This window comes from Pseudoxanthomonas sp. P4_B2 (assembly GCF_056402315.1).
On sequence record NZ_JBFUHQ010000002.1, the window covers coordinates 308,528 to 365,096 of the forward strand.

Below are 56,569 nucleotides of genomic sequence, written 5' to 3' on the forward strand. Positions count from 1 at the left end.
TCATCGCCAAGCAATTCTTCTCGGCGTTGAATCCGGCCAGCGCCTTCATCTTCGCATTGCTCGCCTTCGCCGCGGGTTTCGCGGTGCGTCCGTTCGGCGCGTTGGTATTCGGCCGCATCGGCGACATGATCGGCCGCAAGTACACGTTCCTGATCACCATCGTGATCATGGGCCTGTCGACGTTCCTGGTGGGCATATTGCCCAGCTACGCCAGCATAGGAGTGGCCGCACCGGTGATCCTGATCGGTTTGCGTCTGCTGCAAGGCCTGGCTTTGGGCGGTGAATACGGCGGTGCCGCTACTTATGTCGCCGAGCATGCGCCGCACGGCAAGCGCGGCTTCTACACCAGCTTCATCCAGACCACGGCGACCTTGGGCTTATTCTTGTCGCTGCTGGTGATCTTGGGCTGCCGCTATTTCCTGGGCACGGAGGCATTCGAAGCCTGGGGCTGGCGGATTCCGTTCCTGGTATCGGTGGTGTTGCTGGGCGTGTCGGTGTGGATCCGTCTGCAATTGAGCGAATCGCCGCTGTTCCAGGAAATGAAGGATCAGGGCAAGACCTCCAAAGCGCCGATCACCGAGAGCTTCTTCTCCAAGAACGGCAAGATCGCGTTGCTGGCGCTGCTCGGCGCCACTGCAGGCCAAGCCGTGGTCTGGTATGCAGGCCAGTTCTATGCGCTGTTCTTCCTGACCCAGACGCTGAAGATCGACGCCACCACAGCCAACCTGCTGATCGCCGGCGGCCTCATCATCGGCACGCCGTTCTTCATCTTTTTCGGCTGGTGGTCCGACAAGATCGGGCGCAAGCCGATCATCCTCGGCGGCTGCCTGATTGCCGCGCTGACCTTCTTCCCGATCTTCAAGGGACTCACCCACTACGGCAATCCAGCCATGGAGGAAGCGGTAGCGACCAGCCCGGTAGTGGTAGTCGCCGATCCGGCGGCCTGCAGCTTCCAGTTCGACCCGGTGGGCAAAAAGGTATTCACCAACAGCTGCGATATCGCCAAGGCCGCACTGGCCAAGGCGGGCGTCACCTATTCCAACCAAGATGCACCGGCCGGTACGGTCGCGCACATCAACGTCGGTCAGGCGCGGGTGGAAGCGTTCGAGGGCGCGGGTATGGATCCGGCCGCGTTCAAGACGCGCTCGGAGGATTTCGGCAAGGCGCTGAAGGCCGACCTGACCACCGCCGGCTACCCGGAGAAGGCCGATCCGGCACGCATCAACAAACCGATGGTGCTGCTGTTGCTGACCCTCCTGGTGATCTACGTGACCATGGTCTACGGCCCGATCGCGGCGTGGTTGGTGGAGCTATTCCCCACCAAGATCCGCTACACCTCGATGTCGCTGCCGTACCACATCGGCAATGGCTGGTTCGGCGGCTTCCTGCCTACCATCGCCTTCGCGATGGTGGTGGCCAGCGGCAATATCTACCAAGGCCTGTGGTATCCGATCGTGATCGCGGCGATGACCCTGGTGATCGGCACGCTATTTCTGCCGGAAACCAAGGACGTGGATATCACCAAGTAAGCCTCACCCACGTCGCCGGACCCAAAGTCCGGAATTGTCTGGCGTCGACTCGCAAGGGTCGGCGCTTTTTTTATGATCTCTGAAGACAGCGACAGCGAGTGCCGGCATGCATGCGGCGCCGGCATCACCCTCACCGGAACTCGAACTCCGGCTACTGCGGCGGTGCGGCGAGCTCTCTGGCGCTCAGATGGCCATCACGATTGACGTCCTGTTTGTTGAACGTGGCGGCCAAGCGCTCGCGATGCTGCGTGCGGGTGATGGTCTGACCCTTGCCGCCGGGCAGTTCGTCCGCGGTCAGCACGCCGTCGCGGTTTCCGTCGCGCGCATCAAAGGCGTAGCTCATCCAGTCCAGGTATTCGGTCAGACTGACTCGGCCGTCGCCATCGTTGTCCATGCGGGCCAAGTAATCGCTGGTCGCATCAACCTGTGCCTGCGCCAGGCACGGCAGCAGCGCCAAAACAATGAAGCCGGAACGCTTCATCAATGCGCGGCCAGCGCGTAACCTTTCAGCCGCATCGAATAGTCCTGCAGCGCACGGATGCCGCTGGCCTCCGCTTCATGGCACCAGACCTGCAGTTGCTTCAAGCGTTCCGACGCGTCGTTCGTACGCGCTTCCAGCACCGCGGCCAGACGCGCGCGGTGTTCGATCAGCGCCTGGATGCGGGGACGTTGCGAGACCCATTTATGCAGTTGTTCGCGCGCTTCCGGTTTCAGCCAGCGGCCGTCGTCGGCCAGGCCCTTGCGCAGCCGGCGCGGCAACAGCCGGCGCAGCTTCTCGCCGGCAAGACGCGCCTCTTCTTTCAACGCGGGTTTCAGCACGTTGCGCTGGTATTCGGTCATGGCCAGGAAGCGGTGCGACAGCAAGGCCTTCAAAGTATCGCCATCGGGCACGGAGATATTCGGACGAATGTCCAGGGTGGGCGCCACGCGCAACACCTTGGCCAGGCCGACCGCTTCCATCGCCTTGATCGCGACCCAGCCGATATCCACTTCCCAACGCCGCATCGAAAAGCGCGCCGAGCTAGGGAACGCATGGTGGTTGTTGTGCAATTCCTCACCGCCTATCCACACGCCCCATGGAGTCAGGTTGGTGGAGGTGTCGGCCGATTCGAAATTACGGTAGCCCCACCAATGCCCCAGGCCGTTGACCACGCCGGCGGCCCAGAATGGGATCCAAGCCATCTGGATGGCCCATAGCGCGATGCCCGGTATGCCGAACAGCATCGAATTCACGAACAGTAGTGCGATCGGACCGACGGTGGGGTGCGCGGTGTAGAGATGGCGTTCGATCCAGTCGTCCGGCGCGCCCTTACCGTACTGCTCGATATCGGCGCGCTGCCAGCGCGCTTCCCGGTACAGCTCGACGCCGCGCCAGAACACATTGCCGATGCCCTTGAACTGCGGGCTGTGCGGATCTTCCTCGGTTTCCACCTTGGCGTGGTGCTTGCGATGGATCGCCATCCACTCCTTGGTGATCATAGAGGTGGTGAGCCAGGTCCAAAAACGGAAGAAATGGCTGACCAGGGGATGGAAATCCACCCCTCGGTGCGCTTGGCTGCGGTGCAGGTACAAGGTGACCGAGAAGATGGTCAGTTGGGTAAATACCAATAGCACTCCCAGCATTCCCAGCCAGCCCAACCCCAGCAGGCCTCCGGACAGGAAGTCGAACAGGAAATCGGGCATTACGAGCGCTCCAGCAATAGGGGCCCCGGTGGATCCGGCGGCGACAGCACAATGATGGGGGCAGTTGCGGCAAACTTCACCCATCGGCGGCGTATGGTGTTCATTCGTCGCACTGCCCTTTCGCTTTTTCGAATTTCCGTCACAATCCCCATGCCTCTTCCTTCCGCCGGGCCCGCCCCGGATGCGGTTTCCGCACCGCTGATCGAACTGGACCGCGCCACCGTGGTACGCGGCGACGCGGCGGTCCTGCACGCGCTGTCGCTGCGGATCGTGGCCGGCCAGCACACGGTGCTGCTAGGCCCCAACGGCTGCGGCAAGTCCAGCTTCATCAAGCTGATCAACCGCGAGTTGTATCCGCTGGCACGCGAAGGCGAGTCGCCGGTGAAGGTGATGGGGCAGGACCGCTGGAACGTGAACGAACTGCGCACCCGTCTGGGCGTGGTCACCGGCGACCTGACCCGCGATCTGCTGGACATGCCCGACCTGGTCGTGTCCGAAGCGGTGCTCACCGGCTTCTTCGCCTCTCTCATGTTGCCGCCGGACAGCCAGGTAACCGACGACATGCGCGAACGGATGAACCAGGCATTGGCGCAGGTGCATGCCTCGGCGTTGGCCTCGCGGAGGGTGGCCGAGCTTTCCACCGGAGAGATGCGCCGCGTGCTGATCGCGCGCGCGCTCGTCCACCGACCGCAGGCCCTGCTGCTGGACGAACCCACCGCCGGGTTGGACCTGGTGGCGCAGCGCGATTTCCTGCAGCTGATGCGCGCGCTGGCGCAGCGGGGCATCACTTTGGTGCTGGTGACCCACCACATCGAGGAAATCGTTCCTGAAATCGACCGGGTGATCCTGTTGCGTGCGGGCTGCGTCTACGCCGATGGCGACCGCGCTAGCGTGCTGACTTCGGAGAATCTGTCTGCGGCGTTTAGTGGGGAGTTGCAGGTACGGCGGGAAGGCGATCGGTATTTCGCTTCTAGCACGTAACAACAAAACCCCTGGCCGTCATCCCAGCGAAAGCTGGGATCCATCTTGATCTTCGACTGGAACACCGCCACATCCCTACCCGCAGGATCAAGAACAAAATCAAAATGGATCCCAGCTTTCGCTGGGATGACGATACAAAGAACTGACGGTCCACGACCACCGACTCCGACACCCATGCCCGAACTCCCCGAAGTAGAAACCACCCGCCGCGGTCTGGCGCCGCATCTTGAAGGCAGGCGCATCCGTGGCGTGGTGTTGCGCAGGCCGGACCTGCGCTGGCCGATTCCCAAAGAGATCGAAAGCGTGCTGCCCGGTCAGCGCATCGACGCGGTGCGTCGTCGCGCCAAATACCTGCTGCTGGACACCGCGGCGGGCAGCGCATTGCTGCATTTGGGTATGACCGGCAGCCTGCGGGTGTTGCCGGCCAGCACGCCGATCGGCGCGCACGATCATGTCGATCTGCAGCTCAGTTCCGGCCGGGTGATGCGCTTCAACGATCCGCGCCGCTTCGGCAGCCTGCTGTGGCAGCCGGCGGGAGAAACCCACGAACTGCTGCGCGCGCTGGGGCCCGAACCGCTGGCCGACGAATTCGATGGCGATTACCTGTTCGCGCGCAGCCGCAACCGCAAGGCGCCGGTGAAGACCTTTCTGATGGACCAGGGCGTGGTGGTGGGCGTAGGCAATATCTACGCGGCCGAGAGCCTGTTCCGCGCCGGCATCTCGCCTCTGCGCGCCGCCGGCAAGGTGTCGCGCGAGCGCTATGCGGCCCTCGCCGCGGCGGTGAAGGACATCCTGGCCTACGCCATCACCCGCGGTGGCACTACCTTGCGCGACTTCATCAGTCCCGACGGCGCCCCCGGTTATTTCGAACAGGAGCTCTCCGCCTACGGACGCGGCGGGCAGCCTTGTCCCAATTGCGGGCGTCCGTTGAAATTCGCCAACATCGGCCAGCGCGCCAGTGTCTGGTGCGGCCACTGCCAGCGCTGAGCGCCAGTGCTCACGCCAGGCGTGACGTTTGGGGCTATATTCCGTCCCTGCATTCTTGGGGAATGACGATGGCGGACGCAGCAGATATCACCGTATGGCTGGACTCGGCGCGCAATGGCGACCGGGCCGCGCTGGACCACGTCCTGTCCACGCTCTACCAGGAACTCCACACCATGGCTCGGCGCCAGCTGTCCGGCCAGCACGGCTATACGCTCGATGCCACCGCGCTAGTGCATGAGTCCTACCTCAAACTGATCGGCAGCAGCAGCAACGCAAAGTTCGACGACCGCGCGCATTTCTTCGCCTATGCGGCTTCGTCGATGCGCAGCGTGGTGGTGGACTATGCGCGCAACCGGCTGGCGCGCAAACGCGGCGGCGACCTCAAACGCGTGGCCGAGATTCCCGAAGACGTCGAAGGTCCGCTGCGTCTGGATGAGGACATGCTGGCGCTCAACGACGCGCTGGACAAGCTTTCAGCGGCCGACGAGCGCCTGGCGCAAGTCGTGGAAATGCGCTACTTCGCCGGCTTGTCCGAACTGGAAATCGCCGAATTGCAGCAACGCTCCGAACGCAGCATTCGTCGCGACTGGCAGAAGGCGAGGCTGTTTCTGCTCGCGGCGATGCAGGACGACTGACCCCGGCTCTAGCCCGCCCATGGACGCCGAGCGCTGGCAACGCCTGTCTCCGCTGCTCGACGTGCTGCTCGAGCTCGGGGCCGAGGCGCGCGCCGCACAGCTGCAGATTTTGAGGGTGCAGGAACCCGAACTCGCCGAGGACTTGGAAAAACTGCTGGCGCTGGAGGACGACAGCGGCGACTTCATGGCCGAGCCGCTGCTGGACAAGCCGGGTCAGCCGCAGACGGGCACGTTGGTGGGGCCCTACCGGATGGAATCGGTGCTGGGTGAAGGCGGTATGGGCATGGTCTGGCTGGCTTCGCGCGCCGACGGCCTGTACGAGCGCAAAGTCGCGCTGAAACTGTTGCGGCCCGGCCTGGCCGATCCCAACCTACGACTGCGCTTCAGCCGGGAACGCGAGATCCTGGCCCGGCTGGCGCATCCCAACATCGCGCGCTTGCTGGACGCCGGCATCGGCAGCGAAGGACAACCCTACCTGGCCCTGGAATACGTGCAGGGCATTCCCATCACCGACTATTGCCAGGCGCACGGCCTGTCGGTGGATACGCGGCTGAAATTGTTCCTGCAGGTTTGCGACGCGGTCACTCACGCGCACGCCAACCTGATCGTCCATCGCGACCTCAAGCCGTCCAACATCCTGGTCACGCCCACCGGCGAAGTGCGTCTGCTCGACTTCGGCATCGCCAAATTGCTGGACGACAACGAGCCCGTCCCCGTGCACCCGCGGACCGAAGTGCGATCGTTCACCCTGCACTACGCAGCACCGGAACAAGTGCGCGGCGAACTAGTCACCACCATGACCGACGTGTATTCGCTCGGCGTGGTGTTGTACGAGCTGTTGGCGGGCACCAAACCGTACCGCCTGCGCCGGCAGACCGATGCCGAATGGGAGCAGGCCATTCTCGCGGTGGAGCCGCTGAAGCCGTCGCTGGCCGCGCAACGCTCCACCGATGGCGGTCCGGTTCACAACGCCCGGCGCCAGGCGCGGCGACTCAGCGGCGACCTGGACAACATCGCGCTCAAGGCTCTGGCGAAGTTGCCCGAGCATCGCTATGCCTCGGTCGAGGCGCTTTCGCAAGATCTGCAAAGGCATCTGCAGGGCAGGCCGGTGCTGGCGCGGCCGCAAAGCTTGAGCTACCGCGTGCACAAATACGTGTCGCGCCATCGCTGGGGGCTGGCGGTCGGCGCCTTGATCACTTCGGTGCTAATGCTGGCGTTGGCGGCCAGCGTCTGGCAAAGCCGCCAGGCCATGCGCGAAACCGCACGCGCCCAGGCCATGCAGGATTTCGTGATCGGCCTGTTCGACAACGCCGGCGTGGCCCAGCAGGGCAACATCTTCGATGCGCGCAAACTGCTGCTGGCGGGTGAGCGTCGTGGCGAACGGGAACTGGCCGACCAACCGTTGGCGCGCGCGGAACTGCTGGGTGTCATCGCGCGCCTGCGCATCGGCCTGGGCGACTACCAGGAGGCATTGGCGCTGCTCGAGCGCCAGGGCGCCCTGCTGGCGCAGACGAATTCGGCATCGGTCGGGCTGCGCCTGGAGGCGGTAACCCAACGTGGCCGTACCCTGCGCCTGCTCGACCGCACCAAGGAATGCCTGCAAGTCATGGCGCCGTTCGAATCGCTGGTTCCCGGCATCAGCGCGCAACCGGCGCAGCAAGCCGACTTCCTGTCCCAGTACGGTCGCTGCCGGCGCCTGATGGGCGAACGCCAGACCGCGCAACAGCTTTACGAACGGTCTATCGCACTGCGCCGCGAACTGAAGGACGAGACCGGCGTCGCGGAGAACCTTTACGACCTGGCCTTGATCGAAAACGATCTGGGACGCACCGACCATGCGCTGGCAGGTTACGACGCTGCGTTGAAGCACTTGCGCAAGCATGTCGGCCTGCGCAACGCGTTGGCCGTCGAGGTCGAAGTCAGCCGCGGACGCCTGTTCCGGGCAAGGGGCAATACCGAGCTGGCGCGCGCTAGCTTCCGCCAGGCCCTGGTCATCGCTGAGGAAGTCCATGGCCCGCAGCATCCGGTCACGCTGACCATCCGGCGTTTGCTGGTCGCTATCCAGGTCGACCAGGAACATTACGTCGCAGCCGAACAGCAGATCGAACCGCTGTATCGGATGACCTTGAACGCGCTGGGACCCAACCATCGCGAAACCGGACTGGCGTTGAATACCCGCGGCGTGATCGCCTTCGAGTTGGGACGCATGGACCAGGCGATTGCTGATGTGGCCGAAGCGGTGCGCATCTGGCGCGGCGCGGCCGGTTCGCAGAACCTCAATGGCGGCCTGTTCAACTATGGAATGGTGCTGCATGGTGCGCGGCGCGACGACGAGGCGCTCCAGGCCTTGATGGAATCGCGCGAATTGCGCGCCAAACAATACGGCGCCAGCGACTCCTCGGTCGGCGAAGCCGACCGCATGATCGGCGAAATACTCGCCAGCCAAGGTAAGTTGGACCAGGCCACCGTCTACTTCGATCGCGCGGTCAAACTCACCCGGGTAGGATTGGGACCCGAACACCCGCGCACGCTGTTCGCAGAATTGTCGATGGCCCGTCACCAGGCGCGCATCGGCCAGAGCGCTGCCGCGCTCAAGGCGCTGCAGGCGTTGGCCGTGCGTCCGGGCACGGACAGCGAGATTCCCAAGCTACGCTGGAGCGCGCGCGCCTATGCTGCCGAAGTCGAATGCCGCAACGGCCAGCGCGAAAGCGCGCGGCGCGATCTGGACGCGCTGATCGACGAACTGCGCAGCGCCCGCCCGGACGGGGGCGTGATCACCCGCGAAGCGCTGGCGATCCGCGCGACATGCCAATGACGGAAAGCGCTATTCCTTGAAAGGGAACGGCGTCTGCAGGGGGTCGATGCGGCCCTCGCCGCGGGCGATCTTCTTGTATTCGGCGCGGCTGACCGACACGTAGCGCTCGTTGCCGCCTATTTCGACCTGCGGTCCTTCCTGCAGCGCATGTCCCTGCTCATCCACACGCACGGTCATGGTGGCCTTCTTGCCGGTGTGGCAGATGGTCTTTATTTCGGTCAGTTCGTCGGCCCATGCCAGTAGGTACTGACTGCCCTCGAACAACTCGCCCCGGAAATCCGTGCGCAGGCCGTAGCACAGCACCGGAATGCGCAGCTGGTCCACCACCTCGCTCAACTGCCAGACCTGGCTGCGGGTCAGGAACTGGGCTTCGTCCACCAGCACGCAATCGAGCTTGCCGTTGGCCTCGATATCGCGAGCGACCAAAAGCTCCAGATCCGCATCGCGGTCGAAGGCCACCCCTTCCGCGCTCAAACCGATGCGCGACGCCACCACCCCACTGCCGGCGCGATGGTCCAGTTTCGGCGTCAGGATCGCCACGCGCATGCCGCGCTCGCGATAGTTGTGCGCCGATTGCAACAAGGTGGTGGTCTTGCCGGCGTTCATCGCCGAATAGTAGAAATAGAGCTTGGCCATGGCGGTAAGTTTATCGCTCCGGCGCAGGCGACGTCTTCGTCGCCGGCTGCGAGCCATGGCGCCGGCAGGAAGTCGCGTCCACGTTCACTCGCCATGTCTGGCCGTCAGTCCGGCCCGCGGTTGCCTGTAAACTGACGACATAGACAGTGGTATCCGCATGAACTCCCTCAACCAACCCCAACGCGACGCCGTCCGGCACTGCGACGGCCCCCTGCTGGTGCTGGCCGGCGCCGGCAGCGGCAAGACCCGCGTCATCATCGAGAAGATCGCCCACCTGGTCACTTCCGGGCGCATGCCGGCCAAGCGTATCGCCGCGATCACCTTCACCAACAAGGCCGCCAAGGAAATGCGCGAGCGCCTGGGCAAGCGGCTGAGGGGCGATGCGGCCGAAGGCCTGACCCTCTGCACCTTCCACGCGCTGGGTTTGCGTTTCCTGCAGATCGAGCACGCCTCGGTCGGCCTGAAGCGTGGTTTCTCGATCTTCGACGCCGACGACAGCAACGCCCAGATCAAGGATCTGATGCCCGGCGCGAAGAACGACGCGGTGGAAGCGGCCAAGAACCTGATCTCGCGCGCCAAGAATGCCGGTCTTTCCCCTGAGGAAGCGCTGGCAGCGTCCAAGACCACGCGCGAGCAGGAGGCGGCCAAGCTGTACGCGCGTTACCAGGCACGCCTGACCACGTTCAATGCAGTCGATTTCGACGACCTGATCCGTCTGCCGGTGCAGGTGCTGGAGCACGATGCGGAAATCGCTGCCGCTTGGCGCGAGCGCATCGGTTATCTGCTGGTGGACGAATGCCAGGACACCAACGATGCGCAATACCGTCTGCTAAAAGTGCTGGCCGGCCCACGCGGCGATTTCACCTGCGTGGGCGATGACGACCAGAGCATCTACGCCTGGCGCGGCGCCAATCCCGACAACCTGATGCAGATGGCGCTCGACTATCCGGCGCTGCAGGTGATCAAGCTGGAACAGAACTACCGCTGCAGCAATCGCGTGCTGCGCGCGGCCAACACCCTGATCGCCAACAATCCGCACGAACACCCCAAGAAACTGTGGAGCGACCAGCCCGATGGCGATCGCATCCGGGTGTGGGAGTGCCGCGACAACGAGCACGAGGCGGAAAAGGTCGCGGCCGAGATCTCCTACCTGCACACCGCGCGCGAGGCGGCCTGGACCGATTTCTGCATCCTGTTCCGTGGCAACCACCAGTCGCGTCCACTGGAAAAAGCGATGCAGCTGCTGCGCATTCCCTACCACCTGACTGGCGGCACCGCGTTCCTGGAACGCCAGGAAGTAAAGGACGCGCTGTCGTGGCTGCGGTTGGTGGTCAATCCCGACGACGACGCCGCCTTTCTGCGTGCGGTGCAGTCGCCCAAGCGCGAAGTGGGCGCGACTTCGCTGGCCAAGCTAGCGGAAATGGCGCAACACGCGCACCTGCCGATGTCACGCGCCGCCGAATCGATGGGGGCATTGAAAGCGCTGCCGCCGCGCGCGGCCAACGGACTGAGCGCGTTCAACGACATCCTGCGCGACCTGCGCGCTCATTCGGCACAGCTGTCCGCAGCGGAGTTGGTGCGTAGGCTGAGCGAACGCTCCGGCCTGCTCGCCGAGATCCGTGCGCAATGCAAGGACGATGCTTCGTTCGCGCGTCGGCGCGCCAACCTGGATGAACTGGCGGACTGGTTCGAACATACCCATAGAAGCGAGGGCCGCGGCAACGCCGGCGATCTGGCCGCGCAATTGGCGCTGCTTTCGCGCAACGACAAGGACGACGGCGGCAATCAGGTACGGCTGATGAGCCTGCATGCGGCCAAGGGGCTTGAGTTCCGCTACGTCTTCATCATCGGATGCGAGGACGGCACCTTGCCGCACGAGATGAGCGTGGAGGAAGGCAATCTGGCCGAGGAGCGTCGTCTGATGTACGTGGGCATCACCCGCGCCAAGCAGGGCCTGTACCTCAGCCACAGCCGCGAGACGCGCAGGTTTCGTGAAAAGGTGCGCTTGAAGCCCAGCCGCTTCCTGGACGAGCTGCCACAATCGGAACTGCAGCGCGACGGCGCCGATCCTGAGGCCGATGCAGCGAGCAAGAAAGAACGCGCGAGTGCGGGACTGGCCGCGATCCAGGCGCTATTCGACTGACAGCCGCCTTGTAGAGCCGAGCTTGCTCGGCTGCTCTTGCTTGTTTCCCACGGATTAAAAGCAGCCGGGAAAGCTCGGCTCTAAAGGAGCGCGAAGCGCGCAGATGGAATTCGCAATGGGCGCTGGGGTAGGCTGGATGCCTTGCCCATGGCTACGAACAACCATGACCCGATCCAGTCCCGCCTGGTTGCTGATCGCTTTCCTCATCGCCTTCGTCGGCGTGGGGTTCCGTTATTGGCAGCTGCCTTATGCGCAGGTATCGCTGCCCGATTCCCTCTACGGGCCCGGCTTGGTCGCCGTTGCCGTGATCGCGTTGATGGCGCGCGCTTTCGGGTTGGCGCGTTTCTGGAAAGTTTGGCTGTTGATCGCCACCACGGTTCCGGCGGCGGTGCTGGTGCGGATAATCGTGGACACCACGGCCGATACCACCTCGCACAATCTGTGGCCGCTCGAAATCGCGATCGCCCTCGCTCTGGGCCTGGGTTGTTCGCTGGTGGGCAGTCTGTTGGGAAGCTTACTGCTCACACGCAGCAGCAAGCGTCCGGATTGATCGGATTATCGCGATGGTCACCTGCGAGTACCTGCGGAAGATGGCGGACTACAACCGCTGGATGAACGAAAAAGTCTATGCCGCGGCTTCGCGCTTGCCGGGGCAGGAACTTATCGCGGAGCGCGGCGCATTCTTCGGATCGGTCATGGGAACCCTCAATCACTTGATGGTGGCCGACCTGATCTGGCTCAAGCGCTTCACCCGGCTCCCGGCCGCGACCACGGCGTTGGACGGTCTGCACGGAATCGAGACTCCCACCGCGCTCGACCAGCCGCTTTACCAAGACTTCGCGCGGTTGCGCGAGCAGCGCGTCTGGTTGGATGGAGTGATAGTGGCCTGGGCCAACGCTCTGCAGGCCGAACATCTCGAGCAGGTACTGGAATACGCCAACACGCGCGGTGACCGTTTTCGCAAGCGGTTCGCGGGCGTGGCCATGCATTTCTTCAACCATCAGACCCATCATCGGGGCCAGGTGACCACGCTGCTTTCCCAGGCGGGCGTCGACGTGGGGGAAACCGATCTGCGCGCGCTGCTTGCGGACGAACCTTAAGCTTGATCGGTTCTGCCGGTCAGCGCCGCCACTGCCGCGCGCAACTCGGCCACTTCGTTCTCCAGCGCTTGCACTCGCGCCTCTAGCGCGGGTGTCGATGCCTCGGACGAGGATGATGAAGAAGCGATCCGCGCCGTCACCGCCGCCACATCGATCGCCCCGCTCAGCAAGTGCACGTAGCGGTCTTCACGCTGACCGGGTCCGCGCGGAATCTGCTGGACCAGCGCAGGCTGGCGCTGGATCAGCCGATCCAGGTGATGGCGTACGTCCTCGGCATCGTTGAACGAGGCCAGGCGCTCGCTGCGTGCGAGCAATTCGTGCACGGTTTGCGGGCCGCGCAACAGCAATAGGCCCACCAGCGTGAGCTGTTGCTTGGACAAGTCCAAGGCCTTATCGGCGCGGTGCTCGTAGCGTTCGGCGCGCGAGGAGAACACCTGCTTGGCCAGTCCCTTCTGTTCCAGCTGACGCAGCGCGTGGTTCACGTCGCCCACGTTCAACGCCATCACCGGATCGCGTGCGGTTTTCTGGTTCGCCGCCACCTGCGCCGCGTTGACGGTCAGCGGATAGGCATCGGGCGTGGTGGCTTCCTTTTCGATCAGGCAACCCAGCACGCGTGCTTCGGCGGTGGTCAGCACCAAGGCGGCGGTTTCGTCGATCGTTTCCATATGCGTGCATCCGTTGAACAGCGCGCAAGGATAACGGAGTACACGTGGGAGCGGCCGGAGGCCGCTCCCACGACAGCCGCAGGTCGCAGCTACAACAGCCTGTCATCGGCAACCGGTAAACTTCACGGATCGCCGCCTAATCGAACGCACTCCATGCGCCTGCTCGCCCTTGCCGTCTGCACCGCTCTGACCCTGTCCGCCTGCAAGCGCGTCGAGACGCCAGCCGCCGTAGCGCCGGCGGCACCGGCAACAGCAGAATCGCCCACTACCGCGACTGCGCCCGCCGCATCGAATCCCGCCCACGACAACCTCAACGCCGTGGCCTGGGTACAGACTTCGGTGGAATATAAGGCCCTCAGCGAGCAGACCTACCGCGCCGCCGCCGATCACCTGGACAAGGCATTGAAGGAAAAGAATTGGGATGCTTTGGTGCCGGAGGAGCGCGGCAACGCCGCCACCGGCTTGAAGCCGGCGGTGGTGATGGACGTGGACGAGACCGTGCTGGACAACTCGCCCTATCAGGCGCGGCTGATCCGCGACGGCGCGGACTACGATGAAGTCACCTGGGCGCAGTGGGTGGCGGAAAAGAAAGCCAAGCCGGTGCCGGGCGTGGTCGATTTCGCCAAGGCCGCCAACGCTAAGGGCGTGACCATCCTCTACATCTCCAACCGTGCCGAGCATCTGAAGGAAGCCACCTTGGCTAATCTCAAGGCCGCAGGTCTGCCAGTAGCCGATGACAGCGTGTTCTTGGGCCTGGGTACCTTCGTCAAGGACTGCGAGCAGAACGGCAGCGAGAAGAACTGCCGGCGCAAGCTGGCGGGACAGAAATACCGCGTACTGATGCAGTTCGGCGACCAGATCGGCGATTTCGTGCAGGTGGTGTCCAACACCCGCGGCGATCGCGACAAGCTTTATGCCGAATACCACGACTGGTTCGGTGAACGCTGGTGGATGCTGCCCAATCCCACCTATGGCTCGTGGGAACCGGCTCTGTTCAATAACGAATGGGCGCAGCCGAAGGAAGCGCGCCGCCAGGCCAAGCGCGATGCGCTGGACTACGCGCCATGAGCGGGCGCGACAAATTGCAGCTCGGTCAACGCGAACGTCTGATCTTCGCGTTGGACGCGCCCGATCGCGAGCAGGCGCTGGCCTGGGTGGACCGGCTGGGGGATTCGGTGAGCTTCTACAAGATCGGCATGGAGCTGCTGGCCTCTGGCGATTACTTCACCGTGCTGGACGAACTGGCGCGCCGGGACAAGCGAATCTTCGTCGACCTCAAGTTCTTCGATATCCCGGCCACGGTGGCCGGGGTGATCCGGGGCCTGTCGCGCTGGCCAGTCAGCTTCGCCACCCTCCACGGTTGGCATGCCGGGATGATGCAGGCGGCGGCCGAGGCCCGCGCCGGCGAGCTGCGCCTGCTTGCGGTCACGGTGCTGACGTCCATGGATGGGAAAGACCTGCAACAGATCGGTATTTCCGGCGAACCGGCTGACATCGTCGTTCAACGTGCGCTATCTGCCCAGGCTTCCGGCATCGACGGAGTAATTGCCTCGGGCCAGGAAGCCGGGGTGATCCGCGCCGCCTGCGGAGCCGGCTTCTCCATTGTCTGTCCCGGCATCCGCCCCGGCGGACCGGTCGGCGATGATCAGAAGCGCACCGTCGGCGTTGCCGAAGCCTTTGCCCTCGGCGCCGATGCCATTGTGGTCGGACGCCCCATCAGCAAGGCGAGCGATCCGCGCGCCGCCGCGGAAGCGATCCAGACCGAGATTACGACCATTTAAATTAAATAAATCAGCTAATTACATGCTTTTAATTAAAGTATTGCATTAACTGTTAACGGGATTTAACATGGCCGCGTCCGGTTTCGGCCGGAAATGTGCCACAACAATGTCTCCGGCTTCGGCCGGCTTTAGAGGCCCTCTGCTTTCGCGAGAAAGCATGGCCTCTTTTTTATGCTTGTTCCCGAAGGCGCTATCAGGCCAACAGACTTCAGCAACGTGAAACCGGTGCTTGCTGGGGGCGGGGGGAGAAAGCAAGATGCGGCAGGTTCGGGGAACCCCTCTTATGCCGTCGCGCCTGTCTATATTCAGCCTGTTTGTATTCAGCATGCGCAGATGGATCTTGCTTGCCTTGCCCTTGTGCGGCTTGCTGCTGCTGGCTGCGTGCAAGCAAGAGTCGGCTGCGCCACGACCGGCCACCAGCGGACCCGCCGGCGCGGTTCAACAGCTGGTCCAGCGCCTGCACGACAACGACTTGGCCGGCTTCGCCCAAGCTGCCGTACCGCCGGCCGACTACGCCCGTTTGGAAACCGCCTGGCGCGAAGGGCGCAGTCGCTGGCCGCTGACCGAGCTACCGCTAGACGACCAACTGGAACCCATGCTGTCGGCGCTGGCGGCGCCGGATTCCGAACGCCAGCTGCAACAAGCCTTCAAGCGCAACTTCGCCAATCAGGACAAGGACCTTAAGGATGCGGCGCGCTCGCTGGGCCTGTTCGGCGTGCAGTACGTCAAACGCGAAGGCGTATTCACCGACGAGGAGCGCGCGCACTACGCGCAGATGATCGCAGCCCTGAGCGAATGGGCGCAGAAGGCGCCGCTGTCGGATTCCAGACGGGGCATGGCAGCGATTCCGCCGTTGGTCGCCGCGGCGCGCAAAACCGGGCTCACCGATGAGGAAAGTTTCCGCGCCGCCGGCATGACCGGCAGCTTGCAGCGGTTGTCGCCGTTTTTCGCCCAGGCCAAGACTTTGCTGGCTGGCTACGGACTGTCGCTGGACCGGAGCTTTTCGGAGCTGCGCACGGAGTTGGTGGAACAGAAGGGGGACCGAGCGCGTGTCCGCGTCCACTACACGCTGGGCGACAGCAGGCTGGGCGACGGCAGGCTGGGCGACCGCGAAATCGACACCGTGGTCAGCCTGGAGCGGCGGGCGGGCCACTGGTATCTGAGCGACTATTTGCGTCACGCGCAGCAAGCGCTGGCTATACCGGCGGAAGAAATCTCCGGATCGCAGATCGGTCCCGACACCCAGTCACCTCCCCCAGCCCCCTGATCCGCAGGAGCGGCGGGTGGGAGCGGCGTCCCGCCGCGAKTTTTTAATGATCCGCGCGAAGAGCTCGCGGCGGGACGCCGCTCCCACCACTACTTCACCGCCCTTACTTCCATCGCCCTGCAAACGCGATGGCGTTGACAGGTCGCTAGGCCATAATGTCGCCGATGCCTGAACAAAACCCCCTGCCGTTCCCGGACGCACCGCCGCCGTCCGAACCCACCCCAGAGCCGAAACCGCCGCTGGAACCGACCTCTGCCGGACCGCGTGCGCCGGCGCGCCTAAGCAAACGCCCGCTCTGGGCCAACCTGATGAGCAAGCTGGCCGATCCCTGGCTCACGCCCAGCATCGAGCCAGAAGATCCACGCCAGTACATGGACGGCCGTCCGGTCTGCTATGTGTTGGAGGATTACGGACTATCCAACGCCCTGATCCTGGACCGCGCTTGCCGCGACGCGGGCATGCCCTCGCCGCTCTCCCCGCTGCCCGGCGATCCGCTGGGCCGCAAGCGCGCCTATGTGGCCCTGTCGCGGCGAAATGCCGGCGCATTGATCCCGGAACCAGGCAGCACCAAGACCCATTCCGGTTCGCTCGCCCGCCTATTGCAGGCCCACCGCGCCAACCCGGAGCTGGACGTGCAACTGGTGCCGGTATCGATCTTCGTCGGCCGCTCGCCGGACAAGGCCAGCGGTTGGTTCTCGGTGCTGTTTTCGGAAAATTGGGCCATCGTCGGCCGCTTCCGCCGCCTGCTGGCGATTCTGCTGAACGGCCGCGACACCATCGTGCGTTTCGCCGCACCCGTCTCCATCCGCGAAAGCATCGCCGAGGACCTGCCGCCGGAACGCACCGTGCGCAAACTCTCGCGCGTGCTGCGCACCCACTTCCATCGCATCCGCGAAGCGGTGATCGGCCCCGACCTGTCCACCCGTCGCCTGCTGGTGGACCAGGTGCTGGCCGCAGAGCCGGTGCGCGAAGCTATCGCCACCCAGGCCAAGCGCGACAACATCAAGCCCGAGGATGCGTGGAAGAAAGCGCATGCCTACGCCTGGGAAGTCGCCGCCGACTATTCCAACCCGGTGGTGCGTTCGGCCAGCTTCCTGCTCACCCATGTGTGGAACCGCATCTACGACGGTGTGCTGGTCCATCACCTGGACAAATTCAAGGAAGCCGCGCCCGGCCATGAAGTGGTCTATGTGCCCTGCCATCGCAGCCACATGGACTACCTGTTGTTGTCGTATCTGCTGTACGAACGCGGCATCGTGCCGCCGCACATCGCCGCCGGCATCAACCTCAATCTGCCCGTGATCGGCACCCTGCTGCGCAAGGGCGGCGCCTTCTTCATGCGCCGCAGTTTCCGCGGCAATCCACTGTACTCGGCGGTGTTCACCGAATACGTGGCGCAATTGGTATCGGGCGGCTATTCGCTGGAATATTTCATCGAAGGCGGGCGTTCGCGCACCGGCCGGCTGCTGCAGCCCAAGGGCGGCATGATCTCGATGACGGTGCGGGCGTTCCTGCGCCAACCGAAGAAGCCGGTGCTGTTCCAGCCGGTGTACATCGGCTACGAGAAACTGCTGGAGGGCAACAGCTACCTGGACGAACTCAGCGGCAGGCCGAAGGAAAAGGAATCGATCTGGGCGCTGCTGTGGGGCATCCCCAAAGTGCTGCGGCAGAACTACGGCCAAGTGGTGGTGAATTTCGGCGAAGCGATTCCCCTCAACGAAGTGCTGGCGAAACATGCGCCGGAATGGAATGGCGAAGCGCTGGGCGAGGAAGACAAACCCGCGTGGCTATCGGACACCATCGACGCGCTGGCCGATCAGATCCACGTGCACATTAACGCTGCCGCCGACGTCAACCCGATCAACCTGCTGGCGCTCGCCTTGCTGTCCACACCCAAGCACGCAATGGGCGAAGCCGACCTGATCGCACAGATCGAGCTGTGCAAGACGCTGCTGGTCGAGATGCCCTATTCGGACCGCGTCACCGTCACCCCGCACACGCCCGAACGCATCATCGCCCACGGCCTGGACATCAATGTCCTGCAACGCATCAAGCATCCGCTAGGTGACGTGCTGGACGTGGTCAGCGAAGACACCGCGGTGCTGATGAGCTACTACCGCAACAACGTGCTGCATCTGTTCACCGCCGCCGCCTGGATCGCCTGCTGTTTCCAGACCAACCGGCGCATGGTGCGCCAGCGGGTGATGAAGCTGGGACGTTCGCTGTACCCGTTCCTGCAAGCTGAGCTGTTCCTGCCATGGAGCGAAGACGAATTCGCCGAACGCATCGACCGAACCATTGATGTGTTCGTGCGCGAAGGCCTGCTGGAGCAGGTGAACGAGGACGACGGCGGCATCCTGCAGCGCAATGCCGGCCAGACCGACGAAGTGTTCCGCCTGCGCGCCATCGGCCATTCCCTGCAGCAGGCGTTCGAGCGCTACTACATCGCCATCAGTGTGTTGGTGAAGAACGGCCCCGGCGTGCTGGGCGCAGCCGAACTGGAGAGCCTATGCCAGCAGTCGGCGCAGCGCTTGAGCCTGCTGTACGCGCCGGCGGCACCGGAATTCTTCGACAAGACTTTGTTCCGGGGCTTCATCCAGAAGTTACGCGAGCTCAAGCTGGTGTGGCCAGACGAAAACAGCAAGCTGATGTTCGATGAACGCCTCGACGCCTGGGCCAAAGACGCCAAGGTGATCCTGGGCCGCGAGCTGCGCCACACCATCGAGCGGGTGAGTCCGGAAGCGGCGAAGCCCGAGGTCGAGATCGAGGCCGCGGCGCAGGACTGAACGCCGCCGCGCCGACCGCCCCGTCAGCGAAGCTCCGCTAGAGCGCGGAGCTCTTTTCCGGAAAAGTCCGCGTCAGCCACCCTTGCGCGGCGTTGCCTGCGACAGGGTTGCGCACCAGCGGCAACAACGGCGACTCGCATTCGCGCAATAGCACTGCAGCGTCCACCACCAGCCCCATGCGCAGCAGGGCCAAGCCGGAAGGGAGCACCGCCGGCGGCAGGTATTCGCGGAAACCGTAATGTTCGAACACGCCGTGCAAGAAGGAGGGGCAGGCGATCAGGCCGAACTGGATGCCGTGTTCGTGGGCGTGGTGGTAGGTTTCCTCCACCAGCGCATCGACCACGGCCTTGGCGCGCCGCTCGGCCTGCACAGCGAAACGGGTGCATACCGCTACCCGCTCCAGGGGCCAGGTGCGCGCGAAACGATCGATCTGGAACAGGCTGCCGTATTCGACCTGGACCGCCGGAGAGCCGAAGTCGTGCAGGCGCAGGGTGGCGACGGCTTGCCGGCCTTCCTCCACCACCACCACCGTGCCGCTGGCATCCAGTCCGTCCGAGATGCGCCGACTGTGCTGCTTGTCGTTCTTTCCCTGCTCCTCGAAATACACCTCGCGACGCAGTCTCTGTACATCTCCCAGCGGCTCTCCCGGCTGGATACGCCGCACCCGCAAGGGCTCGCCGCCCCGCGACGACCTCGGCGCGCGCGGCAGCTCACGGCCGGCGAGATCGTAGCCGGCGGTCAGCGTAGGGATAGGTGCCAAGTGGTCATTCACCGCAAATCCTGGAAACAGAAGAAAACGAGCTTCTGTTCACAGTTACGCAAACATCGGGCCAACCCCGAAAAGCGCGTTTTGACCGCGCATCATCCTTGCCTAGCCGGTTATCGGCGGTCGCCATTGCGCCGGCAAAGCCGGTAGTGACGCATCACGTCAGTAAGAGCAACGGTGGGGATGGGAGCGAGCTGTGGTTCACCCCCTTACGAGTAGCGCAGGCAAGAGTTGGGGAGGGGTGCTCTTGGCGCAGCGCATGAGCATCAAGAGCAGATGCAAAGCCAGTTCAAGATCAAAAGCACCCCTCCTCAATCCTCCCCTGCTTCGCAAGGGAGGAGGCAGAGCGGAGCCTTTACGCCGGCTCGTCGGGGATCAACGCGCTTTCCAGCCGCGAGATGCAGTCCTTCAACCACAATTTGCGCTTCTTCAGACGCTTGATGGACAGTTCGTCAGCCTGAATATCGGCGATCAGACGATCGATTTCGGCGTCGAGATTGCGGTGCTCGAGCTTGAGCTCGGACACGCGCCGGGTGATTTCGGAAAGGCTCAGGGGTTCCACGCGACCAGCGTACACCGCAGGCGAGGCGCCCGTCACCGCGAACGCGGCCGGTACAATGGAGCAGTCGATGACCGCCGTCAGCCCCCTCCCTTCCCCACTGCGCGATCCCGCCCTCCGTCCTGCGGCAGGGGCGGACGGTAAGCGTGCGCTGCATCTGCGTCGGCAGGTCGGCCAGGCCATCGCCGACTACGGCATGATCGAGGCTGGCGACAAGGTTATGGTTTGCCTGTCCGGCGGCAAAGACAGCTACACCTTGTTGGACATCCTGCTGCAACTGCGGAAAAGAGCACCGGTGCCGTTCGAATTGGTGGCCGTGCACCTGGACCAGAAGCAGCCCGGGTACGACCCTAGCGTGCTGCCTGGTTACCTGCGCAGCCTGGACGTGCCCTTCCAGATCATCGAACAGGACACCTATTCGGTGGTCAGCCGGGTGATTCCGGAAGGCCGCACGATGTGCTCGCTGTGTTCGCGGCTGCGACGCGGCGCGCTGTATGCGCATGCCTCGGCCCATGGCTTCACCAAAATAGCGCTGGGCCATCACCGCGACGACATGGTGGCCACGTTCTTCCTCAACCTGTTCTTCCACGCCAAACTCAGCGCCATGCCGCCCAAGCTGCTCAGCGACGACGGGCGGCACGTGGTGATCCGCCCGCTGGCCTATGTCAGCGAGGCGGAAATCGTCCTGCATGCGCAGGCCATGGCCTTTCCGATCATTCCCTGCGACCTGTGCGGTTCGCAGGACAACCTGCAGCGCAAGCAAGTGCAGAAGATGATGGCGGCGTGGGAGACCGAAACGCCCGGACGCATCGATCAGATAGCGCGCGCGCTGGGACGGGTGGAACCCTCGCAGCTGGCGGACCCGAAGCTGTTCGATTTCCTTGGGTTGTCCTCAAAAAATGAGGCCCTCATCCCGGCGAACGCCGGGACCCAAGCATCACCACACGCATAGTTGGGTCCCGGCATTCGCCGGGATGACGACCTTGAAACTTTCCTTTTCCTTGATTCCACACCACCGGATACCTGATGTTCTTTCGCAATCTGACTCTGTTCCGCTTCCCCACCACTCTCGATTTCTCCCAGCTCGACAGCCTGCTCGCCGAAGTGCCGCTGAAGCCGGTCGGCGCGCTGGAACTCTCCTCTCGCGGCTTCGTCTCTCCGTTCGGCCGTGATTCCGAAGAACTCTCGCACCGTATCGGCGAGTCCATCTGGCTGACCGTCGGCGGTGAAGACAGGCTGCTGCCTGCCGCGGTGGTCAACGATCTGCTGGGCAAGAAGCTGGCCGAGATCGAACAGAAGGAAGGCCGCAAGCCCGGCGGACGCACCCGCAAGCGCATTAAGGAGGACCTGGTGCATGAACTGCTGCCGCGCGCCTTCGTACGGCCTTCGCGCACCGATGCGCTGCTGGACCTGCAGCATGGCTTCGTCGCCGTGGACAGCTCTTCGCGCAAGAGCGCGGAAAACGTAGTCTCCGAGATCCGCCATGCGATGGGCAGCTTTCCCGCGTTGCCGTTGAACGCGGAAGTGGCGCCGCGCTCGATCCTGACCGGCTGGATCGCCGGCGAACCCTTGCCCGAAGGCCTGGCCCTGGGCGAGGAATGCGAGATGAAGGACGCGATGGATGGCGGCGCGGTGGTCAAGTGCCAGAACCAGGATCTGCAGAGCGACGAGATCGCCAAGCATCTGGAAGCGGGCAAGCAGGTCACCAAACTGGCCCTGACCCTGGACGACCATCTTTCCTTCGTGCTCGGCGAGGACCTGATCATCCGCAAGCTCAAGTTCCTGGACGGCGCGGTGGACCAGTTGGAAAACACCGAGCGCGAGGACCTGCGCGCCGAGCTGGATGCGCGCTTCGCCTTGATGAGCGGCGAAGTGAAGCGTCTGTTCGCAGTGCTGGAGACCGCCTTGAAGTTGAGCAAGGCCGAGGCCTGATGGGTCGCAACGTTCACCTCCGCGACGCTATGCTGCGAGCATGCAGAGTCTGCTCCGTCGTCTGATCTCTTCGCGCCCGCAAACACTGGAGCGCGACGTGGTGACGCTGACCCTGGAACAGGGGCAACGGGTCGACATCAAGCGCGTGCGCGATCCTCGCGCCAAGCGCATCAAGCTCAGCGTGGACGAACGCGGGGCGCGCCTGACCCTACCGGCGCGCGCCAGCCTGGTGTCCGGCGACCGGTTCCTGCTGGAGCACCGTCAATGGCTGCTGGCGCAGCTCGAGATCTACACCAGCCACGACACGCTTCCGCTGCTGATCCGCGAAGCGACCGCCGCGCTGCCGCTACGTGGCGAGTCGGTTCCGCTACTCTGGCATGAAGGGCGTTACGCCCGGCTTTCCCGCAGCGAACAGGCCCTCCATTTCCATGCGCCCGTCCGCGCCAGCGACGCCACCCTGCGGCGCGCGCTGCGCGAGTTCTACGAGGCCGAGGCGCGCGCGGATATCGGCCGCTGGCTGCCCAAGTACCTGCCCTCGCTGCCGCGAGCGCCGACGCGGCTGCGCCTGAAGGTGATGTCGTCGCAATGGGGTTCGCTGAGCCCGGACGGCTCACTGGCGCTGGACTTGGCGCTGGTGCTGGGCCGGGAGTCCGCATTCGAATACGTGCTGGTGCATGAGCTGTGCCATCTGCTCCATGCCGACCATTCCCGCAACTTCTGGCGCGAAGTGGAGGCGCGTTTCCCGGCCTGGCGCAGCGAACGCGAATACTTCCATGCCGAAGGCCGCAGATTGAAGGGAACCCTGCGCGCGCTGTTGTCCGGACAAGCAACGGCCGCAACCTGAGGTTGCGGGTGGTGAACAAGAAGGGGTTTTCCTCCTGGGCGAACTAGGATCCGAAGAATCCGCCGATGGCGTGCGCCACTTCGACAGGCGCTTCCATGTGCAAGTGGTGTATTCCCGGTAACACCGCCAGTTCGCCCCGCGGCAACAGGGCGGCGCGTTCGCTGCGCAAAGGCTCCGGTAAATAGGTCTGCGCCGGATCGGCGAAAATTACCCGTACCGGGCAGTCGATCGCCGCAATCAGCGCACGCACCTGCGCTTCGGTCATGCGCTGCAAGGCGGGCAGGGTCAGGCGTGGGTCGCTGCTCCAGACGAAGCCGCCCTCCACCGCCATCACGCCCCGCTCCACCAGTAGCCGCGCACTCGCTTCACTGAGCTGATTGGCCTGCATGCGTGCGCGCACCGGTGCGCCGAGGTCGGGGAATACGCGCAACTTCTTCGACGGCAGCGCGCGCGCAGCGGCCACTCCGTCCCGCAGGCGCTGGGCGGTGCGCTCGGGCGCTTCCGCCAATGCGCCCAGCGCTTCGATGGCGACCAGCCGCTCGACCCGTTGCGGCAGCGACGCCGCCAGGATGCTGCCGATGCCCGCGCCCATGGAATGTCCGAGCAGCGCGAAGCGTTCCCACCCCAGCGCGTCGACGACATCCAGCACTGCGTTCACCGTCACCAACAGGTTGTAGTCCGCGCCCGGCCCCAGGTGCGCGCTGCGGCCGTGGCCCGGCAAGTCCAACATCACCAGGTCCAGCGCCGGCAACTGCGCGGCCAGCGGCAGAAAACTGGCCGCGTTATCTAGCCAACCGTGCAGTGCCAACACTTTCGGACCACCGGGGGTTCCGCTACGCAGGCCGGCGATGCGTCCGAACGGAATGTCGAAGGCCAACTCCTGCACGCTCATCCTTGCCTGTTCATGCTGGCAGACCCATCCCGCGCCGCGCGCTGGGCCAATGCCGCCAGCGCTTCAGCATGCGCATCGGAGTCGTTGAGACAGGGGATATAACGAAGCTCGCCGCCTTTTTCCGCGAAACCTTCGGCGAACTGCATCGCCACTTCTTCCAGAGTTTCCAGACAGTCGACAGCGAAGCCGGGACAGACCACGTCGACCCGGCGCAAGCCGCGCGCGGCCAGTTCGCCCAGCACCTTGTCGGTAGCCGGCGCCAGCCAGCGCTCCTTGCCGAAACGGGACTGGAAGGTCAGCGTCCACTCAGTGGACGCAAGTCCCAGCGCGGCGGCGATTGCCTGCACGCTGGCCGCGCAGCGTTGCGGATACGGGTCGCCGTTGTCGGCGATACGTTGCGGCAAGCCGTGGAAAGAAAACAACAAATGCTCGCCGGCGTCGTGCTGCTGCCGCCAGGTACGGATCGAATCGACGACCGCCGCGATCCAGCGCGGGTCGGTCGAATAGTCCTCGATCAAGCTCACCGACAGCCCTTTCGACTCGCTGACCACCACATCTTCGATGGAAGCGGTGGTGGTAGTGGAGTACTGCGGATACAGCGGCAGGACCACCACTTTCTCGAAGCCCTCCTCATGCAACTTCCGCAGCACTCGTTTCAACGCCGGGTTGCCGTAGCGCATCGCCGGCAATACCCGCCAGGCGGGCAATCGCGACTGAATCGCCGTCGCCAGGCGCTGGGTGTAGACGGCCAGCGGCGAACCTTCCGGCAGCCAGATGGCCGCGTACTTTTTTGCCGCTTTGGGGCCGCGAAGCGGCAGGATCAGGAAATGCAGTAAGGGACACCAGATCCAACGGCTCAGCTGGACCACGCGGTGATCGTGCAGGAATTCGGCCAGATACCGCCGTACCGCCTTGGCCGTCGGCGCGTCTGGGGTACCGAGATTGGCGACCACCAGGGCGATCCGTGGCGGACTGTGGGGCGATTCGGGCATCGCCACATGATGACAGAAGGGTTGCGCCCACGAGTCGACGACGAGCGACCGGAAAACTCATCGAGGATTCACCATGTCGCGACTAGGCTCGGGTTTTCGGGGCTGCACTATCAAGACGTTAGCGCGCCTTCCTGCTGCACAACCTCGCCTCTGCATCCACCTCCCGGAGTCTTCCATGTCTGCCTTTCGTCCTCTCCTAGGATCGCGTCTTCCGCGCCTTGCCCTGCTGCTGGCAGTGAGCGTATTCGCAGGCCAGGCCTTGGCCGGCACCGAAGAGGACAAGCGCGCCAACGATGCAGTGCGCGTGCTCAGCGAAATCCAGAAGATTCCCGAGCAGGGCATTCCCGACAAGCTACTGGATGAAGGCCGCGCAGTGGTCGTGATTCCCGACACGCTCAAGGTCGGACTGGTCATCGGCGGGCGCCGCGGCCATGGCCTGATGTCGGTTAAGAATCCGGATGGCAGCTGGTCGCAACCGGTGTTCGTCAAACTCACCGGCGGCAGCATCGGCTTCCAGGCCGGCGTGCAGTCCTCCGACGTGGTGCTGGTGTTCCGCAACGACCGCAATCTGGAAAATATCGTCAACGGCAAGATCACGCTGGGCGCCGATGCCGGCGTGGCCGCCGGTCCGGTCGGCCGCAACGCCTCGGCTTCCACCGATGGCCAGTTGAAGGCGGAGATCTGGTCGTGGTCGCGCGCGCGCGGGCTGTTCGCCGGCGTGGCCCTGGATGGGGCGGTGCTGCAGATCGACGACGACGCCAACGTGGCGGTATACGGCAGTGCGGCCACTCCGCGCGCCATCTTCGAAAGCCGCGCCGGGATTCCTTCCGACGCCGTGGTCGGCTTCCGCGACCAGCTGGAGGAAGCCACCGCGGTCGCCCGCGCCGCGCGCCGCGATGAGCCGTCGGAGTCCAATACGGCCCCAATGGCCGCACCGGTCACCGTCACTGGATCCTCAGCCATTCAGCCAACCGAGCCCGCGCCAGCGACCACCGAAGCCCAGCCGCAGGGGTTTCAGCCCGTAGTCGAGGGCGAGATCCGCAGCGAGCCGCTTCCGACCACGCCATGACTCGATTGCGGGCACGGCTTTTTTCGCAATTGCCCACAGTCGCCGAACGCAAGCTGCGTTATCCTGATCTCCCTCACTATCGGCGAACATAATCATGGGCGGTTTGAGCATCTGGCATTGGATCATCGTGCTGGTGGTGGTGCTGCTGGTCTTCGGCACCAAGCGCCTGCGCAACGCCGGTCAGGACCTGGGCGAAGCGGTCAAGGGCTTTAAGAAGGGCATGAAGGACGAAGACAAGCCCAACGGGCAGTTGGGCGATGAGTCGCGCGATGAGAGCACGCGGTCCAAAGAAACCAGCGAGTCGAAGGAACGCGACCGCGACGCGCATTGATTTCTCGGACCCAGGCCTATAGAGGTTAGACACGGCCATGTTCGGCATCAGCAGCGGCGAACTTTTTTTCATCGCCATCATCGCCTTGATCGTGCTCGGTCCCGAGCGCCTGCCCAAGGTCACGCGCATGGCCGGCATGTGGGTGCGCCGCGCGCGCAACCAGTGGAATTCGGTGAAGGACGAATTGGAACGCGAGCTGGCCGCCGAGGAGCTCAAGCGCAGCCTGCACGATGCGCAGTCGGCCCTGCAGGACACCGAGCAGAGAATCCGCGACAGCGGCGCCGAAGCGCGGCGCGAGTTCGAGCAGATGCGGGCTTCGGTGCAGGAGCCGGACGGTTCGGAGGCCACCTCGACGCCGACATCCGAAGAGCCGGCCCCCGCGCCCCCGTTGAAGCCGCAGGAAGGCGAGAGCGATGAACCGCGAAACGCCTGAGTCCAATTCCGAATCCAGCCTGCTCAGCCACCTGATCGAGCTGCGCACGCGACTGATGCGCGCGCTGGCCGGCGTATTCGTGGTGCTGCTGGGGCTGCTTCCCTTCACCAGCAAGCTCTACAACTGGATCGCCGAGCCGCTGATCGCGCGCCTGCCGGCGGGGCAGTCGATGATCGCGACCGATCCTGCCGGCGGTTTCATCGCGCCGGTGAAGCTGGCGTTCTTCGTGGCGCTGTTCGTCTCCGCGCCGTGGCTGCTGTATCAGGCATGGGCGTTCGTAGCACCGGGCCTGTATCAGCGCGAGAGGCGGTTGGCGCTTCCGTTGCTGGCCTCGGCGGTGACCCTGTTCTACGCGGGCTGCGCCTTCGCCTACTTCCTGGTCCTGCCATCGTTGTTCAAGTTCGTGATCAACTTCACCCCGGAAGTCATCTCGGTCACTCCGGACGCCAGCGCCTACCTGGATTTCGTGCTGGTGATCTTCCTGGCCTTCGGCGCGAGTTTCGAGCTACCGGTGGCGCTGGTGATCCTGGTGCTGCTGGGCTGGGTGACGCCGGCCCAGTTGAAGGAAGCGCGCGGCTACGCGCTGGTCGGCATCTTCGTGCTGGCGGCGGTGATCACTCCGCCGGATGTCGTATCGCAGTTGCTGCTGGCCATCCCGATGTACCTGCTGTACGAAGCCGGGATCATCGCGTCGAAATGGATCACGCCACGCGAAATCAAGGACTCCCCGTAGGGATCAGGCTTCGAGGTGCGTCGTCATAGCGGCGGTATCTGCGGTCGCGCTGCTACCCAGCATCTGCCGCCAGGCGTAGAACACGGCACCGGCCATCAGCGGCATCAGCACCGCCATCAGCAACAGGTTGGCTATCCACATTCCGACGGTCGGTCCGGCCATCAACTGCACCACCATGGCCAGTAGTTGGATACCGATGCTGAGCGCAAACAGTGCGATGAACAGCAGCACGTAGAACACCAGCATCGCCGGCAAGTTTTGCACGCAAGCACGAAAGCTGTTACGCATGGCGGCGAACCCGCCGTTGCCGCCGAAAACAATGTCGGGCACCGCTACGAAAGTGACCAGGCTCATCGCGATCACTGCGGCAAACAGCATCAGCAGCCACAAGAACAACCGACCGACGGGAAGGCCGCTCATCAGCGCCGGATCCGGTTGTCCGCCCGCCTGTGCCGTCTCCTGCAGTTTGGCCACGACGTCGGCCAGGTTCTGCAGGTCGGTCGGACCGATCATCGCCACCAACAGCATGCCCAACACCAGTGCGGCGATCAGTTGCGGCAACAATGTGGCTAGCAAGCTTGCGGCGTGTTCGCTGCGCACTGCATGGAATAGGTGCGATGGCGCGGCCGTACGGCCTTCATCGACTTCGCGCACCGCCCAGAGCATGCCCGCGAACAGCAACGGGCCCAGCAAGGCCAACGCGAGCTGCATGACTAATCCGAAGGTCACGTTGAGCGCCATCGTCTGCACCGCGAGCATCGACAGCATTCCCCAAATCACACCCAGCAATCCCAGCGCCAGCGGCGCCTTGCGGATCAGCGCGAACGCGCCCAGCAGCCATTCCGCACCGGCACCGGCCGGCACTTTGTTGATATTCGACATCCAGGATTTTCCGATGGTCTTGGGGGATTTTGAGGGGATTGCCGCGAAGTCAGCGCGCGTGCAAACCGCGCGCATGCTTGACGAAGCGCCGCAATAGTTTGCGCGCCTGCGGCGCCGCCGTCACGTCGCGGGCGATGGTGGTTGGGCAGCGGCCGGCTTTTTTCAGCTCTTCGCCGCGGAAGGCGACATAGCCGCGCATATGGTGGGTAGCGAACTCGGGATGGAACTGCACACCCCAGGCCCGGTCGCGCCAGCGGAACGCATGGCAGCCGTCCTGTTCCGACCTGGCCAGTACCGTGGCGCCTTCGGGCGGCCGCAACACGGTCTGCACGTGGGTGGAATGAGCGGAAAAGGTCAGCGGCATATTGGAAAACAGCGGATCTTCCTGGGCCGGCGGATGCAGATCGATACGCACCGTGCCCGATTCGCGACCGGCCGGGTTGTCGGCCACTTCGCCGCCCAGCGCATGCGCCAGCAACTGGTGGCCGTAGCAGATGCCCAGCAGCGACATGCCTTCATGGGCGGCGTCGCGCAACCAATCGGCGCTGCGTTCGCTCCAGTCGGCCTTGTCGGTGACCATGGCCGCCGAACCAGTGACGATTACCCCGGCGAAACCCTCGCGCCGCGGCAGCGCGTCGCCCCGCTCCACGTTCACCACCACCGCTTCGCTGGCCTCCAGCCCGGCGGCTACGCGGATCCAATGCGGAAAGCGGCCATATCGCCTAAGCCGCAGGGCTGGCTGGCCGGTTTCGACGATCAGGAAGGGGGCTTTCACGGCAACGTCCAAAGGCGCAAAACTTAAGGAGCATCAGGGGCTTCCCCTTATACTAGCCCGCTTTTCCGCAGTGCAATAAAAAAGCGATGACAGGTCCCCAGATTCCACGGATAACCTTCCAAGGATTAATCCAGACCCTCAACGCCTACTGGGCGGCCCAGGGCTGCGTGCTGATCCAGCCGCTCGACATCGAAGTCGGCGCGGGCACCTTCCATCCCGCCACCTTCCTGCGCGCGCTGGGACCGGAGCCGTGGAGCGCGGCCTACGTGCAACCTTGCCGGCGTCCGACCGACGGTCGTTACGGCGAAAACCCCAACCGCCTGCAGCATTACTACCAGTATCAGGTGGTGATGAAGCCCAATCCCGACAATATCCAGGAGCTGTATCTGGACTCGTTGAAGGCGCTGGGCATCGATCCGCGCGTGCACGACCTGCGCTTCGTCGAGGACAACTGGGAATCGCCGACCCTCGGTGCCTGGGGCCTGGGCTGGGAAGTGTGGTTGAACGGGATGGAAGTCACCCAGTTCACCTATTTCCAGCAGGCCGGCGGTCTGGAATGCAGGCCGGTGTTGGGCGAGATCACCTACGGCCTGGAACGCCTGTGCATGTACCTGCAGAACGTGGACAACGTCTACGATCTGGTCTGGACCGAAGGTCCGCAGGGCGTGGTCACTTACGGCGACGTCTATCACCAGAACGAAGTCGAGCAGAGCACCTACAACTTCGAAGTGGCCGATGTGGCCGAACTGTTCCACCGTTTCGATGCCTGCGAGGCCGAGTCGGTGAAGCTGGTCGAAGCCGGCCTGCCGCTGCCGGCCTACGAACAGGTGTGCAAGGCCAGTCACTGCTTCAACCTGCTGGACGCGCGCCGCGCGATTTCCGTGACCGAACGCCAGCGCTACATCCTGCGCGTGCGTAAGCTGGCGCAGGCGGTGGCCGAGGCCTACTACGCGCAGCGCGAGAAACTGGGTTTCCCTGGCCTTAAGACAAAGGACGCCGCGTGACCGCAACGTCTTCCGCCGCCAGTACCGTATTGGTCGCGTTCCTGTTCGCGATCTTCGCGGCGCATTGGGCGCAGAACACGCGCCGCAACACTCTGCTTTGGTTTCTGTTCGGCTTCGTGCTGCCGCCCGTCGCGGGGCTGGTACTGCTATGGAAGAACAGCAAGCAATATCAGGCCCCGCCGAGACTTGAGGATCCCGGCCGGGCCGACCTGATGGCCACGCGCAAGGACGTCATATGATCCTCATCGGCATGTTCGATTCGCCCTACGTACGGCGCGTCGCCATCGCCATGACCTTGCTCGGTCTGCCGTTCGAGCACCGCAGCTGGTCGGTGGGCAAGGATTTCGATCGCATCCGCGAATACAGCCCGATCGGCCGCGTGCCGGCGCTGGTGCTGGATTCGGGCGAAGTGTTGGCAGAATCCGCGTTGATCCTGGATTACCTGGATAGCCTGGTCGGCCCACAACGCGCGCTGCTGCCCGCCGAAGGCGACGCGCGGCGACAGGCGCTGCGTCTGATCGGTCTAGCCACCGGCGCGGTCGACAAGGGCATCTTGATGGTGATCGAGCGCGTGTTCCGCCCGGAAGAAAAACGCCACGCACCCTGGACCGATCGCTGCCTGGTGCAGGCGCAGGGTGCGCTGTTCGCGCTGGACAAGCATTGCGGCGAACGTGCTGGCCAATGGCTGGTGGGCGATGCGATGACACTGGCCGACATCACCGTCGGCTGCAACGGCACCTACCTGCGCGAAGCCGTGCCGCTGGATCTTTCTGTCTATCCGGCGCTGCAGGCGCATGTAGATCGCTGCGAGACGTTGCCGGTGTTCCGGCAATTCCACCTGCCGTTCGATGCGCCCACTCCCGCGCCGCTGCCATGAAAGAACGCCTGACTCCCCACCACGCCTTGGCCGCGCTGGCCCGCCGCGAAGACAACCTGCCTTTCGTGGAACTGTTCACGCATGGCTCGCTGTCGGTGGAAATGTATCGGCCGCTCGGCCAGGACACGCAGACGCCGCATACGCGCGATGAGGTTTACGTGGTGGTTTCGGGAGTCGGCGAGTTCGTCAACGGCGGACAACGCAAGCCTTTCGAAGCCGGCGAACTGTTGTTCGTGCCCGCCGGCGTCGAACACCGTTTCGAGAATTTCAGCGACGACTTCGCCACCTGGGTGATCTTTTATGGTCCCGAAGGTGGCGAGCAAACAAAAGCCCCTCTCCCACCGGGAGAGGGGTTGGGGTGAGGGTACGGCGAAATCGTGAGGGTTCGGACCCTGTTGACTCCGCCGCACCCTCATCCGCCCTCCGGGCACCTTCTCCCGAGGGGAGAAGGAAACACCAACAGGCTTTATAGATATGACCGAAATGAAACCCCTGCTGATCGAACTCGGCACCGAAGAACTCCCGGTCAAGGCCCTACTCGGGCTGGCCCAGGCGTTCTTCGACGGCGTCATCGACGCGCTGCAGAAGCGCGGCATCGATTTCGACCGCACCGACGCCAAACCGCTGTACACGCCGCGCCGCCTGGCCGTGCTGCTGCCGGGCGTGTCGACGGAGCAGCCGGAGCAGAGTTCGGAAGTGCTGGGCCCGTATCTCAACATCGCGCTCGATGCAGAAGACCAGCCGACCAAGGCGCTGCAGGGTTTCGCGGCCAAGGCCGGCGTCGACTGGTCGCAACTGGAACGCACTACCGACGCCAAAGGCGAACGCTTCGTGCATCGCTCCAACAAGCCCGGCGCGAAGACGGCGGATCTGCTGGCGGACATCGTGCGTGAATCGCTGGCGGCGATGCCGATTCCCAAGCCGATGCGCTGGGGCGACCACGACTATGCCTTCGCGCGGCCGGTGCACTGGCTGGTGCTGCTGCTGGGCAAGGATGTGGTGGATGCGGAAGTATTGGGCGTGCGCAGCGACCGCATGAGCCGTGGCCATCGTTTCGAACACGACAAGTCGGTCTGGGTGAACCATCCAGGCGACTACATCGACGCCCTGCGCGGCGCACACGTGTTGGTGGACGCCGACGAGCGGCGCGCGCGTATCGAACAACAGGTGCAGGACACGGCAGCGAAAGCGGGCGGTGTGGCACGCATTACCGAGGACAATCTGGAACAGGTGAACTGCCTGGTGGAATGGCCGTCGGCGGTGCTGTGCAGCTTCGAGCCGGAATTCCTGGCGGTGCCGCAGGAAGCGTTGATCGCGACCATGGAGGCCAACCAGAAATTCTTCCCAGTGCTGGATGACGGCGGCAAGCTGACCGAGCACTTCATCGGGATTGCGAATATCGAATCGCAGGACGTGCGCGAAGTCAGCAAGGGCTACGAGCGCGTGATCCGCCCTCGGTTCTCGGATGCGAAGTTCTTCTTCGATGAAGACTTGAAGCAGGGGTTGGTGTCGATGGGCGATGGTCTCAGGACCGTCACCTATCAGGCCAAGCTAGGCTCGGTCGCTAACAAGGTGGCGCGCGTCGCTGCGTTGGCGGAGACCATTGCGAAAGAGCTGGGTTTCGAACCCGCGCTGGCCCGTCGTGCAGCGGAGTTGTCCAAGAACGATCTGCAGTCGCGCATGGTCAATGAGTTTCCGGAGTTGCAGGGCATCGCCGGCCGTCACTATGCGACTGCTGCCGGTGAGTCGAGCGAGATTGCGCTGGCGATCGATGAGTCTTACCAGCCGCGTTTCGCGGGCGATGACATCGCGTTGTCGCCGACCGGCAAGGTGCTGGCGATCGCGGAACGGCTGGATACGTTGGCGGGCGGATTTGCGGCTGGTTTGAAGCCGACTGGCAACAAGGATCCGTTTGCACTGCGTCGTAATGCTTTGGGCTTGGCACGGACCATCATTGAATCCGGATTTGATATCGACATCTGGAGTCTGATCAGCGCGGCGAATGTGCAAACGATGCAAGCACGGGCCAATCAACAAATATCGGAGAAAGCTTCAGCTGCAAAGGAAGCCTCGGCAAAAGGCGTGGCGGTCGACGGTGCACATTCCGCTATCGGCTCCGCTGGGGGCATCGGCGCTGTTCAAGAGATTTATGACTTTATTCTTGAACGCCTACGTGGCTACTATGCAGAAAAAGACGTGCCTGCAAGTCATTTCAATGCTGTCGCCGAGCTCAAGAGACGATCGCTCTACGACTTCGACACCCGTCTGGACGCCATCGGCCAGTTCGCCGCGCTGCCGGAAGCCGAAGCATTGGCCGCCGCCAATAAGCGCATCAACAACATCCTGAAGAAAGCCGACGTCGAAATTCCGCACGCCATCGACCGCAGCCTGCTCAACGACCCGGTCGAGAGCGCGTTGGCCGAAGCGGTGGAAGCCGCCATCGGCGATACCGACGAAGCCCTGCACCATCACGACTACATCAGCGTGCTCAGCCGCCTGGCGCTACTGCGTCCGCAGGTGGATGCGTTTTTCGACAGTGTGATGGTGAATGTGGATGAGCCCGCGATCCGTGCCAACCGTCTGGCCTTGCTCAAGCGCTTGGCTGACCGTTTCCGTGCGGTGGCTGCGATTGAACACTTGTCTAGTTAACTGAGCCTGCAGATTAAAGCCCTTCTCCCCTTGTGGGAGAAGGTGCCCGAAGGGCGGATGAGGGGAGCGAGCGCAGCGAGTGCTGAGCCCCGAGCAAAGATCAAAATGGATCCCAGCTTTCGCTGGGATGACGAGGATTGTTTGCTGGGTGCATCACGACTCGCACGACACCTCCCGTATGGTGCGCATAAATGTGTCGCCGACCTCACCCCTGGTTAACCCGATTCCGCGCTCGCCCGGTATCCTGCACCTATGCGACCACGCCCCCTACTCGCCGCCGCTGCCGTCCTGCTGTCCGTTTCCGGCCAAGCCTACGCAGCCTCCACCATCGACAGGGTGGAAATCCGCGGCCTGAATGAGGACAACGAAACCGAAGCGTTGATGATCGAGAACATCAACGTAGCGCTGTCGCTGAACGACATCATCGGCCGCCGCCAGGGCGAATCGCGGCTGGAATACCTGATGAGCGAGGCCAAGGCCGAGGCCCGCGAGGCGCTGGAGCCGTTCGGCTATTACTCGCCCGAGATCACCGTCGACGCCGCGCGCCCGGGCGGCGAAAACGAACACATCACCGTGGTCGTGCAAGTGGACAAGAGCGAACCGGTGCGCGTCAGGCATTCGGACCTGAGCATCGAGGGCGCGGGCGGCAGCGACCGCTATCTCAAGGAAGACCTGGCCGCCTTCCGTCCGCAGGTCGGCGACATCTTCGACCACACCACCTACGAAACCAGCAAGACCCAGATCGTGCGCCGGCTGGCCGACCGCGGCTATTTCGATGCCGACTTCGTCCATCGCCGCGTCGAGGTCACCCGCGCCGAACACGCCGCCGACATCGGCCTGACCTGGGCCAGCGGCATCCGCTACGACATGGGGCCGACCACCTTCCACCAAACCAAGTTCCGGCCGGGGCTGCTGGACAAGCTGGTGTACTGGGAAGAAGGCAGCTACTTCCACCAAGGAAAACTCGATCGTCTGCGCGAATCGCTGACCGGGTTGGATTACTTCAACAACATCGATATCCAGGCCAAGCCGGAGAACGCCGTCGACGGCCGCGTGCCGGTCGACGTCAACCTCACCCTGGCCAAGCGCGACGTCTATACCACCGGCGTGAGCTACGGCACCGAGAGCGGTGCCGGCGTGCGCTTCGGCCTGGAGCGCCGCTACGTGAATTCGCGTGGCCATAAATTGTCCACCCAGCTGGACTACGCGCAGAAACGCAAGAACTTCGTCACCCAATACCGCATCCCCGCCTTCAAGTGGCTGGATGGCTGGTACACCGTCGCGCTGCAGGCTTATGACGAACAGACCGACTATATCGACACGCGGCTGCTGAAGTTCAGCGTCAGCCGCAGCGGCGAGATCAACGAATACCTGACCGCCGTCGCCTCGCTCAATACCGTGCGCGAACGCTGGGCCTATTCCCTCGCCGACGATGGCGGCGGTGCGCTTGCGCCGGTCGACTACCGCTACGCGACCTTCACTTATCCCGAGCTTTCCGCCAACTACGTGGATGTCGACAATCGTGCGTTCCCGCGGCGCGGCATCGCAGGCTCACTGACCGTGCGCGGTGGCTTGGAAGGCGCGGGCTCGGACGCCAACTTCGCCCAGGTGCATGCGCAGGCGCGCTGGTTCAAGGCCATCGGCACCAGCGACCGTTTCATCCTGCGCGGCGAATTGGGCCACACCTTCACCGACGCGCTTAACTCCATGCCGCCCAGCCTGCGCTACTACGCCGGTGGCGACCGTAGCATCCGCGGTTATCAGTACCGCGAAGTGGGGCCGCGCGTGGAAACGGATAATGGCGATTTCTCCGTCGGCGCCAAGAACGTGGTGACCGCCAGCGCCGAGTACGAGCACTACTTCAACGCTAGCTGGGGCGGTGCGGTTTTCGTCGACAGCGGCAGCGCATTCGACAACGGCAATGATTTCGACTGGCGGACCGGTGTTGGCGTCGGTGTGCGCTGGAAATCACCGGTGGGCGCGGTCCGCATCGACCTGGCGCACGGATTGGACGATCCCGACTCCTCTTTCACCATCGGTCTGGGCATAGGAGCGGAATTCTGATGGTCTTCCGTCGCAAGCCAATCGCCGATAACCTGTCGCCCGAAGAACACGAGGCGCGCATCGCCGAACTCCGCGCGCGGCGTCGCGCACGCATGCGCGTACTGGCAATCCGCAGCGGTATCGCTTCGGTCGTAATGCTTGTCCTGCTTGTCATCGCGCTGTATTGGCTGGTGCAGACCGTGGCCGGACGCGACGTACTGCTGAACCAGATCATCGCGCGCCTGCCCGCCGGTTCTTCCTTCACCTGGAAAAAAGCAGAAGGCCCGCTGGCCGGACCACTGACCCTGTATGGCGTGGATTTCCGCTACGAAAAAATCCATTTCACCGCCGAGCGGGTGTACTTGGATCCGGATCTGCGTCCACTGTTAGGCAAGCGCTTGCGCCTGGATGCCTTGCAGCTGACCAACGCGACGCTGGACATTCCCAAGAGCGACGAGCCGTTCGAACTGCCGACCTGGCCTGAGCTGCTGCCGCAAATCGAGATGCCGATCGCGATCCAGGCCGACACCCTAGGGATCGACGGCTTACGTATCACCCAGAGCACGCAGCCTTTGATCGACATCCGGCGCGCGCGCGGCGGCATCGATATCGGCGACGGCTACTTCAAGGCGGAGAAGCTGGCGATCGACAGCGATCGCGGACGCATCGACATCAACGGCAGCTACGAGCCACGCGACGGTTACGCGACCGATGTGGTGGCCACGGCCGTGTTCCCAGCCTCACTGGGCCGCACGCCCGCAAGGCTTGGGCTGGTGGCGCGCGGAAACCGCAAGAGCATGGACATGGGCCTGGCCGGCAACGCACCGGCGCCGGTGCGGGTGATGCTGGGCGTGCGTGGCGAAGAGAATCCCACCTGGAACTTCAGCGGCAAGACTGAAGCGCTGGATCTGGCATTGCTCGGCCTTGTCGACGACAGCATGCCGCTGGCCTTCGATCTGAAAGCCAACGGCGCCGGTGGCGCCGCCGACCTGCAGGGCCGTATCGCCCAGGGCGATTTCGTCGCCGTCATCGAACCATCGAAGATCCGCATCGCCGATGAAGTGCTGACCGTGGAGCCGCTGGCGGTGCGCGCCTTCGACGGACTGACGACGCTGCGCGGGCGCGCCGATTTCAAGGATCCGGAAAATCCGGTGTTCAAATTCTCGGCCAATGCGCGCGGACTGCGCTGGGGCCAGGACGCGCAGACGCAGATCGCCGCGGATGCGGACCTGGGTTTCGCCGGCCAGATGAAGGCCTGGGCGGCGATCGGCAAGGCCACGCTGGTGCGCGAAAACCAGAAGGCGACCGTCGACTTCGACGGCCGCGGCGACGGAGAGCAATTGGTGCTGAACAAGCTGCAGGCAAAAATGCCGACCGGCACGCTGGACACTACCGGCACCGTGGGCTGGGAACCGGCCTTGCGCTGGGACCTCGCCGCAAAACTGGCCGGGTTCGATCCGGGTTATTTCCTTGCCGACTGGAAAGGCAACGTGTCCGGAGATCTCGCCAGCAAAGGCCAGGCACGCGAGACCGGCGGCTTCGATGCGACGCTGGATGTGCCCAAGCTGGGCGGTAGTTTGCGTGGACGCAAACTGGACGGCCGCGGCAAGTTCGCGCTGCGCGGCAACGAAGGCGACGGCGAGCTGGCGCTCTCTCTCGGCAATAGCCGCGTCGATGCCAAGGGCAAGGTCGGCGACAAACTCGATATCGACGCCAAACTGCAGCCGTTGCATCTGGACGATCTGTTACCGGATGCCAGCGGCAGCATCGCCGGCACGCTAAAGCTCACGGGCGCCCGTAATGCGCCCAATGTGGATGCGGATCTCACGGGCACTGCACTCAAATGGAGCGGCTATGCCGCCGATGCGCTAAGCGTGCGCGGACGCCTGCCTTGGACCGGTAGCGGAGGCGAATTCGCGGTGCGCGGCTCAGCGGTGGATGTCGGCATGGTGCTGGACAGCGTGCGCCTGGACGCGCGTGGGGCGGTCGAGAACCTGCAGTTCAACGGCGATGCCAGCAATACGATGGGTTCGATTTCGCTCGCTGGCACGGCGTTGAAACGCGGCGCCAACTGGCAGGGCAGTCTCGACGCATTGCAACTCACTCCTTCCAAGGGAAGCAGCTGGCGTTTGCAGCAGGCCGCGCGCTACGCGCAGAACGGTTCGGCATTCACGCTGACTCCCGCGTGCCTGGCCGCCAGCGGCGGCGGCGCGTTGTGCGCGCAGGCCAATTGGCCGAAACAGGGAATACAGCTGCATGCCGACGCGCTGCCGTTGACGCTGCTGCAGCCGTGGCTGCCGCCGAACAATGGCCGGCCGCTCACCGTGCGCGGCGACATCAAGCTGGAGGCTTCGGTGAAGCCGGCCGGCAAGGCGTGGGTCGGCGAACTGCACCTGAGTTCGCTCGATGGCGGCCTGAAGCTGGGCAACAACGCACGCGGCGAGATCGTGCGCTACGACAACTTCACCCTGGACGCCGATTTCAATCCGCAGACCATCAAGGGCCGGTTGGGCACCGGCTTCAAGGGCGACGGTTTCGTCGACGCCACCATCGCCACCGGCTGGGACGAATTCGCACCGCTGAAAGGCGATATCTATTTCCACAACTCGCGGCTGTTCTGGATGGAATTGTTCTCGCCGGACCTGGTGCGTCCCACCGGCAAGCTGCAAGGCCATGTGGGTCTGGCCGGCACGCGCGGAACGCCGGCGCTGAGCGGCGACGCCCAGCTCACCGAATTCAAGGGCGAACTGCCGTCGCTGGGCATCACTCTGACCGACGGCGTCGCCAACCTGGACGCCCAGGCCGACGGCAGCGCGCGCATCGACGGCACGCTGAAATCGGTGTCTTCCACCGGCGGCACCGTCAACGGCGGCACTTTGAGCGTGGACGGCACGCTGGACTGGAAGGTGGAAGGCTCGCCCCTGCAGTTCAACATCCGCGGCAAGGATTTCCTGATTTCCGACACCACCGAGCTGCAGGCGGTCGCCTCGCCCGACTTGCAGGTCGGTTTCGCCAACAACACCATCCAGGTGCGCGGCAAAGTGGTGGTGCCTTCGGCCACCATCGACGTGGAGAAACTCGACGACGGCGTATCGGTTTCCGAGGATGTGGTGGTGCTGGACCCGGCGGACCCCGAGCGCTTGCCCAGCTCGCGCCTGGATTTGGATATGGCCATCACCCTGGGCGATGCGGTGAAGCTCAACGGCTATGGGCTCGAGGGCACGCTCGCCGGCACCATGAACGTGCGCTCGCGTCAGGGTCGCGAGATGGCCGCCACCGGCCGGCTCGACGTCGACGGCCGCTACACCGCGTACGGACAGAAGCTGCGGATCACACGTGGCGAACTGGTGTGGAGCAACAACGCCGTTTCCGATCCGCGCATCAACATCCGCGCCGAACGCGAAGTGGTCAGCGCGGGCGTCACCGCCGGCATCGACGTCACCGGCCGCGCCAGCAGTCCTAAGGCCACCATCTGGTCGAACCCGTCGATGGACGAATCGGCGGCGCTGGCCTATCTGGTGCTGGGCCGTTCCTTGAACACGGCCAGCACCGACGAAAGCCAGAAGATCAATGCTGCCTCCACCGCGCTTAGCGCCGGCGCTGGCCTGCTAGCCTCGCAACTGGGCGCCAAGATCGGCCTGGACGATGCGGGCGTACTGGAATCGCGCACGCTGGGCGGCTCGGTATTCGGCGTGGGCAAGTATCTGTCGCCGAAGCTTTACGTGAGCTACGGCGTGTCGATGGTAGGCAGCGGTTCGGCGATCACGCTGAAATACCTGCTGCGCAAAGGCTTCGATGTAGAGATCGAATCGAGTACGGTGGAAACACGCGGCTCGTTGAACTGGCGGAAGGAAAAGTAGACGACCCAAGGACGCACGATGAAGATTTCCCGGATCGCGCAACTGCGCCTGCAACGGCAACGCATCGCCAGCGGAAAATTGGGATCGCCGGCCGAAGTCGTCGCCTGGCTGGGCGCGATGCAGGCGCAAGACTATGCGGCCGCGCTATGGGCCATCGGCTTGCGCACGCAGGGCGCGACTCTGGAGTCGGTTGAGCAGGCGATCGCCGATCGCCGCATCGTCCGTACCTGGCCGATGCGCGGCACGCTGCATTTCGTTGCTGCCGAGGATGTGCGCTGGATGTCGGCGTTGATGACCCCGCGCGTGATCGCTGCCAACAAGGCGCGACTGCTGCGCGAGTTCGAGCTGGACGACACGGTGCTAAGCCGTAGCCGCAAAGTCCTGGTGAAAGCCTTGCGGGGCGGGCAGCGGCTGACGCGCAGTGAGGTGTACGCGGCGCTCGATAGCGCCGGCATCGTTACCGAGCGGCAGCGCGGCATCCACATCACCGGGCGTCTGGCGCAGGAAGGCCTGCTCTGTCTGGGTCCGCGCGCCGAAAAGCAACCGACCTTCGTGCTGCTGGACGAATGGATTTCCACCCACCGCGCGATGGAGCGCGAGCAGGCGCTGGCGGAACTGGCGCGTCGCTATTTCCACAGCCATGGTCCGGCAACGCTGCAGGATTTCGCGTGGTGGTCGGGTTTGACGGTCAAGGACGTGCAGCTGGGCATCGAACTGGCTGCGGACGATCTGGCCCAGGAGGTCATCGGTGGCCGACTCTACCTGCATTCGGGTGAAGAGCACGAATCGGAGGATGCTATTGCCGGCGATCCGCATCTGCTGCCTTCGTTCGACGAATACTTGGTCGCCTACAAGGATCGCAGCGAGGCGGTGGAAGCGCGCTTCAGCCCGCAGGTCATCGGCATCAACGGTCTGTTCAACGCCGGCATCGTGATCGGCGGACGCATCGTCGGCACTTGGAAGCGCAGCATCGACAAGGTCGGCCTGACGGTGGAACTGAGGCCGTTCCGCGCCTTACTCAAGAGTGAGTTGAAGGCGTTGGGTAAGGTCGCGCATCGCTACGGTGAGTTCATGGGTTTGCCGGTGCAGCTGAAACCACTGGAGCAACAGTTCTGAGAAAGACCTGGATCCTCGGCTCCATTCATGGTGGGAGCGGCGTTCCGCCGCGAGCTTTTCGTACAGCCGGCGATCACAGCAAAGCTCGCAGCGGAACGCTGCCCCCTCGCCGCTCCTGGGCCATCGGCTGTGAATTTGCGAAACCTGCAATTGCTTTTCCTGTCAACGGGTTTCCCCCGCGCGCCGCGACCGCCACAATCGAGGCCTGCCACTCATGAATTCGAATAAGGTAATGAAGGACACTCCAAAGCAGCTCGCCCAGCACATCGCCCGCACCATCGCTGCGGAAATCGGCGCTCAGACCGCGCAAGCCCTGGCCGCCATCGCATTGTTGGACGAAGGCGCCAGCGTTCCCTTCATCGCGCGCTACCGCAAGGAAATCACCGGCGGACTGGACGATACCCAGTTGCGCAATCTGGAAACGCGCCTGACCTATCTGCGCGAGCTGGAAGAACGCCGCGCCACCGTGCTGGCCAGCATCGACGAACAGGGCAAGCTGAGCGACGCCTTGCGCGCCGAGATCGAAGCCGCAGACAGCAAGGCGCGGCTGGAGGATCTGTACTTGCCCTACAAGCCCAAGCGTCGCACCCGTGCGCAGATCGCGCGCGAGGCCGGCCTGGAGCCGCTGGCCGACGGCCTGCTCGCCGATCCCACCCAGGTGCCGGAAACCTTCGCCGCCGGTTTCATCGACGCCGACAAGGGTGTAATCGATAGCAAGGCCGCGCTCGACGGCGCACGCGCGATCCTGATGGAACGCTGGGGCGAGGATCCGTCCCTGGTCGGAGAGCTGCGCAACTGGCTGGGCGAAGCCGGCGTGATCCGCGCGCGCGTGGCCGAGGGCAAGGAAGAAGCCGGCGCGAAGTACCGCGACTACTTCGAACACAGCGAAGCGCTGGCGAAGATTCCTTCGCACCGGCTGCTCGCGCTATTCCGCGCGCGCAAGGAAGAAATCCTGTATCTCGACCTGGATCCGGGCAAGGATGCGGAAGCCGGACATCTATACGGCGACGGCCGCGTAGCGCTGCACGCTGGCGTCAGCGACCAGGGCCGCGCCGCCGACCGCTGGCTATTGGATAGTTGCCGCATGACCTGGCGCGCCAAACTGCATTTGCATTTGCTGCTCGACTTGTTCAGCCAGGCGCGGGAGAAGGCGGAAGCCGAGGCCATCGCCATTTTCGGCGACAACCTCAAGGACCTACTGCTGGCGGCACCCGCGGGCGCACGCACGGTGATGGGTCTGGATCCGGGCATCCGCACCGGCGTCAAGGTCGCGGTAGTCGACCGTACCGGCAAAGTGGTGGCGACGGACACGATCTATCCGCACGAACCGCGCAAGCAGTGGGATCAGTCGCTGCATTCGTTGCACAAGTTATGCGTCCAGCATGGCGTGGAACTGATCGCCATCGGCAATGGCACCGCTTCGCGCGAAACCGACAAGTTGGCCGGCGAAGTGATCGCGAAGCACCCCGAACTGAAGCTGCAGAAGATTGTGGTCAGCGAAGCCGGCGCCTCGGTGTACTCCGCCTCGGAACTGGCGGCGAAGGAATTTCCGGAGCTGGATGTGAGCCTGCGCGGAGCGGTTTCGATCGCACGCCGTCTGCAGGATCCGCTGGCCGAACTGGTGAAGATCGAACCCAAGGCGATAGGCGTGGGCCAATACCAGCACGACGTAGATCCCTATCGCATGGCGCGCGCGCTGGACGCGCGCGTGGAGGATTGCGTCAACGCAGTCGGCGTACATGTGAATACCGCTTCGGCCGCTCTGCTTGCGCGCGTGTCCGGCTTGTCTTCGTCGGTGGCGGAGAACATCGTCCTGCATCGCGACCAGAACGGGCCTTTCAAGCGCCGCCGTGAATTGCTGAAGGTGCCGCGTCTGGGCGAGAAAACCTTCGAACAGTGCGCCGGCTTCCTGCGCATCGCCGATGGCGACGAGCCGCTGGACGCGTCTTCGGTGCACCCGGAAGCGTATCCGGTGGTGGAGCGCATCGTGAAGGACAGCGGACGCGCGGTGAAACAGTTGATCGGCGATGCCGGTTATCTGCGCGGACTGAAAGCCGAATCGTTCACCGACGAGAAGTTCGGCGTGCCCACCGTACGCGACATCCTGAAGGAACTGGAGAAACCGGGCCGCGACCCCCGTCCGGAGTTCAAGGCCGCGCGCTTCGCCGAGGGCGTGGAGGATCTCAAGCATCTCAAGGTCGGCATGATCCTGGAAGGCGTGGTCACCAACGTGGCCGCGTTCGGCGCTTTCGTCGATATCGGCGTGCACCAGGACGGCCTGGTCCACATTTCGGCGCTGTCCGATACCTACGTGAAAGATCCGCGCGACGTGGTCAAGGCCGGCGACATCGTCAAGGTACGCGTGCTGGAAGTGGATATTCCGCGCAAGCGGATTGCGCTGACGCGGCGGTTGGAGGATGCTCCGGTAGCCAAGCCACCCCAGGACACCTTGCGACGCGACGCCGGATCCTCGCGCAGTGCAAAGCCCGACCAGCGACAGCCCAGATCCGCCACGCCTGCGGTCAGATCACAGCAACTCCCCGCAAACAACGCGTTGGCGGCGGCGTTCGCGCGCGCAAAAGGTGGTTCCTGAGTCGATGCTGCGCGAATGTCGCGGGTAGATTTACGGCAAGTTTCCCCTCATGCGCCAGCCAGGCCGCTTGGCGGATTAGTTCTATCTATTCCCGGTGCCGTAGCTCTTCACTCCCCACGCGATCGTGCAATTTGAGGTCGTGCCCCTACAGATTGCCAACGCAGATTCTTCCGATTCGCCAAGAAAATATTTGCCGCTATCGCCCTGGGAAACGACCCCGTCTCCATTCGCCCATGAGCCCAATATCAGGCACTTGGCCTTTATTTTTTTCTCCTTGAGGCCCTTCTTGCAGGTTTCGAGCGCAACTTTCCTGGCCTGATCCTCGCCGTATTGGTCCCAGGACGCGAAAAGTTCTGAACCCACACTGCTGTACGCGATGGTTGCCCAGAAGTCTCTGGTTCTCTCTGCAACCCAGTAGTCCCAATCGCTCGCCCTGTCCGCAGGCACGCATATATTGCCGTTCCGGTCCGATATTTCCGACTCGTCTTGCTCGTCATGGACGATCACATATCCGTCTGGGCAATGCGGGCTCGGCTGTCCGTCCTGCGCTTGAGCGAGACGCGGGAAAAAGCTGGCTACGGCCAACGCGGAAAATAAAATCCATTTCATGTCGTGCACTTCCTTTGCTGATGTCGCCACGCGGCTCGCCCGGGTCCTACTTGGCGTCCTGAAACGTCGGCGTGGCCAGGATTCTGCTTTGTCCGCCTTCAGTAATCAACACGATCCGGCCAGCAACGACGTAATTGTGAGTAGGGCGGGCATTGCCCGCCGGCTCTTTTGCTCCCCGAAGCGCGGCGAGCAATGTTCGCTCCATTCGGAGTGGGCATCGATCAAGCCGCAACCAGCAAATAGCGCTGGCGGTCGCATCCGCTCGTGCCGAAAATCGATAGCTGCGTAGGAGCGACGTGAGTCGCGACTGAAAAGACTAGATGTTTCGCGGCATCAATGGACAACGCATGTCCAGTCGCGACTCACGTCGCTCCTGCGTTTCGTTTCATCAAGCCACGCGACTACGTCGCGCACGAGTCAGGTGCACAAGCAACAACGAAATCGCCGCAGGCGTCATGCCGGGAATGCGTTGCGCCTGACCGATGGTCTGCGGCTGCACCCGCTCCAGCTTCTGCAGCACCTCGAAAGACAGGCCACGCACGCCGACGTAATCGAAACCGGCGGGAATGGCGGTGTCCTCATTGCGCTGCTGGCGCTCGATCTCTTCGCGCTGGCGGTCCAGGTAGCCGGAGTACTTCACGCCGATCTCCACTTGTTCGGCGACCTTGGCATCTTCCACGCCTGGGCCGATCGAAGGCACCGAAACCAGCTTGGCGTAATCCAGTTCCGGGCGCTTGATCATGTCCAGCACGGTGGTTTCGCGGCTGACCGCGATGCCTAGCGTCGCTTCGACCTCGCGACCGAGTGCATTTCCCGGCGTTACCCAGACCGCGCGCAGGCGCTCGTTCTCGCGTTCGATGGCCTCGCGCTTGGTATCGAACTTCTGCCAGCGCGCTTCATCGACCAGACCCAGGCCGCGGCCGATTTCGGTCAGACGCAGGTCCGCATTGTCTTCACGTAACTGCAGACGGTATTCCGCACGCGAAGTGAACATGCGGTACGGCTCTTTGGTGCCGTGGGTGATCAAATCGTCGATGAGTACGCCGATGTAGGCCTCGTCGCGACGCGGGCACCACGCCTCCTTCTGTTGCACCAGGCGCGCGGCATTGAGCCCGGCGATCAACCCCTGCGCGGCGGCTTCCTCGTAACCGGTAGTACCGTTGATCTGTCCGGCGAAGAACAGGCCGGCGACGGCCTTCGTCTCCAGCGAGGATTTCAAACCGCGCGGATCGAAAAAGTCGTATTCGATGGCGTAGCCCGGCCGGGTGATGTGCGCGTGCTCCATACCGCGGATGCTGCGCACCAGCTCCAATTGCACGTCGAACGGCAGCGAGGTGGAAATGCCGTTGGGGTAGATCTCGGCGACCTCGAGGCCTTCTGGCTCGACGAAGATCTGGTGCGAAGCCTTCTCGGCGAAGCGTACGACCTTGTCCTCGATGGAGGGGCAGTAGCGCGGGCCGATGCCTTCGATCTGGCCGCTGTACAGCGGCGAACGGTGCAGCGCGTTGCGGATAATTTCGTGGGTGCGTTCGCTGGTGTGAGTGATCCAGCACGAGACCTGACGCGGATGCTGCGAGGCATCGCCGACGAAGGACATCACCGGCAGCGGATTGTCGCCGGGCTGCTCCTCCATTACCGAATAGTCGAGCGAGCGACCATCGATGCGCGGCGGCGTACCGGTCTTCAGGCGATCGACGACGAACAAGCCTTCGCGCAGCTTGTGCGCTAGCGCCGTGGCGGGCGGGTCGCCGGCGCGACCGGCGGCGTACTGGGTTTCGCCGACGTGGATCTTGCCGGCCAGGAAGGTGCCCGCGGTCAGCACCACCGACGGTGCATCGAAACACAGACCAGTCTGGGTAATGGCCCCGCGCACGCGGTTGTTATCGATCACCAGGTCGTCGACCGCGGCCTGGAAGATCGTCAGGTTGGGTTGCGCTTCGACGATGCGGCGGATGGCGCTGCGATAGAGCGAGCGATCGGCCTGGCAACGCGTCGCGCGTACCGCCGGACCCTTCGAGGCGTTGAGCGTGCGCCACTGGATGCCGGCCAGATCCGCGGCGTGCGCCATGACCCCGCCCAGCGCGTCGATTTCCTTGACCAGATGACCCTTGCCGATGCCGCCGATGGCCGGATTGCAGCTCATCGCGCCCACGGTTTCCACGTTGTGGGTGAGCAACAGGGTGCGCGCACCGGCGCGCGCGGACGCCAAGGCGGCTTCGGTGCCGGCGTGGCCGCCGCCGATGACGATGACGTCGTAGTGGTGGAAGGAAGCGTTCATGGGCTCAGTTTGGCACTGCGGCTCCGGACGACCTAATGCGGCCGCGCGAGGGCGGAAAAGTTGGCACGGTTTCTGCGATATCCCTCTTGCACCCGTCGTGGCAAGCGACCAGGGGCGCAGGCTGGTAATTGGAACAGGGGCCAGCCATGTGCACTGCGGGGGAGCGCCGGGGCCGGTAGTCGGGGGACTACCGGCCCCATTTTATTTGCATCCAGCGGCCAATCCAACAAAAAGCCCGGCATGGCCGGGCTTTTGCGTGAGCGCCGACGTCCGGCAGGGCCGGAACAGGGGGGATCCAGATTTCCCCACCGGACGTCGACATAGAGGCTTGTCATTCCAATCACGTCAATAAGCGACGCAACCGGTCAACCGGTCATGACAAGCCTGCGGCGTTGGGGCAACCCGTGGCAACGATCAGGGTTCTTCGGTTCTTGTCCTTACCCTTTCGCGACGCTCGGCGCGCGGGGCGGACTCGGTGCGCTCGATCGGCCGCGATCTTTCCATCGGGCGCGGTTGCGAAGGATTCGACATTCGCGGGGGCCGGTCGCCACCCTCCGGCCGTACCCGCATACCAGGGTAGCGGCCACCTTCGTTGCGGACCTGGGGCTGGCTGGGGACCTGGGGAATACCGTTGCGCGGTGGAATCATCACCTGGCCCGAATCCTGGTAGCGACCGTCGGGACGGCGCCAAGGAGGCGGACGCCCGCCCTCGCTCGGTGGCCGGTCGTCGTCGTCGTCCGGGCGCGGGTGATGCGGACGGTAGGGGTGGTAGGGATAGTAACCGCCGGGGTAATAACCGCCGTAGTAGCCATAGTTGTACGGGGAGTACCCATAACCATAGCCGCCGCCGTAGCCGTAGCCGTACGAACCGTATCCATACGAGCCGTAGCCGTAGCTTCCGCCGTAGGGTCCGTAGTACTCCACCGAAGGCCGTCCATAGTAATAGCCACCGGGTGCGCTGCCGCCGGCATAGTCGTAAGTCGCGCAGCCGCTAAGCGCGGCGGTGGCGAAGAGTGCGGTCAACAGACGCAGTTTCATGGTGTACCCCCGGTTCATATAGGCAGAATCTGCCCGCCGCATTGAATCGGTGCTTAATTCGGCCGGCTATCGCTAGATACACTGGGTTCCATTCATATGCTCGACCGGCGCGATCGCCCCTCGCCTCTCAGTGGGTCCGAGAGCGATGGGGTAATACGCTAATCTTTCGCGTATGCCCGATTCCCTGCCTTGCTTCGACGACGTTCTGGCCGCCGCCGCTCGTATTTCCCCCCATGCTTACGTCACACCGGTGCTGCGCTCGCGCTCGCTGGATGCGCTCGCGTCGGCGCAGCTGCACTTCAAGGCCGAGCATTTGCAGCGCGTGGGTGCGTTCAAGTTCCGGGGCGCATGCAATGCGGTATGGGCGCTTTCCGAGGCAGAGGCGCGCGCAGGCGTGGTCACTCATTCCTCCGGCAATCATGGCGCCGCACTAGCGTTGGCCGCCCAAACCCGTGGCATCTCCTGCCACGTGGTGGTGCCGGACGGCGCGGTGGCCGCCAAGCTGGCCTCGATCAGACGCTATGGCGCGATCGTGCACACCTGCGCGGCCAACATCGCCGCGCGCGAAGAGAAGTGCCTGCAGGTGCAGCGCGAAACCGGCGCGGTCCTGGTCCATCCCTACACCAACCCGCGGGTAATCGCCGGCCAAGGCACGGCGGCGCTGGAATTGCTCAATGCCGTAGAAGCGCTGGAAGTGCTGGTGGTGCCGGTAGGCGGCGGCGGTCTGGCCTCTGGCACCGCGATCGCAGCGGCCGCGCTGTTGCCGGATTGCCGGGTGGTGCTGGCCGAACCGGAAGGCGCCGCCGACACCGCGCGTTCCTTGTCCGCCGGTGAGCGCCTCGCCGATTTCGTTCCCGACACCATTTGCGACGGCCTGCGCGCCGCCGTGGGACAGCCGAATTTCGAACTGCTGCGGCGACACGCAGTGGAAGTGCTGACGGTGCGCGATACCGACACGCTGCAAGCGATGCGTCTGCTCTGGCAGACCACCAAACAACTGGTGGAACCCTCCTCGGCCATCGCTCTGGCGGCGGTGCTGCAATACCCAACGCGCTTCGCTGGACGGCGGGTCGGCGTGGTGCTGTCCGGGGGCAACGTCGACCTGGACGCGCTGCCCTGGAGTGACGCGTGAGCCGGCGTCGAGATCGCAAGCGGCGTGGGGTGCTGGGCTGGGCCTGGCGTCTATTGCTGTTGTTGGTGCTTTGGCTGGTGGGGGTGGCGTCTTACATCGTTTGGGTCGGCGAACGCGACCAGGCCGCGCCCGCCGATGTGATCATCGTCCTGGGCGCCGCCGCTTACGACCGGAATCCTTCGCCCGTGTTCAAGGAACGGATACGCCACGGCATCGATCTGTATCAGCGCGGCCTGGCCAAGCAGCTCATCTTCACCGGTGGTTTCGGCAACGGCGCCCGCTTCTCCGAATCGCAGGTGGCGCGCAGCTACGCCCTTAAACGGGGTGTGCCGCCGCAAGCGATCCTGATCGAAACCGAATCGCGCACCACTCGGCAGAACCTGCAGCAGGCGGCGGCGCTGATGAAGACGCACAATTTCAAGCGCGCCCTCATCGTCAGCGATCCGCTGCACATGGCGCGCGCGCTGCGGCTGGCACGGGCAATGGGCATCGACGCGCTGGGGTCGTCCACGCCCACCAGCCGCTTCCGCAGCTTCGAGACGCGCAAACGCTTCCTGCTGCAGGAGGTGTATTTCTTCCACCGCGATCTGTTCGTGGAATCCCGATAGTCCGCGAACTCCGTAGGCATGCCGTCATTGGGTGTCGGCGCTATGATGAATCGCCGTTTACGCGTCCAGGGGGGATCCCGTCCATGAAAATCGATGGCAATCGCAAGCAGGATCGCGCCACCGAACTGGTGCTGACCTACTACGCGGCCTTCAACCGCGGCGACTGGGACGGCATGCTTACGCTGTTGACCGAGGATGTGGTGCACGACCTCAATCAGGGCGGGCGCGAATTTGGGCGCGATGCTTTCGCGGTGTTTCTGGCCCGCATGAATTCCAGCTACCGCGAACAACTGCGCGACATCATCGTGCTGGCCACGATCGACGGTGACCGCGCTGCGGCCGAGTACGTGGTGCATGGCGAATACCACAGCACCGACGAGGGCCTACCGCCCGCCAATGGGCAGAAGTACGTGCTACCCGGCGGCGCCTTTTTTGAGATCCGCGAAGATCGCATTGCGCGGGTGACCAACTACTACAACCTGCCGGACTGGATCGCGCAGGTTTCGGCCTGATCCTTCAGCCTTGTAGAGCCGAGCTTGCTCGGCTGCTTTTAAACGACCAGCAAGAGCAGCCGAGCAAGCTCGGCTCTACAAGAGCGGCGCGCCTTCACTCGCGCCGACGGATCGGTATCGCCGACAGCGGTACCGCGGCGATTTCCTCGCCCTGCCCGCGGATCGGCGCTCCCGGCGGCGGCGCCCAGGCATGGGCGTAGATCACTTCCCAGGTGCTCGGTAGTTTTCCGTCTTCGCGGCGGAAGGCGTCGTAGGCCGCGCTGGCCGCGGCGAAGCGCGAACGGCCCGTCAGCGTATGCCTGCGCGACTGCAAGGCATTGGTCGCACCCATTGCGCGCAGCTCGCGCATCAGCGCGGGCAGATCGTCGTAGGTCAGGGTGAAGCGATCGCGGTCCAGCACCGGGTCGCGGAAGCCGGACATCAGCAGCGCATCGCCGAACTGGGCGATGGGTGGAAAACGGCTGACATGCGGCGCCGCATCGGCTTCGGCGAAGGCGTCGCGCAATTCGATCAGCGTTTCCGGTCCGAAGGTGGAGCACAGCAGCAGGCCGTCGGGTTTGAGCACGCGCCGGAACCCGGCGAACACCGCTGGCAGGTCTTCCACCCACTGCAGGCACAGGTTGCTGAACAGCACATCGACACTGCCGTCGGCGAGCGGCAGCGCGCGCGCGTCGGCGCACACCCGCGCGAAAGGTTTCCACCAGCCCGCGTGCTTCTTCGCCTCACGCAGCATCGGTAAGGCCAGGTCCAGCGCCAACACTTGCGCGCGCGGCCAACGCTTGCGCATCGCCGCGGCCGCATGCGCCGGACCGCTGCCTACATCCAGCACCACCTGCGGCGTGCGTTCGCCCAAGTAGTCCAGCGATTCGAGCAGGCGCTTTTCGACTTCGTGCTGCAGAGCGGCGGACGCGTCGTAACTGGAAGCGGAACGCGAAAAGGCGCGGCGGATCTGGCGGTGGTCGAAAGGAGTGCTCATTGAGGGGATTCTGATGCAATCTCGAATGCAAATCGTAGGAGCGACGTGAGTCGCGAATAGACGCTATTCACGCGAGCCTAGTTCGCGACTCACGTCGCTCCTACGGGGGAAGGGTCGTCATGAAGTCGCGCACTTCATCGGCAACTTGATCGGCGTGACCCAGGAAGGGCGCATGCCCGCCGCCAGCGATGTCCACGTGGCGACTGTCCGGCGTCAGCGCGGCGGCGGCCTGCATGGCGCTTGGAGATACCAGGCGATCTCGATGTCCTGAGATCCACAGACTGGGAATCGACAATGCCGGTAACGACCCGCGCAGATCGCTTTGCTCCAACAAGACGAGGCCCTGCTGCAACGCGCGCGGCGACGGTTCGCCACGGGCGTAGAGCTTTTCCTTCAGCGTGCGAAGCTCGGCACGCGCGTGTTCCGAGCCTATGGTATCCAGAGCCAGGAACCGTTCCAGCGTGCCTCTGTAGTCCTGCTGAAGATCCTTGCCGAATTGCTCGAACACCGAAGCTTCCACCGCATACTGCCAATCCTGGCCACGCACGAATCGCGGCGTGACCGCGATCAGCGCCAGTGCGCGCACCTGCGGAGAGACCGAGGCGGCGTGCAAGGCGAACAGCCCCCCCAACGACCAGGCCAGCCAGACCGCAGGCGGCGTATGCGCCAGGATTTCGGCAACGGCGGCTTCGAGCGTCAGCGGGGTCTGGTCTTCGCTGCTGTAACCATGTCCGGGCAGGTCCACCAGGTGCATGCGGAAGCGATCGGACAAACGATCGACCAGCGGCGCGAACACGCCGCCATGTAATCCCCAACCGTGCACCAACACCAGCGGCGGGCCATCGCCCACGATTTCTATATGCAACGCCATCGCCCATGCCTACCGAGAATCAGGCGGCGCCGCGCACGCGTTGGATGGCGTCGCGCGAACGCGCCAGCACTTCGACCATGGCATCCACTTCGGCCGGCATGTGCAAGGCGGACAGCGTCACCCGCAAGCGCGCCTTGCCTTCGGGCACGGTGGGCGGACGGATGGCGGTGACCAGATAGCCCGCGTTCTCGAGCGCGGACGACAGGGCGACCGCACTGGCATCGTCGCCGCACATGACCGGTTGGATCGGCGAATCGGAGGGCAACAGCTCAAGTCCATAGCGTTGCGCGCCGGTCCGGAAACGGCCGACCAACCCCTGCAGTTTCTCGCGCCGCCATTGATCGCGGCGCGCATGCTTGACCGCCACCAGCGTGGCCGCGGCCTGCGCCGGCGGCAGTGCCGTGGTGTAGATGTAGGGACGCGCGGTTTCGTACAGGTGCTGGATGAGGACGTCGTCGCCCACCACCACCGCGCCATAACCGCCCAGCGCCTTGCCCAGGGTAACCAACTGCAGCGGCACTTCGGTCATGCCGAGATTGGCTTCGGCCACGCTGCCGCGCCCTTCCGGCCCACGCACGCCGACGCCATGCGCGTCGTCCACGTACAACAAGGCCTGTTGCATGCGCGCGACCAGGGTCAGCGCGCGCAGCGGCGCCACATCGCCGTCCATGCTGAAGACGCCGTCGGTGGCCAGCATCGCCGCGCCTTCGGGCGCATGCTTGAGTTGCCGCAGCGCACCTTCGGCATCGGCATGCGGATAGCGCCGCAGCCTGCACCCTGCCAGCAGCGACGCATCCAGCAAGCTGGCGTGATTGAGCCGGTCCTGCACGCAGACATCGCCGTCTTCCTGCAGCAAGGCCTGTTGCACGGCCAGATTGGCCAGGAATCCGCTGCCGAACAGCAACCCGCGCGAGTAGCCCAGCCACTGCGCGATTTCGCGCTCCAGGGTTTCGTGCGCGGCGTGATGGCCGCTGACCAGATGCGAAGCGCCCGCGCCAACGCCATCGCGTGCGGCGCCATCCTGCAGCGCGCTGACCACTTCGAACTGTTGCGACAGGCCCAGATAGTCGTTGCTGCAGAACTCGGTCAGCCAGCGGCCGTCGACCTCCACGCGCACGCCGTCGCGGCGGGTGATGGTACGGCGCACGCGCACCCGACCCTGGGCGATGCGCAGTTTGCGCAAAGAGTGGACACGTTCGCGCAGGTCGGGCCGCATGGGTTTAGGCGGCGCGTCCGCAGGCGTGGTCAGCGTTGTTGTTGAAGGTGGTTTCGACGATATCGGCATGCACGGTTCCCCCTGGCGCTGGCATGGCTGGCTCCACCGGCATGGGCCGCAGACCGAGGCGCGCGAACAGCGCCTGGTCGCGTTCCACGTCCGGGTTGCCGGTGGTCAACAGTTTTTCCCCGTAGAAGATCGAATTGGCGCCGGCGGCGAAGCACAGCGCCTGCAGCTCGTCGCTCATGGATTCGCGACCAGCCGACAATCTGACCATAGAGTGAGGCATGGTGATGCGCGCGATTGCGATGGTGCGCACGAATTCGAAGGGATCCAGTTCGGCGGTACCGTGCAGCGGCGTGCCTTCCACCTGGACCAAGCGGTTGATCGGCACCGAATCCGGATGCGCCGGCAGGTTGGCCAGCGCCAACAGCAGGCCGGCGCGCTGGGCTCGCGATTCGCCCATGCCGACGATGCCGCCGCAGCAGGTCTTCATGCCGGCATCGCGGACGTGTTCCAGCGTGTCCAGGCGATCCTGGTATTCGCGGGTATGGATGATCTCGCCGTAGAAGTCCGGCGCGGTGTCCAGGTTGTGGTTGTAGTAATCCAGCCCGGCCGACTTCAGCGCATCGGCCTGCGGGGCGCTGAGCATGCCCAGGGTGGCGCAGGTTTCCAGCCCCAGCGCCTTCACTTCGCGGATCATGGCCGCGACCTTGGGGATGTCGCGGTCCTTAGGCGAACGCCAGGCCGCGCCCATGCAGAAGCGCGAGGCGCCGGCGGCCTTGGCCTGTCTGGCCTTTTCCAGCACCGCCTCGGTGCTCATCAGCTTCTGCGCATCGACGCCGGTGTGGTAGCGCTGGGCCTGCGGACAGTAGGCGCAGTCTTCCGGGCAGCCGCCGGTCTTGACCGACAGCAGGGTGGACACCTGGACCTCGGCCGGGTCGAAGTGCTGCCGGTGCACGCTGGCGGCGCGGTGCAGCAGTTCCGGAAACGGCAGGTCGAACAGGGCCAGCAATTCGGCGGCTTGCCAGTCGTGGCGGAGAGGGCTCGTGGCGAGATTGGCGGGAGCGGACATCAGGGCCTCGCGGCGTTAAAGTCCTGGCAGTCTGAAAACCGGAAGCAAGGCTGTCAACCGCATGGATGCTTTAAAAGTTGACGAGTGGCTGCGCAAGGCCACCCGCGTGGTCTTCGCGCCGCGCTGTCTGCTGTGCGGCGAAGGCGGCGTGGACGGTCGGGATCTGTGCCGGGCCTGCACCGAGGCCCTGCCCTGGAATCGAAGCGCCTGCTTGCGCTGCGCCTTGCCACTGCACGCTCCAGGCACCTGTGGCGCCTGCCTGCAGCGTCCGCCGCCACTGGCCGAAACCCATGCTGTGTTCGTGTATGGGTTTCCGCTGGACCGGCTGGTGCCCCGCTTCAAGTTCCATAACGATCTGGCCGCGGGACGATTGCTGTCCGAGCTCATGCTCGAAGGCGTCTCCGGGCTGCCCAAGCCTTCGGCATTGGTGCCCGTGCCGCTGCACGACGCCCGTTTGCGCCAGCGCGGCTACGACCAGGCGCTGGAACTTGCCAAACCCCTGGCCCGTGCATTGCAGGTTCCTCTGTTGTCGGAGGTGCTGATCCGCACCCGCGCCACCGCGCCGCAATCCGAATTGGATGCCGCTGCCCGCCAGCGCAACCTGCGCCGCGCGTTCGAAGTCCGTGCCGACGCGGCGTTACCGGATCACGTGGCGCTGGTCGACGATGTGATGACCACGGGCGCAACGCTGGAAGCGGCGGCAAAGCGTTTGCGGCGCGCAGGCGTGGCGCGCGTGGATGCGTGGGTTTGCGCGCGGGTGCCTTAACTCGCGCCGCAGGCGGGGATTGTCAACTTCGAGAGCTCAGCCATACGCCTCCGCCAGCAAAAGCGAAGGTTGCAGTGCAGGAGCCGCCGCTTCGGCCAGAGCCGCTCCAATCAGGATTACGCCCGGACTGCCCAATCCGGCGTGGCGGGCGTCGGCGGCCAATCGGCCCAGGGTCGTTAGCAGGCGCGCCTCCTCCGGCTGGCTGGCCGCCTGCACCACCGCGGCCGGCGTATGCGCTGGCAGATGCATCAACAAAGCTGCGCTGAGCGATTCCAGCCGGTCCATTCCCATGTAGATCGCCAACGTGGTGCCGGTGGCGGCCAAGGCCGCCCAGTCCGGCTCGCTGTGATCCTGCGCATGGGCGGTGACGAAGGTGACGCCGCGGCAGTGATCGCGATGGGTCAGGGAAACGCCCAAGGCCGCTGCGGCGGCGAAACCGGAACTGATGCCGTTGACGATGACCACTTCGATGCCGGACTTTCGCAGGAAGCCGATTTCCTCGCCGGCGCGGCCGAACAACAGCGCATCGCCGCCCTTGACGCGGACCACGTGCGCGCCGCGTTGCGCGTAGCGGCGCATCAACCGGCAGATGAACGCCTGCGGGGTGGAGCGGCAACCGCCGCGCTTGCCCACGCGAATCACCCGCGCCAGGGGCGCCAGCGACACGATCTGCGGATCGACCAGGTCGTCCAGCATCAGCACGTCCGCGGTCGCCAGCGTTCTGGCCGCTTTTATCGTCAGCAATTCCAGATCGCCCGGCCCGGCCGACACCAGACTGACCTTGCCGCCGCGCGGGTCGGCATTCGCGGCGTCGTGATTCGTATTCATTAGTTCGATACTCCGAAAAGATCGTCGCCATACGCGGGTAGGTCGGGGCTACGCCCCCGACGCACGGAAGCCCTCCCGCTGCGCACGTCGGGGACGCAACCCCGACCTACCCGCTGTTCAAAAAAAGTGGTCACTGAATCAGGCCTCCCTGCGTGGACGCGACCGCATTGCCCGTTTCGCGGCACATGCGCATCAGCTGCGGCACGCAGGAACCGCAGATGCTGCCGCAACCCAGGCGTTTTTTCAGTTCGTCCACATCGGCGCCTTGGGCGATCGCGGCGCGGATGGAGGATTCTTTGACCTGCATGCACTGGCAGACCAGCGCATCGCGCGCTGCGCTTGCCAGCCGCTGGGTGAACACCGCCAGCCGCGAGCCGGTCCACGCCGTGCCGGCCAGCGCGATGTCCAATAGCGCCTCGCTGGCTGGGTCGCGCTGGCCGCCGGCCAACAGCATTCCTTCGATTCGATCGTTATGCGCGTCGCTGCCCCAGCCGACTCGTTTGAGTAGGCCGCGTCGCGCGTCGCGGTACTCCAGCACGTGTTCGCCGGGTTGCAGTTGCAACACCTCGGCCAGACGCTGCAACCACTGTGGCGGTGCGGTTTCGGCCGCGGCGCGCAACACCAGCCAGGCCTGTCCCGAGTCCGGATCGGCATCGGCGCGCAGGGTGAGGGAAGCGAACGCGCATTCGCGCAGCAGCGGCTGCACCGCGATTTGCAGCGCGAGCGCATCGCCACGCCGTGCGGCCAGCAGATTCCAAGCGAAAGTCGCTTTCTCCACCCGCACCGCCGCGTGCTTGAGTTCTGGCTGGAACGATTTGGGATCGACCGCGCCGTTGCTGACTTCATTGATGCCGCCGCTGGCCAGGAACTGTCCGCTCCAATGCATCGCCGCGAACACCGTGCCCGAACCCACTTCATCGGACACCGCCAGCGGCAGCAGCAGTTCGCCGCGCTTGTTGGTCACGCGCACCAGATCGCCGGCGCTCAAGCCGCGGCGGGTGGCGTCATCGGGATGCATGCTCAGCGTCGGCTCCGGCGCGTGCGCGAACAATCCCGGCGCACGGCCGCTGCGGCTCATGCCATGCCATTGGTCGCGCAGGCGGCCGGTCAGCAGACGCAGCGGAAAACGCGCCGAAATCGGCTCGGCTACCGGCTTGTAAGCGGTGGCGTGAAAACGCGCACGACCATTAGTGGTGGCGAACACGCCGTCGCCGTAGCGCCGCGCTTGACCTTCGCTCGCGCCCGTTGGAAACGGCCACTGCTGCGGACCTTGGGTTTCCAGCAACGCATAGTCCAGGCCGC

The 56,569-nt window shown here is 64.3% G+C and carries 51 protein-coding genes (2 of these 51 cut by a window edge); 32 read left to right on the forward strand and 19 right to left on the reverse strand.

Translation table 11 applies throughout. The features are described from left to right. Nucleotides 1-1,529 carry the 3' portion of an MFS transporter gene (locus AC1DTQ_RS05885; protein ID WP_477848595.1) on the forward strand. The gene continues 136 nt to the left of window position 1, outside the view, so 1,529 of the gene's 1,665 nt are visible here — the last part of the coding sequence; its start codon lies beyond the left edge, outside the window; it ends in the stop codon at nt 1,527-1,529. A 151-nt stretch (nt 1,530-1,680) separates the two neighbouring features. Here the strand turns inward: AC1DTQ_RS05885 and AC1DTQ_RS05890 are convergent, their stop codons facing one another. Then, nucleotides 1,681-2,010 (reverse strand): EF-hand domain-containing protein, encoded by a 330-nt coding sequence (locus tag AC1DTQ_RS05890; RefSeq protein WP_477848596.1) that lies wholly within the window; start codon nt 2,008-2,010, stop codon nt 1,681-1,683. Continuing rightward, nucleotides 2,010-3,212: a DesA family fatty acid desaturase gene (locus tag AC1DTQ_RS05895; RefSeq protein ID WP_477848597.1), complete on the reverse strand. Its 1,203-nt coding sequence runs from the start codon at nt 3,210-3,212 to the stop codon at nt 2,010-2,012. The genes AC1DTQ_RS05890 and AC1DTQ_RS05895 overlap by 1 nt, the downstream gene beginning before the upstream one ends. Before the next feature lie 150 nt (nt 3,213-3,362). On the opposite strand from AC1DTQ_RS05895, the gene AC1DTQ_RS05900 reads away from it, so the two are divergent. The 4 genes from AC1DTQ_RS05900 to AC1DTQ_RS05915 all read left to right on the forward strand — a co-directional run bounded on the left by AC1DTQ_RS05900 (nt 3,363) and on the right by AC1DTQ_RS05915 (nt 8,630). Then, complete coding sequence (locus tag AC1DTQ_RS05900; RefSeq protein WP_477848598.1) at nt 3,363-4,193, forward strand: ABC transporter ATP-binding protein; 831 nt, start codon at nt 3,363-3,365, stop codon at nt 4,191-4,193. A 174-nt stretch (nt 4,194-4,367) separates the two neighbouring features. After that, nucleotides 4,368-5,180: a bifunctional DNA-formamidopyrimidine glycosylase/DNA-(apurinic or apyrimidinic site) lyase gene (gene mutM, locus AC1DTQ_RS05905; RefSeq protein ID WP_477848599.1), complete on the forward strand. Its 813-nt coding sequence runs from the start codon at nt 4,368-4,370 to the stop codon at nt 5,178-5,180. 68 nt (nt 5,181-5,248) lie between these two features. Further along, nucleotides 5,249-5,815 (forward strand): ECF-type sigma factor, encoded by a 567-nt coding sequence (locus tag AC1DTQ_RS05910; RefSeq protein ID WP_477848600.1) that lies wholly within the window; start codon nt 5,249-5,251, stop codon nt 5,813-5,815. Nucleotides 5,816-5,834: 19 nt separating this feature from the next. Next, nucleotides 5,835-8,630, forward strand: a complete 2,796-nt coding sequence (locus AC1DTQ_RS05915) for a protein kinase domain-containing protein (protein WP_477848601.1) — start codon at nt 5,835-5,837, stop codon at nt 8,628-8,630. A 9-nt stretch (nt 8,631-8,639) separates the two neighbouring features. On the opposite strand, the gene AC1DTQ_RS05920 is transcribed toward AC1DTQ_RS05915, so the two are convergent. Continuing rightward, nucleotides 8,640-9,266 (reverse strand): thymidine kinase, encoded by a 627-nt coding sequence (locus tag AC1DTQ_RS05920; RefSeq protein WP_477848602.1) that lies wholly within the window; start codon nt 9,264-9,266, stop codon nt 8,640-8,642. Nucleotides 9,267-9,423: 157 nt separating this feature from the next. Between AC1DTQ_RS05920 and AC1DTQ_RS05925 the strand changes: the two genes are divergently transcribed. From AC1DTQ_RS05925 to AC1DTQ_RS05935, 3 genes are all read left to right on the forward strand, one after another. Beyond that, entirely contained in the window at nt 9,424-11,409 is a 1,986-nt protein-coding gene (locus tag AC1DTQ_RS05925; protein ID WP_477848603.1) for a UvrD-helicase domain-containing protein, read from the forward strand. A gap of 163 nt (nt 11,410-11,572) precedes the next feature. After that, nucleotides 11,573-11,959: a hypothetical protein gene (locus AC1DTQ_RS05930; RefSeq protein ID WP_477848604.1), complete on the forward strand. Its 387-nt coding sequence runs from the start codon at nt 11,573-11,575 to the stop codon at nt 11,957-11,959. Nucleotides 11,960-11,972: 13 nt separating this feature from the next. Then, nucleotides 11,973-12,509 carry a DinB family protein gene (locus AC1DTQ_RS05935; RefSeq protein ID WP_477848605.1) on the forward strand — a complete coding sequence of 179 codons (537 nt, stop codon included), beginning with the start codon at nt 11,973-11,975 and terminating at the stop codon, nt 12,507-12,509. On the opposite strand, the gene AC1DTQ_RS05940 is transcribed toward AC1DTQ_RS05935, so the two are convergent. Further along, on the reverse strand, nt 12,506-13,165 hold the full coding sequence (locus AC1DTQ_RS05940) for a YceH family protein (protein WP_477849136.1): 660 nt from the start codon (nt 13,163-13,165) through the stop codon (nt 12,506-12,508). The genes AC1DTQ_RS05935 and AC1DTQ_RS05940 overlap by 4 nt on opposite strands. A 162-nt stretch (nt 13,166-13,327) precedes the next feature. Between AC1DTQ_RS05940 and AC1DTQ_RS05945 the strand changes: the two genes are divergently transcribed. The 4 genes from AC1DTQ_RS05945 (at nt 13,328) to plsB (ending at nt 19,008) form a co-directional block, all read left to right on the forward strand. Continuing rightward, nucleotides 13,328-14,242 carry a 5'-nucleotidase, lipoprotein e(P4) family gene (locus tag AC1DTQ_RS05945; protein WP_477848606.1) on the forward strand — a complete coding sequence of 305 codons (915 nt, stop codon included), beginning with the start codon at nt 13,328-13,330 and terminating at the stop codon, nt 14,240-14,242. Next, nucleotides 14,239-14,955: an orotidine-5'-phosphate decarboxylase gene (gene pyrF, locus AC1DTQ_RS05950; protein WP_477848607.1), complete on the forward strand. Its 717-nt coding sequence runs from the start codon at nt 14,239-14,241 to the stop codon at nt 14,953-14,955. The genes AC1DTQ_RS05945 and pyrF overlap by 4 nt, the downstream gene beginning before the upstream one ends. Nucleotides 14,956-15,280: 325 nt before the next feature. Beyond that, entirely contained in the window at nt 15,281-16,222 is a 942-nt protein-coding gene (locus AC1DTQ_RS05955) for a hypothetical protein (protein ID WP_477848608.1), read from the forward strand. A gap of 155 nt (nt 16,223-16,377) precedes the next feature. After that, nucleotides 16,378-19,008, forward strand: a complete 2,631-nt coding sequence (gene plsB / locus AC1DTQ_RS05960; protein ID WP_477848609.1) for a glycerol-3-phosphate 1-O-acyltransferase PlsB — start codon at nt 16,378-16,380, stop codon at nt 19,006-19,008. A 37-nt stretch (nt 19,009-19,045) separates the two neighbouring features. On the opposite strand, the gene AC1DTQ_RS05965 is transcribed toward plsB, so the two are convergent. Beyond that, nucleotides 19,046-19,780: an N-acyl amino acid synthase FeeM domain-containing protein gene (locus AC1DTQ_RS05965; protein WP_477848610.1), complete on the reverse strand. Its 735-nt coding sequence runs from the start codon at nt 19,778-19,780 to the stop codon at nt 19,046-19,048. A gap of 349 nt (nt 19,781-20,129) precedes the next feature. Further along, nucleotides 20,130-20,336, reverse strand: coding sequence for a YdcH family protein (locus AC1DTQ_RS05970; RefSeq protein WP_310093107.1), 207 nt, complete (start codon nt 20,334-20,336; stop codon nt 20,130-20,132). A gap of 67 nt (nt 20,337-20,403) precedes the next feature. Between AC1DTQ_RS05970 and ttcA the strand changes: the two genes are divergently transcribed. The 3 genes from ttcA to AC1DTQ_RS05985 all read left to right on the forward strand — a co-directional run bounded on the left by ttcA (nt 20,404) and on the right by AC1DTQ_RS05985 (nt 23,109). Further along, nucleotides 20,404-21,285 carry a tRNA 2-thiocytidine(32) synthetase TtcA gene (ttcA, locus tag AC1DTQ_RS05975; protein WP_477848611.1) on the forward strand — a complete coding sequence of 294 codons (882 nt, stop codon included), beginning with the start codon at nt 20,404-20,406 and terminating at the stop codon, nt 21,283-21,285. Between the two features lie 74 nt (nt 21,286-21,359). Next, complete coding sequence (locus AC1DTQ_RS05980) at nt 21,360-22,265, forward strand: recombination-associated protein RdgC (protein WP_477848612.1); 906 nt, start codon at nt 21,360-21,362, stop codon at nt 22,263-22,265. Nucleotides 22,266-22,305: 40 nt separating this feature from the next. Continuing rightward, nucleotides 22,306-23,109 (forward strand): YgjP family zinc-dependent metalloprotease, encoded by an 804-nt coding sequence (locus tag AC1DTQ_RS05985; RefSeq protein WP_477848613.1) that lies wholly within the window; start codon nt 22,306-22,308, stop codon nt 23,107-23,109. A 43-nt stretch (nt 23,110-23,152) separates the two neighbouring features. Here AC1DTQ_RS05985 and AC1DTQ_RS05990 read toward each other — a convergent pair whose 3' ends face one another. Further along, nucleotides 23,153-24,001, reverse strand: coding sequence for an alpha/beta fold hydrolase (locus AC1DTQ_RS05990; RefSeq protein WP_477848614.1), 849 nt, complete (start codon nt 23,999-24,001; stop codon nt 23,153-23,155). After that, nucleotides 23,998-24,993 carry a ferrochelatase gene (hemH, locus tag AC1DTQ_RS05995; RefSeq protein ID WP_477848615.1) on the reverse strand — a complete coding sequence of 332 codons (996 nt, stop codon included), beginning with the start codon at nt 24,991-24,993 and terminating at the stop codon, nt 23,998-24,000. The genes AC1DTQ_RS05990 and hemH overlap by 4 nt, the downstream gene beginning before the upstream one ends. Before the next feature lie 175 nt (nt 24,994-25,168). Between hemH and AC1DTQ_RS06000 the strand changes: the two genes are divergently transcribed. From AC1DTQ_RS06000 to tatC, 4 genes are all read left to right on the forward strand, one after another. Beyond that, a complete protein-coding gene (locus AC1DTQ_RS06000; protein ID WP_477848616.1) occupies nt 25,169-26,062 on the forward strand; it encodes a lipid-binding SYLF domain-containing protein in 894 nt (297 codons plus the stop codon). 94 nt (nt 26,063-26,156) lie between these two features. Next, nucleotides 26,157-26,393, forward strand: coding sequence for a Sec-independent protein translocase subunit TatA (gene tatA / locus AC1DTQ_RS06005; RefSeq protein ID WP_477848617.1), 237 nt, complete (start codon nt 26,157-26,159; stop codon nt 26,391-26,393). A 37-nt stretch (nt 26,394-26,430) separates the two neighbouring features. Beyond that, nucleotides 26,431-26,826, forward strand: coding sequence for a Sec-independent protein translocase protein TatB (gene tatB / locus AC1DTQ_RS06010; protein WP_477848618.1), 396 nt, complete (start codon nt 26,431-26,433; stop codon nt 26,824-26,826). Continuing rightward, the gene (tatC, locus tag AC1DTQ_RS06015; RefSeq protein WP_477848619.1) at nt 26,807-27,559 is read left to right on the forward strand and encodes a twin-arginine translocase subunit TatC; all 753 of its coding nucleotides are present in this window, start codon (nt 26,807-26,809) and stop codon (nt 27,557-27,559) included. Before tatB ends, tatC begins: the two co-directional genes overlap by 20 nt. Before the next feature lie 3 nt (nt 27,560-27,562). Here the strand turns inward: tatC and AC1DTQ_RS06020 are convergent, their stop codons facing one another. Beyond that, nucleotides 27,563-28,441, reverse strand: a complete 879-nt coding sequence (locus tag AC1DTQ_RS06020) for a BPSS1780 family membrane protein (RefSeq protein ID WP_477848620.1) — start codon at nt 28,439-28,441, stop codon at nt 27,563-27,565. A gap of 49 nt (nt 28,442-28,490) precedes the next feature. After that, entirely contained in the window at nt 28,491-29,216 is a 726-nt protein-coding gene (locus tag AC1DTQ_RS06025) for a glutamine amidotransferase (RefSeq protein ID WP_477848621.1), read from the reverse strand. A gap of 86 nt (nt 29,217-29,302) precedes the next feature. Here AC1DTQ_RS06025 and glyQ point away from each other — a divergent pair, with 86 nt between their 5' ends. From glyQ to AC1DTQ_RS06070, 9 genes are all read left to right on the forward strand, one after another. Beyond that, nucleotides 29,303-30,220, forward strand: a complete 918-nt coding sequence (gene glyQ / locus AC1DTQ_RS06030) for a glycine--tRNA ligase subunit alpha (RefSeq protein ID WP_477848622.1) — start codon at nt 29,303-29,305, stop codon at nt 30,218-30,220. Then, on the forward strand, nt 30,217-30,459 hold the full coding sequence (locus AC1DTQ_RS06035; protein WP_477848623.1) for a hypothetical protein: 243 nt from the start codon (nt 30,217-30,219) through the stop codon (nt 30,457-30,459). Before glyQ ends, AC1DTQ_RS06035 begins: the two co-directional genes overlap by 4 nt. Further along, nucleotides 30,456-31,097: a glutathione S-transferase family protein gene (locus AC1DTQ_RS06040; protein WP_477848624.1), complete on the forward strand. Its 642-nt coding sequence runs from the start codon at nt 30,456-30,458 to the stop codon at nt 31,095-31,097. Before AC1DTQ_RS06035 ends, AC1DTQ_RS06040 begins: the two co-directional genes overlap by 4 nt. Continuing rightward, on the forward strand, nt 31,094-31,459 hold the full coding sequence (locus tag AC1DTQ_RS06045) for a cupin domain-containing protein (RefSeq protein WP_477848625.1): 366 nt from the start codon (nt 31,094-31,096) through the stop codon (nt 31,457-31,459). The genes AC1DTQ_RS06040 and AC1DTQ_RS06045 overlap by 4 nt, the downstream gene beginning before the upstream one ends. Nucleotides 31,460-31,571: 112 nt before the next feature. Further along, a complete protein-coding gene (glyS, locus tag AC1DTQ_RS06050) occupies nt 31,572-33,746 on the forward strand; it encodes a glycine--tRNA ligase subunit beta (protein WP_477848626.1) in 2,175 nt (724 codons plus the stop codon). Between the two features lie 252 nt (nt 33,747-33,998). Continuing rightward, nucleotides 33,999-35,810: an autotransporter assembly complex protein TamA gene (locus AC1DTQ_RS06055; protein WP_477848627.1), complete on the forward strand. Its 1,812-nt coding sequence runs from the start codon at nt 33,999-34,001 to the stop codon at nt 35,808-35,810. 92 nt (nt 35,811-35,902) lie between these two features. Continuing rightward, on the forward strand, nt 35,903-39,649 hold the full coding sequence (locus AC1DTQ_RS06060; RefSeq protein WP_477849137.1) for a translocation/assembly module TamB domain-containing protein: 3,747 nt from the start codon (nt 35,903-35,905) through the stop codon (nt 39,647-39,649). An 18-nt stretch (nt 39,650-39,667) separates the two neighbouring features. After that, nucleotides 39,668-40,765, forward strand: coding sequence for a winged helix DNA-binding domain-containing protein (locus AC1DTQ_RS06065; protein ID WP_477848628.1), 1,098 nt, complete (start codon nt 39,668-39,670; stop codon nt 40,763-40,765). 232 nt (nt 40,766-40,997) lie between these two features. Continuing rightward, the gene (locus AC1DTQ_RS06070; protein WP_477848629.1) at nt 40,998-43,358 is read left to right on the forward strand and encodes a Tex family protein; all 2,361 of its coding nucleotides are present in this window, start codon (nt 40,998-41,000) and stop codon (nt 43,356-43,358) included. An 81-nt stretch (nt 43,359-43,439) separates the two neighbouring features. On the opposite strand, the gene AC1DTQ_RS06075 is transcribed toward AC1DTQ_RS06070, so the two are convergent. The 3 genes from AC1DTQ_RS06075 to AC1DTQ_RS06085 all read right to left on the reverse strand — a co-directional run bounded on the left by AC1DTQ_RS06075 (nt 43,440) and on the right by AC1DTQ_RS06085 (nt 47,283). Further along, nucleotides 43,440-43,967, reverse strand: coding sequence for a DUF4189 domain-containing protein (locus AC1DTQ_RS06075; RefSeq protein WP_477848630.1), 528 nt, complete (start codon nt 43,965-43,967; stop codon nt 43,440-43,442). A gap of 388 nt (nt 43,968-44,355) precedes the next feature. Further along, nucleotides 44,356-46,245 carry a tRNA uridine-5-carboxymethylaminomethyl(34) synthesis enzyme MnmG gene (mnmG, locus tag AC1DTQ_RS06080; RefSeq protein WP_477848631.1) on the reverse strand — a complete coding sequence of 630 codons (1,890 nt, stop codon included), beginning with the start codon at nt 46,243-46,245 and terminating at the stop codon, nt 44,356-44,358. A 414-nt stretch (nt 46,246-46,659) separates the two neighbouring features. Next, the gene (locus AC1DTQ_RS06085; protein ID WP_477848632.1) at nt 46,660-47,283 is read right to left on the reverse strand and encodes a hypothetical protein; all 624 of its coding nucleotides are present in this window, start codon (nt 47,281-47,283) and stop codon (nt 46,660-46,662) included. A 172-nt stretch (nt 47,284-47,455) separates the two neighbouring features. Here AC1DTQ_RS06085 and AC1DTQ_RS06090 point away from each other — a divergent pair, with 172 nt between their 5' ends. From AC1DTQ_RS06090 to AC1DTQ_RS06100, 3 genes are all read left to right on the forward strand, one after another. Further along, nucleotides 47,456-48,415, forward strand: coding sequence for a pyridoxal-phosphate dependent enzyme (locus AC1DTQ_RS06090; RefSeq protein WP_477848633.1), 960 nt, complete (start codon nt 47,456-47,458; stop codon nt 48,413-48,415). Next, complete coding sequence (locus AC1DTQ_RS06095) at nt 48,412-49,023, forward strand: YdcF family protein (protein WP_477848634.1); 612 nt, start codon at nt 48,412-48,414, stop codon at nt 49,021-49,023. Before AC1DTQ_RS06090 ends, AC1DTQ_RS06095 begins: the two co-directional genes overlap by 4 nt. 83 nt (nt 49,024-49,106) lie before the next feature. After that, nucleotides 49,107-49,535, forward strand: a complete 429-nt coding sequence (locus AC1DTQ_RS06100; protein WP_477848635.1) for a ketosteroid isomerase-related protein — start codon at nt 49,107-49,109, stop codon at nt 49,533-49,535. Nucleotides 49,536-49,629: 94 nt separating this feature from the next. Here AC1DTQ_RS06100 and bioC read toward each other — a convergent pair whose 3' ends face one another. The 4 genes from bioC to bioB form a co-directional block, all read right to left on the reverse strand. Further along, nucleotides 49,630-50,511, reverse strand: coding sequence for a malonyl-ACP O-methyltransferase BioC (gene bioC / locus AC1DTQ_RS06105; RefSeq protein ID WP_477848636.1), 882 nt, complete (start codon nt 50,509-50,511; stop codon nt 49,630-49,632). Nucleotides 50,512-50,611: 100 nt separating this feature from the next. Next, on the reverse strand, nt 50,612-51,376 hold the full coding sequence (gene bioH / locus AC1DTQ_RS06110) for a pimeloyl-ACP methyl ester esterase BioH (RefSeq protein WP_477849138.1): 765 nt from the start codon (nt 51,374-51,376) through the stop codon (nt 50,612-50,614). 25 nt (nt 51,377-51,401) lie between these two features. Further along, on the reverse strand, nt 51,402-52,598 hold the full coding sequence (gene bioF / locus AC1DTQ_RS06115; protein WP_477848637.1) for an 8-amino-7-oxononanoate synthase: 1,197 nt from the start codon (nt 52,596-52,598) through the stop codon (nt 51,402-51,404). A gap of 4 nt (nt 52,599-52,602) precedes the next feature. Then, nucleotides 52,603-53,673, reverse strand: a complete 1,071-nt coding sequence (bioB, locus tag AC1DTQ_RS06120) for a biotin synthase BioB (protein WP_477848638.1) — start codon at nt 53,671-53,673, stop codon at nt 52,603-52,605. Between the two features lie 61 nt (nt 53,674-53,734). Between bioB and AC1DTQ_RS06125 the strand changes: the two genes are divergently transcribed. Then, nucleotides 53,735-54,439, forward strand: coding sequence for a ComF family protein (locus AC1DTQ_RS06125; RefSeq protein WP_477848639.1), 705 nt, complete (start codon nt 53,735-53,737; stop codon nt 54,437-54,439). A gap of 36 nt (nt 54,440-54,475) precedes the next feature. Here the strand turns inward: AC1DTQ_RS06125 and cobA are convergent, their stop codons facing one another. Together cobA and AC1DTQ_RS06135 are read right to left on the reverse strand one after the other, a co-directional pair. Then, nucleotides 54,476-55,267, reverse strand: coding sequence for a uroporphyrinogen-III C-methyltransferase (cobA, locus tag AC1DTQ_RS06130; RefSeq protein WP_477848640.1), 792 nt, complete (start codon nt 55,265-55,267; stop codon nt 54,476-54,478). A 130-nt stretch (nt 55,268-55,397) separates the two neighbouring features. Next, a protein-coding gene (locus AC1DTQ_RS06135; protein ID WP_477848641.1) for a nitrate reductase crosses the window boundary here: on the reverse strand, nt 55,398-56,569 show its end. Its footprint extends 1,648 nt past the window's final position; the window shows 1,172 of its 2,820 coding nt (coding positions 1,649-2,820); its start codon lies off the right edge, out of view; it ends in the stop codon at nt 55,398-55,400.

Excerpts from the sequence above, each read along its gene's own strand:
- AC1DTQ_RS05915 (WP_477848601.1), top strand. The coding sequence starts at position 5,835 with ATGGACGCCGAGCGCTGGCAACGCCTGTCTCCGCTGCTCGACGTGCTG.
- AC1DTQ_RS06040 (WP_477848624.1), top strand. The coding sequence starts at position 30,456 with ATGATCCTCATCGGCATGTTCGATTCGCCCTACGTACGGCGCGTCGCC.
- AC1DTQ_RS06125 (WP_477848639.1), top strand. The coding sequence starts at position 53,735 with ATGGATGCTTTAAAAGTTGACGAGTGGCTGCGCAAGGCCACCCGCGTG.
- AC1DTQ_RS06065 (WP_477848628.1), top strand. The coding sequence starts at position 39,668 with ATGAAGATTTCCCGGATCGCGCAACTGCGCCTGCAACGGCAACGCATC.
- AC1DTQ_RS05985 (WP_477848613.1), top strand. The coding sequence starts at position 22,306 with ATGCAGAGTCTGCTCCGTCGTCTGATCTCTTCGCGCCCGCAAACACTG.
- tatC (WP_477848619.1), top strand. The coding sequence starts at position 26,807 with ATGAACCGCGAAACGCCTGAGTCCAATTCCGAATCCAGCCTGCTCAGC.
- AC1DTQ_RS06085 (WP_477848632.1), bottom strand. The coding sequence starts at position 47,283 with ATGAAACTGCGTCTGTTGACCGCACTCTTCGCCACCGCCGCGCTTAGC.
- bioC (WP_477848636.1), bottom strand. The coding sequence starts at position 50,511 with ATGAGCACTCCTTTCGACCACCGCCAGATCCGCCGCGCCTTTTCGCGT.
- AC1DTQ_RS05925 (WP_477848603.1), top strand. The coding sequence starts at position 9,424 with ATGAACTCCCTCAACCAACCCCAACGCGACGCCGTCCGGCACTGCGAC.
- AC1DTQ_RS05920 (WP_477848602.1), bottom strand. The coding sequence starts at position 9,266 with ATGGCCAAGCTCTATTTCTACTATTCGGCGATGAACGCCGGCAAGACC.
- glyQ (WP_477848622.1), top strand. The coding sequence starts at position 29,303 with ATGACAGGTCCCCAGATTCCACGGATAACCTTCCAAGGATTAATCCAG.
- cobA (WP_477848640.1), bottom strand. The coding sequence starts at position 55,267 with ATGAATACGAATCACGACGCCGCGAATGCCGACCCGCGCGGCGGCAAG.
- tatA (WP_477848617.1), top strand. The coding sequence starts at position 26,157 with ATGGGCGGTTTGAGCATCTGGCATTGGATCATCGTGCTGGTGGTGGTG.
- AC1DTQ_RS06000 (WP_477848616.1), top strand. The coding sequence starts at position 25,169 with ATGTCTGCCTTTCGTCCTCTCCTAGGATCGCGTCTTCCGCGCCTTGCC.
- AC1DTQ_RS06100 (WP_477848635.1), top strand. The coding sequence starts at position 49,107 with ATGAAAATCGATGGCAATCGCAAGCAGGATCGCGCCACCGAACTGGTG.
- AC1DTQ_RS06075 (WP_477848630.1), bottom strand. The coding sequence starts at position 43,967 with ATGAAATGGATTTTATTTTCCGCGTTGGCCGTAGCCAGCTTTTTCCCG.
- mutM (WP_477848599.1), top strand. The coding sequence starts at position 4,368 with ATGCCCGAACTCCCCGAAGTAGAAACCACCCGCCGCGGTCTGGCGCCG.
- AC1DTQ_RS05945 (WP_477848606.1), top strand. The coding sequence starts at position 13,328 with ATGCGCCTGCTCGCCCTTGCCGTCTGCACCGCTCTGACCCTGTCCGCC.
- AC1DTQ_RS05900 (WP_477848598.1), top strand. The coding sequence starts at position 3,363 with ATGCCTCTTCCTTCCGCCGGGCCCGCCCCGGATGCGGTTTCCGCACCG.
- AC1DTQ_RS05910 (WP_477848600.1), top strand. The coding sequence starts at position 5,249 with ATGGCGGACGCAGCAGATATCACCGTATGGCTGGACTCGGCGCGCAAT.
- plsB (WP_477848609.1), top strand. The coding sequence starts at position 16,378 with ATGTCGCCGATGCCTGAACAAAACCCCCTGCCGTTCCCGGACGCACCG.
- AC1DTQ_RS06060 (WP_477849137.1), top strand. The coding sequence starts at position 35,903 with ATGCGCGTACTGGCAATCCGCAGCGGTATCGCTTCGGTCGTAATGCTT.
- tatB (WP_477848618.1), top strand. The coding sequence starts at position 26,431 with ATGTTCGGCATCAGCAGCGGCGAACTTTTTTTCATCGCCATCATCGCC.
- AC1DTQ_RS06020 (WP_477848620.1), bottom strand. The coding sequence starts at position 28,441 with ATGTCGAATATCAACAAAGTGCCGGCCGGTGCCGGTGCGGAATGGCTG.
- AC1DTQ_RS06045 (WP_477848625.1), top strand. The coding sequence starts at position 31,094 with ATGAAAGAACGCCTGACTCCCCACCACGCCTTGGCCGCGCTGGCCCGC.
- ttcA (WP_477848611.1), top strand. The coding sequence starts at position 20,404 with ATGACCGCCGTCAGCCCCCTCCCTTCCCCACTGCGCGATCCCGCCCTC.
- glyS (WP_477848626.1), top strand. The coding sequence starts at position 31,572 with ATGACCGAAATGAAACCCCTGCTGATCGAACTCGGCACCGAAGAACTC.
- bioB (WP_477848638.1), bottom strand. The coding sequence starts at position 53,673 with ATGTCCGCTCCCGCCAATCTCGCCACGAGCCCTCTCCGCCACGACTGG.
- AC1DTQ_RS06055 (WP_477848627.1), top strand. The coding sequence starts at position 33,999 with ATGCGACCACGCCCCCTACTCGCCGCCGCTGCCGTCCTGCTGTCCGTT.
- mnmG (WP_477848631.1), bottom strand. The coding sequence starts at position 46,245 with ATGAACGCTTCCTTCCACCACTACGACGTCATCGTCATCGGCGGCGGC.
- hemH (WP_477848615.1), bottom strand. The coding sequence starts at position 24,993 with ATGCCCGAATCGCCCCACAGTCCGCCACGGATCGCCCTGGTGGTCGCC.
- AC1DTQ_RS05935 (WP_477848605.1), top strand. The coding sequence starts at position 11,973 with ATGGTCACCTGCGAGTACCTGCGGAAGATGGCGGACTACAACCGCTGG.
- AC1DTQ_RS05990 (WP_477848614.1), bottom strand. The coding sequence starts at position 24,001 with ATGAGCGTGCAGGAGTTGGCCTTCGACATTCCGTTCGGACGCATCGCC.
- pyrF (WP_477848607.1), top strand. The coding sequence starts at position 14,239 with ATGAGCGGGCGCGACAAATTGCAGCTCGGTCAACGCGAACGTCTGATC.
- AC1DTQ_RS06090 (WP_477848633.1), top strand. The coding sequence starts at position 47,456 with ATGCCCGATTCCCTGCCTTGCTTCGACGACGTTCTGGCCGCCGCCGCT.
- AC1DTQ_RS05980 (WP_477848612.1), top strand. The coding sequence starts at position 21,360 with ATGTTCTTTCGCAATCTGACTCTGTTCCGCTTCCCCACCACTCTCGAT.
- AC1DTQ_RS05890 (WP_477848596.1), bottom strand. The coding sequence starts at position 2,010 with ATGAAGCGTTCCGGCTTCATTGTTTTGGCGCTGCTGCCGTGCCTGGCG.
- bioF (WP_477848637.1), bottom strand. The coding sequence starts at position 52,598 with ATGCGGCCCGACCTGCGCGAACGTGTCCACTCTTTGCGCAAACTGCGC.
- AC1DTQ_RS05955 (WP_477848608.1), top strand. The coding sequence starts at position 15,281 with ATGCGCAGATGGATCTTGCTTGCCTTGCCCTTGTGCGGCTTGCTGCTG.
- AC1DTQ_RS05895 (WP_477848597.1), bottom strand. The coding sequence starts at position 3,212 with ATGCCCGATTTCCTGTTCGACTTCCTGTCCGGAGGCCTGCTGGGGTTG.
- AC1DTQ_RS06070 (WP_477848629.1), top strand. The coding sequence starts at position 40,998 with ATGAAGGACACTCCAAAGCAGCTCGCCCAGCACATCGCCCGCACCATC.
- AC1DTQ_RS05930 (WP_477848604.1), top strand. The coding sequence starts at position 11,573 with ATGACCCGATCCAGTCCCGCCTGGTTGCTGATCGCTTTCCTCATCGCC.